The organism is Caenispirillum bisanense (assembly GCF_039523075.1).
In the GTDB taxonomy this organism is placed as follows: domain Bacteria; phylum Pseudomonadota; class Alphaproteobacteria; order Rhodospirillales; family Rhodospirillaceae; genus Caenispirillum; species Caenispirillum bisanense.
In genome coordinates, this window is the sequence record NZ_BAAAEP010000004.1 from 1 (window position 1) to 41,528 (window position 41,528).

Sequence of the window (41,528 nt, forward strand, 5' to 3'; positions counted from 1 at the left end):
CCTGCTGGCACCGGCCGCCGAGGCCGCCTCCGCCCCCTCCCCCGCCCTGGCCGCCACCCTGCGGCGGTTGATGCAGGCGGGGCTGGATGACGTCTATCGCGGCGATCTGGCGCAGGCCCTGGCCGCCGATCTGGTCGCCGCCGGGGCGCCGGTGACCGCCGCCGACCTCGCCGCCCATGCCGCCATCGTCCGCGAGCCCCTGACCCTGCGCCTGCGCGCCGGCACCGCCTGGGCGCCACCGCCGCCGTCGCAGGGGGTGGCGGCGCTGGTGATGCTCGGGCTGCTCGACCGGCTGGAGCAGGGGCCGCAGGCCGGCGGCTTCGACCACCTGCATGCGGTGATCGAAGCGGCCAAGCAGATGACCCTGCTGCGCGATCCGGCGGTGGCCGATCCCGATGCCATGACGCTGGACGTCGCGCACTTGCTGACGCCGCGCCTGCTGGCCGAGCGGGCGTCGGACATCGTGCCCAACCTTGCCCTCCAATGGCCGCTGCCGCCGCCCGAGGACGGCACCGCCGCCCCCCTGGCGCCACCGCCGGACGAATGCGCCGTCGCCCTGATGGCGGTGGATGCCGCCGGCTGTCTCGCCGTCACCCTGCAGAGCCTCGGCCGGCGGGGCGGCAGCGGCGTGGCGTCGGCGGCCACCGGGGTGGTGATGGCGGCGCGGCCGGGCGGCTTCACCCTGGCCGACGGCTGCCCGCGCCGGCTGGCGCCGGGCAGGCGGCCGTTCCATGCCCTGGCGCCGCTGCTGGAGCGGCTGAAGGACGGCCGCGCCCTGGTGCTGGCGGCCGGCGGCGGCGATGCCCAGCCGCAGACCCTGGCCCAGCTCTACGGCCGCCTGGTGACCTTCGGCGAGGCGCCGGCGGCGGTCCTGGCGGCGCCGCGCCTGCGGCTCGGCCCGGTGCAGCCCGGCGATGCCGACGACGTGAAGGCGGAAGCCGGCCTGTCGCCGCGCGTCCTCGACGGCCTGCGCGCCGCCGGCCATGCCGTGCGCGACCTGCCCGCCCGCGACGGTGAAGTGACCGGCGCGGCGGCGGTGCTGGTGGTGGCGGAGGATGGCGCGACGGCGGCGCAGACGGCCGACCCGCGGGCGACGGCGGGCGCCGCCCTCAGCGCTCGCTGACCAGCCGCGGCTTGGGGTAGGCGCGGGCGGCGGTGGCGGGCGCCGGCGCCGCCCCGGCGCCGGGCGTGAACAGTTCGCCCTGCGGGGTTTCGTCGCCGCGCCGGTCGGTTTCGCGGAAATACTCCTGGAACAGCGGCTCGCCGAGGATCTCCAGCGCCGTCGACTCCGCTTCCGGCCGCATGCCCAGCGCCTCCAGCGTCGCCGAATGGGTCTCGACGGCGATCTCGGCGGTCAGCAGGCGTTCGCGCATGGGGTCGTTGGACAGCCGCTCGCGCTCCTCCTTCAGCAGGAACAGGTAGACGCGGAACAGGCGGAAGGCCTTCTGCCGCGCCTCGGTCAGGGCGCGGGTGGCCTCGTCGGCGCGCAGCTGCTCGGCCAGCACGCGCTGCTGCAGGCTGTCGTTCTCGCGGGCGAGGCGGTCGCGTTCCGCCTCCAGCTGCATGGCGTTGTCGAACACCATGTCGAACTGCGCCTTCAGCTCGCGCAGTTCGCTCCGCAGGCGGTCGATGCTGTCGCGCAGTTCCGCCGGGTTGCCGGTGTTGCGGCGGGTGCGGACATAGCGGCGATAGGCGATGACGTAAGGCGCGATGGCCTCGTGCTGCAGCGGCTGACGGCTGTCCAGCCCGGTGCGGCCGATGGGCTCGCGGTAGTCGGGGTGGTTGAACAGGGCGCGCACCACCTTCGGCACGATCTGCATGAGCGGCGCGTCGGGGATGCCGTCGCAGATGCGCACCCAGCGCTTCAGCGTCTCCACATCCCGCGGGTCGGCCAGCCGCTGGCCTTCCTTCGCCGCCTCGATCAGGCGCACCAGGAACGCCCGCGACGGATCGCGCGCGGCGTTGGCGGTGCTGCCGCTGTCAGGTCCGCTCATCCCCATCCCCTTGCCAAGCCGCTCGCTCCGGCTGTGCAACGAAACTGCAGGATACCCCAAACGGCGGGGTGACTTCTACCCTGTGGATAAGGGGCGCCGGAGCGACGGCCGCCGCCTTTTCCCCATGACGGATGTGTGTTTGGTCTTGAAACCACAGCCGGAAGCGCTTAACTCCACGCCGCCGCCTTCAGGAGAGGCGGCAGACCCGGAGCTGCCATGCAGGACCCCATCCTTTTCGCCCTTGCCGTCCTCAGCCTGCTGGCGACGCCGGGACCGACCAACACCCTGCTGGCGACCGCCGGCGGCACCGTCGGCATCCGCCGCGCCCTGCCGCTGATCGGGGCGGAGGCGGCCGGCTACATGATCGCCATCTGCACCCTCGGGCTGGTCGTCGGGCCGGCGGTGGCGGCGGCTCCGGCGCTGGGCGTGGCGCTGCGGCTGATGGTCGGGGTGTGGCTGCTGGTGACGGCCTGGCGCATGTGGCACAAGGGCGCCGCGATGATGGCCTCCCGCGGCACCGTGGTCACCCTGCGGCAGGTGTTCGTGGTGACCCTGCTGAACCCCAAGGCCATCATCTTCGCCCTGGCGGTGGTGCCGTTCGGCACGGCGCCGGTGCTGCCCTACCTGATCGGATTCTGCGCCCTGACGGCGGTGGTCGCCACCGGCTGGATCAGCGCCGGCGCCCTGCTCGGCCGCGCCCCCGCCGCCACCGGCCGCCACACGGTGGTGCCGCGGGTGGGGGCGGCGGTGATCAGCGTCTTCGGCCTGCTGCTGGTGACCTCGCCGCTGGTGGGGTGAGGCGGCGGCGCGCCGGCAGCCTCAGTGCGCCTCCGCCCAGGTGTCGGCGATGCCGGCTTCCACTTCCAGCGGCACCGACAGGCTGGCCGCCTCCTGCATCACCCGCTTGATGACCGGCACCGCCGCCTCGGCCTCGTCGGCCGGGGCTTCGAACACCAGTTCGTCGTGGACCTGCAGCAGCATCGTCGTCTTCAGCCCGGCGTCGGCGAGGGCCAGCGGCAGGCGCAGCATGGCGCGCTTGATGATGTCCGCCGCGCCGCCCTGGATGGGGGCGTTGATGGCCGCCCGCTCGGCGAAGGCCCGCATGTTGGGATTGCGGTCGTTGATGCCGGGGGTGAAGCACTTGCGCCCCATGAAGGTGGTGACGAAGCCGCGCCGCCGCGCCTCCTCCTTGGTCGCCTCCATGTAGTCGCGGATTTCCGGGAAGCGGGCGAAGTAGGCGTCGATGTAGGCCTTGGCCTCGCCGCGCTCGATCCCCAGCTGCGCCGCCAGCCCGAAGGCCGAGATGCCGTAGATGATGCCGAAGTTGATAGCCTTGGCGCGGCGGCGGATCATCGGGTCCATGCCCTCCACCGGCACGCCGAACATTTCGCTGGCGGTGATGGCGTGGATGTCCTGGCCGTCGTGGAAGGCCCGCTTCAGCGCCGCGATGCCGGCCACATGGGCCACCAGCCGCAGCTCGATCTGCGAATAGTCGGCGGAGATCAGGCGGCAGCCCGGCGTGGCGACGAAGGCGCGGCGGATCTTGCGGCCTTCCTCGGTGCGGATGGGGATGTTCTGCAGGTTGGGGTCCTGCGACGACAGCCGCCCGGTGGAGGTGACGGTCAGCGAGAAGGTGGTGTGGACGCGCCCGGTGCGCGGGCTGATCTGCTTCACCAGGGTGTCGGCATAGGTGCTCTTCAGCTTCTGCACCTGCCGCCAGTCCAGCACCCGCGCCGGCAGGTCGTGGCCCTGGGCGGCCAGCTGCTCCAGCACGTCGGCGCCGGTGGACCAGGCGCCGGTCTTGCTCTTCTTGCCGCCCTGCAGGCCCATGCGCTCGAACAGGATCTCGCCCAGCTGCTTGGGCGAGCCGGGATTGAACGGCTCGCCGGCGAGGCGGTGGATCTCCGTCTCCAGCTCCGCCATGCGGGCGCCCAGGTCGGCGGACAGGCGCTGCAGTTCCACCTTGTCCACCTGGATGCCGGCCGCTTCCATGTCGGCCAGCACCCGCACCTGCGGCCGGTCCAGCCCCTCGTAGACGCCGCTCATGCGCTCGGCCACCAGACGCTGCCTGAACAGGCGGTGCAGGCGCAGGGTGATGTCGGCATCTTCGGCGGCGTAGGTGCAGGCCTTGTCCAGCGGCACGCGGTCGAAGGTGATCTGCCCCTTGCCCTTGCCGCACAGGTCGGTGAAGGAAATGCAGGTGTGGTCCAGGTGGCGCCTGGCCAGTTCGTCCATGCCATGGCCGGTGGTGGTGCCGTCCAGCACGTAGGACATGACCATGGTGTCGTCCACCGGATCGACCCGGATGCCGGAGCGGGCGAGGACGTGCATGTCGTACTTGATGTTGTGGCCGACCTTCAGCACCGCCGGGCTTTCCAGCAGCGGCTTGAGGCGGCGCACGGCCTCGTCCAGGTCGATCTGGGGCGGCCGGCTGACGGCCGCCACCGCCATGCCGCCCAGCAGGTCGCCCTGACCGTCGGCAGCGGCCGGAACGGCCGGCTGCGCGTCGGGGTCGACATGGCGCAGCGGGATGTAGCACGCCTTGCCCGGCGCCAGCGCCAGCGACACGCCCACCAGGTTGCCCTCGTGACAGTCGAGCGCATCGGTTTCCGTGTCGACGGCGATGATGCCGGCGCTCAGCCCGGCTTCGACCCATCGTTCCAGGTCTGCAACGGTCTGGATCAGCTCATAGGTCACGTCCGCCGGGGCGACAGCGGCGGTGGCGGCGGGCATCAGCTCCGTCGCCTCGCCGGCCGCCGCCGCCAGCTTGCCGAGCATGCGGGTGAGGATGGAGCCGAAGCCGTTTTCCTTCAGGAAGGCGGTCAGCTTGTCCGGGTCCGGCTTGCGGACGGCGAAGGTGTCGAGCGGCACCTCCACCTCGCAGTCGTCGCGCAGCAGCACCAGCCGGCGGGAGACGCGGGCCGCCTCGGCATTGTCCAGCAGGTTCTGGCGGCGCTTGGGCTGCTTGATCTCGCCGGCACGGGCGAGCAGCGTCTCCAGGTCGCCGTATTCGGTGATGAGCTGGGCGGCCGTCTTGACGCCGATGCCGGGCACGCCGGGGACGTTGTCGGTCGGGTCGCCGGCCAGGGCCTGCACGTCGACCACCTTGTCGGGGCCGACGCCGAACTTCTCCATCACCTCGGCGGCGCCGATGACCTTGTTCTTCATGGCGTCGAACAGGGTCACCTGGCCGTCGTGGACCAGCTGCATCAGGTCCTTGTCCGACGACACGATGGTCACCTGGGCGCCGGCCTCGCGGGCCTGGCGGGCATAGGTGGCGATGAGGTCGTCGGCCTCGAACCCTTCCATCTCGACGCAGGCGACGTCGAAGGCGCGCACCGCCTCGCGGATCAGGCCGAACTGGGGGATCAGCTCGTCGGGCGGCGGCGGCCGGTGGGCCTTGTAGTCGGGATAGAAGTCGTTGCGGAAGGACTGGCGGGCGGTATCGAACACCACCGCGATGTGATCGGCGTCGGTATCGGCGATCAGCTTCATCAGCATCTGGGTGAAGCCGTAGACGGCGTTCACCGGCGTGCCGTCCGGCCGCGTCATCGGCGGCAGGGCATGGAAGGCGCGGAAGATGAAGCCCGATCCGTCGACCAGGAAGACGTGTTTCATGGCGCTCGCCCTTCTCGCGTGTCGCGGCAAAACCGAAAGCCGGCGGGCGGGGCTGCAGCGGGGCCGCGCCCCGGCCCCGCTGGGGTACTCAGGCGGTGGGACGGCGGCGCGGCGGCCGCGCGTCGTCAGTGCTGCACGATGGCGGCGGTGGCGGGCTCGCCCGCCTTCAGCACGTAGTGGCGGCTGCAGTAGGGGCACACCACGTCGCGGGTTTCCGGCTTGATGTGCAGCCACACGCGCGGATGGCCAAGCGCGCCGGAGCCGCCGTCGCAGGCGACGTCGTTGGTGGTGACTTCGATGGTGTCGGACATGCCCTGCTGCGTCATTGCCTCTTCTCTCTGTGCCCGGGCGGCCGCGGCCGCGCGCAAAAGGATGGCGGATGATGCCCCGACCGTCGCCGCCGAATCAATGGGGGACTCGACCGCGGCGCCGCCCTGGACCATATAGGAGCCTTGGCGGCGCCCGTCCGCCCGCCCCACCGCGCCCTCCTGCCGCCTGCGAGACCATGCCCCGCGACCTGCCCCCCGCCAGCCTGCCCGCCCCCGACAACGCCATCGAGATCGCCGGCCTCACCAAGGTCTACCGCGGGCGCTTCGGCCAGGGCGAGAAGCGGGCGCTGAAAGGCGTCACGCTTTCCATCCCGCGCGGCTCGTTCTTCGGGCTGCTGGGGCCGAACGGGGCCGGCAAGTCGACCCTCATCAACATCATGGCCGGGCTGGTGACCAAGACCGCCGGCACGGTGCGCATCTGGGGCGCCGACATCGACCGCGAGGAACGGCAGGCGCGGCTCGCCATCGGGGTGGTGCCGCAGGAACTGAACCTCGACCCCTTCTTTACCCCGCGCGAGCTGCTGGAGGTACAGGCCGGCCTCTACGGCGTGCCGAAGGCGGAGCGCCGCACCGACGAGATCCTCGCCCTGGTCGGCCTCACCGACAAGGCCGATGCCTATGCCCGCACCCTGTCGGGCGGCATGCGGCGGCGCCTGCTGGTGGCCAAGGCCATGGTCCACGCGCCGCCCATCCTGGTGCTGGACGAGCCTACCGCCGGCGTCGACATCGAACTGCGCCAGCAGCTGTGGGAACAGGTGAAGGAGCTGAACCGCAAGGGCACCACCATCCTGCTCACCACCCACTACCTGGAGGAAGCGCAGGAACTGTGCGACCGCATCGCCATCATCAACCATGGCGACGTGGTGGCCTGCGAGCCCAAGGACACGCTGCTGCGCCGGCTGGACAACAAGGCCCTGCACGTCACCGTGCGCGAGAGCCTGACTGCCCTGCCCGCCCCCCTGGCGGCCCTGGCGCCGGAGATGCAGGGGCCGCACCGGCTGGTGTTCCGCTTCCGCCCGTCGGAAACGGTGATGGGGGAAATCCTTGATGCCCTGCGCGCCGCCGGGCTGACGGTGCTCGACCTGTCGACGGAAGAGGCCGACCTGGAGGACATCTTCCTGCAGCTGACCAGCGCCGGCCCGGCCGGTGCCGCCGCCGGACCGCGGGACGCGCAGCGGGCATGAGGCGGGCGGCGCTGCTGCTGGCGGTGGCGCTGGCCGCCGCCGCGTTGCCGGCCTGCGCGCCGTCGCTGCTGCCGGCCGGTCCGCTGGCCGCCGCGCCGGCGCCGCCGGTGGCGGCCGACGATGCCTTCCTCACCGCCGACGGCTACCGCCTGCCGGTGCGGCGCTGGACGGCGGCCGGCGAGCCCCACGCGGTGGTGCTGGCGGTGGACGGCTTCAACGACCATTCCGCCTCCTTCGAGGGCACGGGCACCTCGCTCGCCAACCTTGGCATCGACGTCTGGGCCTATGACCAGCGCGGCTTCGGCGCCGCGCCGGGACGCGGCCTGTGGGCGGGGGCGGAGGTGCTGGCCGCCGACGTCACCGCCTTCAGCCGCGCCCTGCGCCAGCGCTACCCCGGCCTGCCGCTGGTGCTGCTGGGGGAAAGCATGGGCGGCGCCATCCTCATCGCCGCCGCCACCTCCGACGATCCGCCGCCGGTGGACGGCATCGTGCTGTCGGCGCCGGCGGTGTGGGCGCGCGAGACCATGCCGCTGCTCTACCGCGCCACCCTGACCTTCGCCACCTACACGGTGCCGTGGCTGACCCTGAGCGGCCGCGGCCTCGGCTTCATGCCGTCGGACAACATCGAGATGCTGCGGGCGCTGGGGCGCGACCCGCTGATCATCCGCGAGACGCGGGTGGACACCATCGCCGGCCTGGTCGACCTGATGGACCTGGCGCTCGACAAGGTGGACGAGGTGCCGGGGCCGGTGCTCTACCTCTACGGCGCCCGCGACGAGATCGTGCCGCGCCCTCCCACCGCCCGCGCCATTTCCACCCTGCCCGACCGCGGCGACCGGGTGCGGGTGGTGTATTACGCCGACGGCTGGCACATGCTGCTGCGCGACCTGCAGGCGGAGCGGGTGCATGCCGACATCGCCGCCTGGATCGACCACCCTTCCCTGCCCCTGCCCTCCGGCGAGGAATTGCCGCCCGACGCCGCCCTGCCGCCGGCCGACTGACGGCGCCGCCGGCGAGGACCGCTTGCGCCGCCGGGGGTACGGCCTTACATCCTGCTGCGCCACCCATTTTTCGCGGTTGGCAAAGGCGCGCCGGGCTTGTATGGTCCGGTCCTGTGTTCTCCGCTGGACCCGTAGCTCAGCTGGATAGAGTGTCGCCCTCCGAAGGCGAAGGTCGCGCGTTCGAATCGCGCCGGGTCCGCCAGATTAGAAAAACCCCCGCCGGTCCTGCCGGCGGGGGTTTTTTGTTGCCTCACACAGGTTGATCCTTACGATGATGCTCGCCTGCCGCGAGTATTTTTGTCGTTGGCGGCGCAGCCCCTTGCGAACCATGACCCAAAGGGTTACCTTGGAACAGCCACCTGAGCGTCTGGTCACGGTTGTCGAAACCCGCGCCTACCTCGTGCGCGCTGCCGATCTGCTGACGGAGGCCGAGCGTGAGGATCTGAAGGCGATGCTCGCGGCCGCACCGGAGTGCGGCACCCTGATCCGTGGCACCGGTGGACTGCGCAAGGTACGGCTGGCGTTGCATGGGCGCGGCAAGAGCGGTGGGGCGCGAACGATCTATTACTACCGCAACGACTCCATGCCGCTGTTCCTGCTGTCCATCTACGCCAAGAACGAGAAGGACAATCTATCGGCCGCAGAACGGGGCAAGCTTGCCGATCTGGTCGGGCTGATCGTCAAAACCTACGGGAGAAGGTCATGAGCGACGTGTTCGAGGGCATCAGGGAAGGTTTGGAGGATGCGCTCGCCCATGCCCGCGGCGAGAGCGGGCGCGGCATTGCGACCACCATTCCGGCGGACCGCGTCGATGTCGCCGCCATCCGCGCCGCCATGGGCCTCAGCCAGCCCGCCTTCGCAAGAACCTTCGCCGTCTCGCTCTCCACCGTCCGCAAGTGGGAACAGGGTCAACGGGTACCGAGCGGCGCCGCCAGGGTTCTGCTGCGGGTGATGGAGCGGGAGCCGGAGGCGGTGCGGCGGGCGCTGGAGGGCTGACGCCCCCAACGCCTCAGACCCCGTAATACTCCCGGTACCACTCCACGAAGCGGCGGACGCCGATGTCGATGCCGATCTGCGGCTTGTAGCCGGTGGCGGCTTCCAGGGCGGTGGTATCGGCCCAGGTGGCGGCCACGTCGCCGGCCTGCATGGGCTTGAACACCACCTCCGCCTTGCGGCCGAGGGCGTCTTCCAGGGTGTGCAGGTACTGCATCAGCGGCTGCGGCTCGCCACGGCCGATGTTGTAGAGGCGGTAGGGCGCGATGCCGCTGGTGCCCACCGCCGGCGCCGCCGCATCCCACGTCGGGTCGGGGGTGGCGGGGATGTCGACGATGCGGACGATGCTTTCCACGATGTCGTCGACGTAGGTGAAGTCGCGGCTCATGTCGCCGTTGTTGTAGACCTCGATCGGCTCGCCGGCCAGGATCGCCCGCGCCCACTTGAACAGCGCCATGTCCGGCCGTCCCCACGGCCCGTAGACCGTGAAGAACCGCAGGCCGGTACACGGCAGGCCCGACAGGTGGGCGTAGGAATGGGCCATCACCTCGTTCGCCTTCTTGGTGGCGGCGTAGAGGCTCATCTGGTGGGCGGTGGACTGGCTTTCGTGGAACGGCATGGCGGCATTGGCGCCGAACACCGAACTGGTGGAGGCATAGACCAGATGCCCGGTACCGGCCCGCTTGCAGGTCTCCAGCAGGTTGAGGAAGCCGACCAGGTTGGAATCGACGTAGGCGAAGGGGTTCTCGACGCTGTAGCGCACGCCGGCCTGCGCCGCCAGGTTGATTACCCGGTCGAAGCGGTGGCGGGCGAACAGGGCCAGCAGGCCGTCGCGGTCGGCCAGGTCCATGCGGGCCTCGGTGAAGCCTGGGTCCTGCTTCAGGATGGCGAGGCGGGCTTCCTTCAGGCGGGTGTCGTAGTAGTCGTTCACCACGTCGAGGCCGACCACCGTCTGCCCGGCGGCCAGCAGGCGGCGGGCGGTGTGGAAGCCGATGAAGCCGGCGGTGCCGGTAACCAGGATGGGCATGCGTTCGTCGTCCTCGTGAGCCGACCCTGTTTCTGCCCCACGGGGCCGGCAATGACAAGACCCCCCGCCCGATGCCTTGCGGCCTAGGCCGGGAGGCCGTAAACCCTGTCTCCACGAGGCTAGTCCAAAGGAAGCGGGAGAAACCCCATGCAGCGTATCGGCGTGATCGGAGGCGGCGCCTGGGGCACGGCGCTGGCGCAGACCCTGCGGCGGGCCGGGCGCGACGTGGTGGTGTGGGCGCGCGAGCCGCAGGTGGTGGACGCCATCAACCGCCGCCACGAGAACCCGGACTATCTGCCCGGCGTCGCCCTCGACCCCCGCATCCACGCGACCACCGAGGCCATCGACGCCCTGGCCGCCGACGCGGTGCTGATGGTCACCCCGGCGCAGCACCTGCGCAGCGTCTGCGCCCTGCTGGCGCCGCGCTGGCCGACCGGCGTGCCGGCGGTGATCTGCGCCAAGGGCATCGAACAGGCAAGCGGCCTGCTGATGCACGAGGCGGTGGAGGAGGCGCTGCCGGCCGACGTGCCGGTGGCGGTGCTGTCCGGCCCCACCTTCGCGGCCGAGGTGGTGCGCGGCCTGCCGACGGCGGTGACCCTCGCCTGCGACGACGAATGGCTGGGCCGGGCGCTGGTGGAGGCCATCGGCACCGCCACCTTCCGCCCCTACTGGTCCGGCGACCGCGTCGGGGCCGAGATCGGCGGCGCGGTGAAGAACGTCATGGCCATCGCCAGCGGCATCGTCGAGGGCCGGCGGCTCGGCGACAACGCCCGCGCCGCCCTGCTCACCCGCGGCCTGGCGGAGATCAGCCGGCTGGCGGTCGCCAAGGGCGGCCGGCCGGAAACGCTGATGGGCCTGTCGGGGCTGGGCGACCTCATGCTCACCGCGTCATCGTTGCAGAGCCGGAACTACTCCCTCGGCTTCGCGCTGGGCGAAGGCAAGGCCCTGGCCGACATCCTCGCCGGCCGCAAGGCGGTGACGGAGGGGGTGCACACTGCCTCAGCGGTGGTGGCGCTGGCGGCCCGGCTGGGGGTGGACATGCCGATCTGCGCCGCTGTCGATGCCGTGCTCAACCGCGGCGCCGACCTCGACGCCACCATCCAGGCCCTGCTGGCGCGCCCGTTCAAGGCGGAGTGAAGGGCGCCTGCGGGGCGTGGCCAAGGCCGCGCCAGCGGCCGCCCAGCGCCTGAGGGGGGTCAACACCAAACCGCAGGGAGCGCAGCTCGCTGCGGTTTGGCAAGCGCGACCGCGCGCCGCCGCCTATGCGGCGTGAGCCAAGGCCGCGCCAGCGGCCGCCCGGCGCCTGAGGGAACAACACCAAACCGCCCGGCGCCTGAGGGCATACAAAATACCCCACTCACCCCTCGCGGCGATATTCGATGCGGGGCCAGAACGAGATTCCGCCGCGCGGGGTGAACTGGCCCTCGATCAGCAGCCACTCGGGGTCGAGCAGGGCGATCAGGTCGGTGTGCATGCGGGTGATGCAGCTTTCGTGGAACTCGCCGATGTTGCGGAAGGACATCAGGTAGACCTTCCAGCTCTTGCTCTCCAGGCACCAGTCGCGCGGCGTGTATTCCAGCACGATGGTGGCGTAGTCGGGCTGGCCGGTGAGCGGGCACAGCGAGGTGAACTCCGGCGCCACCACCTTGACCACCGATCGCCCGCGGGCCGCCTTCATGGGGTTGGGAAAGCGTTCCAGCAGCTTCGGGTTGGCGGTGTCGTACTCGTACCGCGTATCGCGGCCGAGCTGGGTGAGGGTGGAGGTATCGGACAGCACGTCGGTCATCGCTCTGCTCTGGTCCTGTGGCGGGCGGAAGGGCGCCATAGATGGGGCAGAACGGGGGGCGACGGCAAGGCCGGCGTGACAGGGCCGGCCCCGTCACGCGGAAAACTTCGGGCGGTGTTACTCCGCCGCCTGCACGGTGGCGCGGTCGGTCAGCGGCACCAGCGCCCTCGACGGGCCGCTGCCGGTGACGGTGGCGAGGCTGCCGCAGGCCGGGCAGGCGGGCGCCCAGTGGCGGCTGACGTGGGCGCAGCGGCTGCAGTGCCACGGCGCCTGCACGATGCTGGCACCGCCGGCGATGGCGTTGTCCGCCGCCCGCTCCAGCCACTCCAGGGCCGCCTTGGAATCGCCCTTCTCCGCCTGCTCCAGCCGCGCCATCAGGCGGGCGAAGCGGGGGCCGACCGGTTCGTCGCGCAACGGCGCCAGACGCGACCGCGCCTGACCCCACAGCTGCGCATCCAGCGCCGCTTCCGCCACCAGCAGGCGGCTTTCGCGGTTGTCGGGGTTGACCGCCGCCAGCGCTTCCGCCCGTTTCACCCGCTTGAGGGCGTCCTCGCCCTCCCACAGGCCGAGGTAGGCGGCGGCGAGGTCGGGGTGCGGCGCCCGCTTCCAGGTTTCTTCCAGCACATGCGCCGCCTTGCGGTCCTTGCCGTCGCGCTGGTAGCCGCGGGCCAGCGCCAGGGCGGCCGGCACGAAGGCGGGGTCGGCGTCGTGGGCCTGCTTGGCGAGCTTGATGCCGTCCCACAGGGCGGCGCCGGTCATGGCCGCTTCCGCCTGCGCCACCAGCAGGGTGACGCGCAGCAGGCCGGCATCGCGGCCGCTGAAGGCACCGGCCTTGGCGCCGGCATCCAGGGTGGCGAGCGCCCCGGCCCAGTCGCCGTCGGCCGCCTGCAGCTCGAACAGCGCCTGCGCCGCCCAGGCCGGCTGGCCCTTGGCGAAGGCGCGGCCGGCGTAGTCGCGGGCCCTGCCCTTGTCGCCGGCCTGCAGCGCCAGATCCATCAGCCCGCGCAGGGCGGGCAGTTCGGTGTCGCGGTCGTCGAGCAGCGCCTCGAAGCGGGTCTGCGCCTCGCCGCGATCGCCGGCCAGCAGCGCCGCCTGGGCCGACAGCAGGCGGGTGGCGGCAGGGTTGGCCAGCAGCTTCTCGGCATCGCGGGCGTAGGAACGGGCGCGGCGGGCATCGCCGGCGGCCACGGCGGCATAGCCGTTGGACAGCGCCGTCATGCCGCGACGGCGGCGCTTGGCGCGCATGCCCTCGCGCACCCGGCCGGGCACCGCCCCCACCGCCTGCAGCAGACGCCACAGGCCGTAGACCACCGCCATGAACACCAGCACCGCCAGCAGCAGGATCGGCACCGTGGTGTCGAGCCGCCAGCCGAACCATTCCACCACCACCTCGCCGGGGCGCTCGGCCAGCCACACGGCGCCGGCCACCACCAGCGCGACGAGGACGATGTAGACGATGACGCGGATCATGCCTTAGCCCCCCGTGCCGGTGGCGGGCGCGGAGTCGGCCTCGGCATTGTCGCCCGGCGCCGCCTGATCGGTGGCCGGGGCCTCGGCGGCCGGGCGGGCGGGAGCCTCGCCGGCGCGCTCGGCCGCGGCAAAGCGGGCCAGCGCCTCCGAGGTCAGGTCGCCCAGCGCCTTGTCGGCGGCGAGGCGGGCTTCGGCGCCGATCAGCCAGTCATCGGCCGCCACCGCCGCATCGCCCTGCAGCTTCTTCAGCTCGTCCACGGCGGTGCGCAGGTCGCCGGCCTGCACGGCGCTGCCAGCACGGGCGACGATGGCCGGCGCCTCGTCCCCCACCGCCTCGCCGTCGACGCGGCGGATGGTGACCAGGCCCATGAGCCGCCGCACCGTATCCTGCACCCATTCCGGCGCATCGTCGGGGGCCGCCGCCGCACGGATGATTTCGGTGCCGAGACGGTCGTAGCGCTCCGCCAGCATGTCGCGGGTCGGGATGCCGGCATCGGCGAAATCGGTGAGGATCGGGGCGTCGATGCTGACGCCCGGCATGCTGGCGGCGATGGCGCGCACGGTGCGCAGCTCGGTCGAGAACGGGTTGCCCTGATCCACCGCCTGACGCAGCTGGGCGGTGGTCAGCAGCAGGCCGAGGGCGGTGTCGTGGCGGGACGCCGTCTGGCGCGCCAGGGACGCCACCTCCTGCAACCGTTCCTGCATGGCAAGCACGGTGGCGGCGTCGGCGGTGCCACGACGGAGGGTGGTCATGTCGTCGGACAGCTGCTGCATGCGCTGCTGCGCCTGCTCGCTGGCCGCCGCCACCTCCTGCAGCCGCTGCGGGTCAAGGCCGGACAGCTGCTGCAGCTGGTCCTGCATGGCGTCCAGGCGCTGGTCGAGGTCGTCGGGCACGGCGGCGCCGGCGGTGTCGCTGCCACGGGCTTCCAGATCGCCCACCTGGGCGGTCACCGCCTCCAGCCGCTGCCGCAGACTGGCGAGATCGGCCTGCAGGCGTTCGTTCTGCTGGCGCAGGTCGGCCACCGCGGCGGACTGCTGCGGCGGCGACGGCAGCCAGGTGCGCAGCGGCTCCGGCGCGCGGTCGTGCCACCACGGCAGGCTGAGGACGCCGAGCAGACCGACCACCGCCACCACCGCGATGCCCGCCACCACCGCCTTGCCGCTGCCGCTCCGGCGGCTGGCGGGGTCGCTGCGGGTGTCGGCGGCGGGGGAAGACGGCGGAGTGTCGGGAGAGGACGGAGACGAGGGCGACGACGACGAGCCCGGCGGAACCGTGCCGCCGCCGGGGACGGAGCCGCCGGGGCGGCCCGGCCCGCTGCCGGCGGCGGCGGCGGCGGCGGCGGCGGTGGCGGCGGGCGTGCTGCTGTCCCCGGTGTCCTTGGCGTCCTGGTCCGGACGGTCGGTCATGTCGGCTCCTCCCTCGGCATTGGCAAAGACGCCGTCGGCACGGTCGGCGTCGAGCAGTGCCAGCAGCGACTCCTGGCTCGGCTCGGCGGCGATGCGGACGGCGCCGAACGGCACCGCGGCCAGCTCGCGCGCCACCGCCTGCGACAGGCAATAGGCATGGACTCCCCTGCAAGCGTCGGCCAGATCGGCCCGCTGCGCAAGGTCGGCGAAGATGGCGGCCGTGCGCGGCGAATAGAACAACGCCGCATGAATGCCGCCCGTGGCGAGAAGATCCCGTGTTTCCCGCGATAACGCGACGGCCGGGCGGGTGTCGTACAGGCGTTCGCGCCGCACGCTGAACCCGGCCTGGGCCAGCTCTCCGCCCAGATCGCCGGCCACTTCGGTGCCGGCGGCGTGGATGAAGGTGCCGCCGTCGGGCCTGGCGCGGGCCTTCACCAGCGCCGCCAGCGACGACACGTCTCCCCCCGCCGTCTCCACCCGCGTGAAGCCGGACTCCCGCGCCACCTGGCCGGTGGCGTCGCCGACGGCATAGACCTGCAGCTGACGCGCCTGCGGCGCCTCGGGCGGCAGCGCCGCCACCAGCGCCCGCACCCCGTTGGCGGAGGTGAGCAGGAAGCCCTGCACCCCCGTCAGGTCGACGGTGGTGGCGGCGAAGGGATTGATGGCAAACAGCGGCTCGATCACCGTCTGCAGGCCCCGGTCGTGCAGCACGGCGGCGGTGCGACGGGCATCCGGCAGGGGGCGGGTGATCAGGACGCGCATGCCGGAACTCACTGCCCGGAGGCCGGCGGCGGCGTGAAATAGTCCGCCGTGCAGTCGGCGGCCAGGTCGCTGCCGGCGGCGTCGCCGAGGGCGGCGGCGGCGCTGCGGCTGCCGCTGCGGCGGGTTTCCAGCAGGCCGGTGCCGTCGGGGCGGACGATGAGGCCGTCGAACAGCAGGCTGCCGTCCTGCTCCAGCCGCGCCCAGCCAGCGATGGGGGTGCGGCAGGAGCCGTCCAGCCGGCGCAGGAAGGCGCGCTCCGCCGTCACGCAGTCGAAGGTGTCGGCGCAGGTGAGCGGGGCGAGCCAGCGGTGGGCCGCCTCGTCATCGGCGCGGCAGGTGATACCGATGGCGCCCTGCCCCACCGCCGGCAGCATCTCTTCCACCGCCAGCGGCGCCGTCACCTTGTCGGTGAGGCCCAGGCGATTGAGGCCGGCCATGGCCAGCAGGGTGGCATCCACCTGCCCTTCCGCCAGCTTGCGCAGGCGGGTCTGGACGTTGCCGCGGAAGGTCACCACCTGAATGTCCGGCCGGCGCGCCTTGATCTGCGCCCCGCGGCGCAGCGACGCGGTGCCGACCACCGCCCCCTGGCGCAGCCCGGCGATGGAAGTCGCCGACGGGCACAGGAAGGCATCGCGCACGTCCTCGCGCGGCAGCATGCAGGGCAGCACGATGCCGTCGGGCAGCACGGTCGCCACGTCCTTCATGCTGTGGACCGCGATGTCGATGCGGCCCTCCAGCATGGCCTCGTCGATTTCCTTGGTGAACAGGCCCTTGCCGCCAATCTCGGCCAGCGGCCGGTCGAGCACGGCGTCGCCCGTGGTCTGGATGACGACGATCTCGATGGCATCGGGAGCGGCGGCCAGCACGGGGTGGGCGGCGAGGAGGCGATCGCGCACCTCGTGGGTCTGCGCCATGGCGAGCGGAGAGCCACGCGTGCCGATACGAATCTTCTGCATATCGGTCATGGTTATGGTTTGTAAGGGCTGACCCGGATGGTGAAAAGGGATAAATAGGCGGGCATGATCGTACTCGGCATTGAAACCAGCTGCGACGAGACGGCCGCCGCCGTGGTGGACGACTCCGGCCGCATCCTGTCGGAGGTGGTGCTCTCGCAGTTCGAGGAGCATCGCCCCTATGGCGGCGTGGTGCCCGAAATCGCCGCCCGCAGCCACCTGGATCATATCGACCGCCTGGTGGCCGAGGCCATGACGCGCGCCAATATCGGCTTCGACGCGCTGGATGGCGTGGCGGCGACCGCCGGGCCGGGGCTGATCGGCGGCGTCATCGTCGGGGTGATGACCGCCAAGACCATCGCCGCCGTCCACGACAAGCCCTTCCTGGCCGTGAACCACCTGGAGGGCCACGCCCTCACCGCCCGCCTGACCGACGGCGTCGCCTTCCCCTACCTGCTGCTGCTGGTCTCCGGCGGCCATTGCCAGATCCTGGCGGTGGAGGGGGTGGGGCGGTACCGCCGCCTCGGCACCACCATCGACGATGCCGCCGGCGAAGCCTTCGACAAGGTGGCGAAGATGCTCGGCCTCGGCTACCCCGGCGGGCCGGCGGTGCAGCGGGCGGCGGAAGCCGGCGACCCGCGCCGCTTCCCCTTCCCCCGCCCGATGAAGGGCCGGCCGGGCTGCGACTTCTCGTTCTCCGGCCTCAAGACGGCGGTGCGCCAGATGGTGGAACGCCTGCCGCCCGGGCCGCTGACGGCGCAGGACAAGGCCGACCTGGCGGCCGGCTTTCAGGCGGCGGTGGTGGACTCCATCGCCGACCGGGTGAAGCGGGCGGTGGCCGGGTTCAATGGCTCGGCGCTGGTGGTGGCCGGCGGCGTGGCGGCCAACACGGCGCTTCGCGCCAAGCTGCAAGCCCTTGCTGCACAAGCCGGATTGGCGTTCGTTGCACCTCCGTTACGGCTGTGCACGGACAATGCGGCGATGATCGCCTGGGCGGGGCTGGAGCGCCTGAAGGCCGGCCAGAACGACCCGCTCGACTTCAAGCCGCGGCCGCGCTGGCCGCTCGACCCCGAGGCGCCGAAAAGCACCGGCGCCGGCGCGGTCAAGGCGTGACCGCCGCCCCCGCCCTCACCTCCACCTGCGATACCGCCAGCCGCCCCGCCTGACGCTCCAGCACCAGCTGCTGCAGCGCCGGCGGGCGGCGGCCGTCGCGCGCCTCCAGCACCGGGCGATCATCCACCAGCACGCGCAGCGCACCGTCGGCACCGCGTTCCAGGGTCAGGCGGTGGAGGGCGCCATCGGCCAGCGCGGCCGGCAGGGTGGCGGCCCCGAGGCTGCCGGCGCCCAGGCCGCCGGTGCGCTCCAGCACCACCCGGCTGCGCCCCGCCTGCCGTTCCACCGCCAGCCGATAAGCCGCCGGGCGGGCGCCCTGCCCTTCCCCCAGGCTGACGGCGATGGCGTGCTGGCGGTCATCCCCTTCGCGCAGGGTGAAGGCGAGCGTCAGGCGGAACACCGGCGGCACCGCCACCGGCACCGCCAGCCGCGCCGCCTCCGCGGCCGTGGGCGGGGTTGCCTGGGCCACCGGCGGCGGTGTCGGCGGTTGGCCGTCCTGCCGCATACGCTCCACCATGCGGGTGACGGCGGTCAGCTTCTCCTGCAGCAGCTGGGCTTCATCGGGCATGGTGGCGGGTGGTGGCGGCTCCGGGCTGACCGGCGGGCTGACCACCGCCCCGGCCACCGCCTGCCAGCCGCCCGACAGCACCCGCCAGGTCGGATCTCGGCGGAAGTCGCCGTCCTGAAAGCTGTCGCGCAGCACCACATGCGCAAAGGGCTCGTCGTAGCGCGCGACGAGCCCTTGCAACACGATGATCAGGTCTTCCCGCGACTGGCCGTGACGCTCCGCCTCGGCGATGGCGCGGCGCAGGTCGCCCACCAGCGCCTGGGTGCGATCCTGCGCCTGCGCCGCGCCGGCCGTCGCGACGACGGCCAGCAGCGGCAGCAGGATCAGCGGGCGGAGGTTACGCCGGACGGTCGTCGCCATCCTCGGCGTCATCGTCATCCTCGGCGTCGGCGCCTTCGGCTTCGGAGTCGTGGAGGGCATCCAGGCCTTCCTCGCGCAGCAGCGCCTTCATGGCTTCGGGATCGAAGTCGACATCGGCGTCCTCGTCGGCGTCGTCCGCCTCGCCGAGGCTGTCCTCGGCGTCCCAGTCGAGCGCATCCAGGCCGCCGTCGCGGAGGGTCTGCTTGAGGTCGGCCTCGGCTTCCTCGATGGTGGGGACGTGGAGCGCCGCGCCGGCATCGGCCTCGACGTCCGCATCTTCATCGGCGTCGGCGTCCGTCTCGGTCTCCGGCAGATCGACGGCATCCAGGCCGCCTTCCCACACGGTTTCCTTCAGCGCCGCCGGATCGAGGAGGCCTTCTTCCTCGTCCTCGTCGTCGTCCGCCTCACCGACTTCGGCCTCGGCCTCGACCTCTTCCGCCTCGGGCAGATCGACGGCATCAAGGCCGCCTTCCCACACGCTGTCCTTCAGCGCCGGCTCGATGTAGCCGCTGTCTTCGTCGTCTTCGTCCTCGCCGACCTCGGCGGTCGCCAGTTCGGCGGCGATGGCGGCGTCGAGGTCTTCATCCTCGTCCAGCGGATCTTCCGCCGCCCCCAGCTTGTGGGCGCCGTCGGACAGGCGGTGGAGGATGTCGTCCAGCTGTTCCAGGGTGTCGTATTCAATGGTGAGGGCGCCGCCACGACCGGCGAAGGCGATGGACACCTTCAGCCCCAGCAGGGCCGACAGGTCGCGCTCCAGCGCCAGGGTGTCGGAGTCCTTCTGGCCGTTGGCGTTGGCGGCGGTCGCCGCGCCCTTCTTGCGCGGCTGCTTCTTGCCCTCGGTCATCGCCAGCTTTTCGGTCTGGCGGACGTTGAGGCCGCGCGACACCACCCGCTCCGCCAGCACCACCGGGTCTTCGGCGTTCAGCAGGGCGCGGGCGTGGCCGGCGGTGAGCTTGCCTTCGCGCAGCATGCCCTTGACCGGATCGGGCAGGTTGAGCAGGCGCATCATGTTGGCGACGTGGCTGCGGCTCTTGCCGACGGCCTTCGCCAGGTCTTCCTGGGTATGGTGGAATTCATCCATCAGGCGCTGGTAGCCCTCGGATTCCTCCAGCGCCGTCAGATCCTGGCGCTGCAGGTTTTCCACCAGCGCCACTTCCAGCGCCTCGCGGTCGGTGAAGGCCTTGACCAGCACCGGCACGTCGTGCAGCTGCGCCTGCTGCGCCGCCCGCCAGCGGCGTTCGCCGGCGATGATCTCGAACATGTCCGGCTCGTCCGGGTGCACGCGCACCAGGATGGGCTGGATGATGCCCTTTTCGCGGATCGACTCGGCCAGGTCGTCGATGGCCTGCTGGTCGAATTCCTTGCGCGGCTGGAACCGGCCGGAACGCAGGCGGCCGACCGGCACCAGCCGTTCGGCGGTCAGGCGTTCGCTCTGCTCGGCCTCACCCGCCACGGTGCCGGCGGCGGCGACCTCTTCGTCGAGACCCGCTTCGGTATCGCCGAACAGGGCGGAAAGGCCTCGCCCCAGGCCGCGTCGCGCTGCACTCATGCCCGCATCTCCTGCTTCTCGCGCTTCAGAACTTCCCCGGCCAGATGCACATAGGCCTGCGCCCCCTGGGAGCGCAGGTCGTAGAGCAGCACCGGCTTGCCGTGCGACGGCGCCTCCGACACCCGCACGTTGCGCGGGATGACGGTGTCGAACACCTTGGCGCCGAAATAGCCGCGCACGTCGGCGGCCACGGCATCCGACAGGTTGTTGCGGCGGTCGAACATGGTCAGGACGATGCCCTGGATGTCGAGGTCGGGGTTGAAGGCCTTCTTCACCCGCTCGATGGTCTTCACCAGATGGCTCACGCCCTCCAGCGCGAAGAACTCGCATTGCAGCGGCACCATCACCTTGTCGGCCGCCACCAGGGCGTTCAGGGTCAGCAGGCCCAGCGCCGGCGGGCAGTCGATATAGATATAGTCGTAGTCCATGTCGGCCAGTCGGCCAGAAATGGCATCGCGCAGGCGGTGTTCACGCCGGTTGGCGGCCACCAGTTCCAGCTCCGCCCCTGCAAGGTCGACGCTGGAAGGCACCACATCAAGCCCCGGCACATCGCTTTTCACCACGGCCTGGTCCAGCGCCGCCTCGCCCATCAGGACGTGATAGCTGGACACCTTGCGGTTGGAGCGGTTGATGCCAAGGCCCGTGGAGGCATTGCCCTGCGGGTCAAGATCGACGATCAGCACCTTCTTGCGCACGGCAGCCATGGCCGTGGCCAGATTGATGGCGGTGGTGGTCTTGCCGACGCCGCCCTTCTGGTTGGCAATGGCCATGACGCGGGGACGGCGGGTCGGGGACGGGTGGGTCATTTGGGGCGTACCTCTCGCACGCGCAGCACAAGTCCGGTGGAATCGGAGCGGCTGGGGGTCCGGTCTTCGTCGAATATCCAGGTTTTGCGGGCGGAGGTCAATTCCTCCACTATATTTTGGCCCTTCAGGAACAGGCAGACGCCACCCGGCGCGAGCAAAGGCACTGCCAGATCAAGCAATTTTGGCAGCGCAGCAAGGGCGCGGGCGGTGACCACCGGCGCCGTCAGGTCGCGGATGGCCTCGATTCGGGCGCTGTGAACGGTGACGGTGGCGCCGGTCTGGCGGGCGACTTCGCGCAGGAAGGCGCCCTTGCGCTGGTCCGACTCGATCAGGTGGACCTCCGGCACGCCCAGGATCGCCAGCACCAGGCCGGGGAAACCGGCGCCGGAGCCGATGTCGATGAGGCGCGGCACCTCGGGCGGCAGCAGCGGCCACAGCTGTGCCGAATCGAGCATGTGGCGGCGCCACAGGTCGGGCAGCGTCGCCGGGCCGACCAGATTGATGCGCTGCTGCCACTTTTCCAGCAGATCGGCATAGAGCCTCAGGCGGTCCAGTGTTTCACGTGAAACACCGGTCTCGGCCTGGAACTGCTCGGGGGTCATAGGGGGAGGAGGCATGGGGTCCTGTGTTTCACGTGAAACAGCGGGAGCCCCTTATACCCCTCTCAGCCGGCTTCGGCTACAACCTCGTCGCGTTGGGAGCGCTTCACATGCCCCAAAAGCGCGGTGATGGCCGCCGGAGTAACACCAGGAATGCGCGCTGCCGCCCCCAGAGTCGCCGGACGCGCCTGCGCCAGCTTCAGCCGGATTTCCGCTGACAGGCTGCCGACGGTGGCGTAGTCCAGGTCATCGGGCAGCGCCAGCGCCTCGTCGCGGCGGAAGGCGCGGATGTCCGCTTCCTGCCGCGCCAGATAACCGGCGTAGTGGCCTTCGATCTCCAGCTGTTCCGCCACGTCGGGGCGCAGGTCCGCCAGCTCCGGCCACAGGCTGCGCAGGCGGGCCATGTCCACCTCGGGGTAGCCGAGCAGGTCCATGCCGGTGCGGCGGACGCCATCCTGGTTGACCTTGAGGCCGCGGTCGTTCAGTTCCCGCGGGGTCAGCGCCAGGGCCTGAAGCCGCGCCCGGCCCGCGTCCAGCAGCGCCTTCTTCTCCCCGAAGGCGGCGGCGCGGGTGCTGCCGACGCAGCCAAGCTCGATCCCCCGCCCGGTGAGGCGCAGGTCGGCATTATCGGCGCGCAGCAGCAGGCGGTATTCCGCCCGGCTGGTGAACATGCGGTAGGGCTCCTGCGTGCCCAGGGTCACCAGGTCGTCGATCATCACCCCCAGGTAGCCGTCGGCGCGGTCGGGCGTCCAGGCGGGGGAGCCGCTCACCAGCCGGGCCGCGTTCAGGCCGGCGATGAGCCCCTGCCCCGCCGCTTCCTCATACCCGGTGGTGCCGTTGATCTGCCCGGCCAGGAACAGGCCCGGCACCTTGCGGACCTCCAGGCTCGGCCGCAGCTCGCGCGGATCGACGAAATCGTATTCGATGGCGTAGCCGGGGCGGATCATCACCGCCTTCTCCAGGCCGGGGATGAGGGCGATCATCTGCCGCTGCACGTCCTCCGGCAGGCTGGTGGAGATGCCGTTGGGGTAGACGGTTGGGTCGTCGTAGCCCTCCGGCTCCAGGAAAATCTGGTGCCGGTCGCGGTCGCCGAAGCGGACCACCTTGTCTTCGATGGAGGGGCAGTAGCGCGGCCCGATGCTCTGGATCTGCCCGGAGTACATGGGCGCCCGGTGCAGGTTGGCGCGGATGATGTCGTGTACCGCTGCACTGGTATAGGTGACGCCGCAGGCCACCTGCGGCTGGGTGATGGCGGCGGTGAGGTAGGAGAACGGCAGCGGCGGCTCGTCCCCCGGCTGGCTTTCCAGGCCCTCCCAATCGATGGTGCGGCCGTCGAGCCGCGCCGGCGTGCCGGTCTTCAGCCGCCCGAGCGCCAGGCCGACGCGGCCGAGTGTCTGCGACAGGCCGAGCGCCGGCGCCTCGCCCACCCGGCCGGCGGGGGTCTGCACCTCGCCGCAGTGGATCATGCCGCGCAGGAAGGTGCCGGTTGTCAGCACCACGGCGCCGCACGCAATGCGCCGGCCGTCGCCGGTGAGCACCGCCGTCACCTGGCCGCCGACATCCAGTTCCAGGTCTTCCACCGCCCCGGCTGCGATGGTGAGGTTGGCCGTTTCCGCCAACAGATCCTGCACCGCCTGGCGATAGAGCTTGCGGTCGGCCTGGGCGCGCGGGCCCCGCACCGCCGGCCCCTTGCTGCGGTTGAGCATGCGGAACTGGATGCCGCCGCGGTCGATGGCGCGGCCCATGATGCCATCCAGCGCATCCACCTCGCGCACCAGATGCCCCTTGGCCAAGCCGCCGATGGCCGGGTTGCACGACATCTCGCCGATGGTTTCCACCTTGTGGGTCAGCAGCAGGGTGGCCGCGCCCATGCGGGCCGCCGCCGCCGCTGCCTCGGTGCCGGCATGGCCGCCGCCCACCACGATCACGTCATAGCGCTCTGTCATGCTCATCACTTGCCGATACAGAAATCACGAAAGATGACGTCGAGAAGCTCGTCTACCTCGACCCGCCCGGTGATGCGGCCAAGCGCCCGCGCCGCCAGCCGCAGGTCTTCGCCCGCCAGTTCCGGCAGCGCCGCCGCCCGCGCCCGACGCAGGGCGTCCACGCACTCGGTCAACGCCCGGCGATGCCGTTCCCGCGTCAGCGCCGGTGCCCCGCTGCCGCCGGCGAGGCGGGCGCCGACCTCCTCGCCCAGCCGGGCCAGCAGCCGCTCCATCCCCTGACCGGACCGCACCGACAAGGCGAGGCCGGCTCGCCCGGCCACCACCGGATCATCGGGCACCGTCGCCAGATCCGCCTTGTTGACCACCACCAGGGTGGCGTCGTCAACCAGCGACAGGGTGTGGGCATCCAACTGCGGCCACGTTACGCCGTCGAACACCGCCAGCCGCAGGTCGGCCTGTTCGGCCCGTGCCCGCGCCCGGCGGATACCCTCGGACTCGATGGCCTCCGCCGCGTCGCGCAGGCCGGCGGTATCGGCCAGCACAACGGCATAACCGCCCAGGTCGAGGTGAACGTCGACCACGTCGCGGGTGGTGCCGGCGATGTCCGACACGATGGCCGCCTCCCGCCGCGCCAGGGCGTTGAGCAGGCTCGACTTGCCGGCGTTGGGCGGCCCGATGATGGCGATGTGAAAGCCATCGCGCAACCGCTCTCCGCGCCGGCCGTCGTCGAGGTGGGCGGTCATTTCCGCCACCAGGGCCTCCACCGCTCCCCAGATGGCGCCTTCGGCCTCCGGCGGCAGGTCTTCGTCGGGGAAGTCGATGAAGGCTTCGAAGTGGCCGAGCGCCTTCACCAGCCGGCCCCGCCAGTCCTCGATCAGGCGGGCAAGCGCGCCGTCCATCTGCCGCAGGGCCTGGCGGCGCTGGGCGGCGGTCTCGGCGTCGATCAGGTCGGCCAGGGCTTCCGCCTGGGTGAGGTCCATCTTGCCGTTTTCGAAGGCGCGGCGGGTGAACTCGCCCGGCTCCGCCACCCGCAGGCCCTCCTGCGCCGCCAGCAGCGCCATCACCGCATCCAGCACCGCCCGGCTGCCGTGCAGGTGCAGTTCCACCACGTCCTCGCCGGTGAAGCTGGCGGGACCGGGGAAGCGCAGGACGAGGCCATCGTCCACCGGCTCGCCATCGCCATCGCACACCTTCACCCGCCCGGCCCGCCGCGGCGCCGGCAGCGGCGCGCCGGCGGTGAGGGCGGACAGCGCGGCATCGGCCTGCGGCCCGGAAATCCGGACAATAGCCACACCCGCCCGACCAGGGGCCGTGGCGGGGGCGAAGATGGTGTCGGGGGTCATCGTCCTGCTTCTGCGTCTGAGCTTTTGAACCACCAAGGCACCAAGACACCAAGGAGTCGTGCCGGTTGATCTGCCGGCGCCTGTCCCGCCGTCGCACCAGGGGCGGCCGTTTGGTGACTAGGTGCGGCCGCAGGCCGCAGTTTCATTTTCGTGCTGGCCGCCGGCGTTGGTCACCAGGCCCCACCCCCTTGGTGTCTTGGTGCCTTGGTGGTTAAAACCCGCCCTCTCCTACTCCGCCGCCTCGCCCACGCGGGCGGCGATGTCGGTGCGGTCCTTGTCTTCCGGGCGCAGCATCAGGCGCTCCACACGGCCGCCGGCGAGCAGGTGGGTTTCCAGGATCTCGTCGATGTCCGCCGTGGTGCGCACCGCGTACCACACACCTTCGGGGTAGAGGACGATCACCGGCCCCAGTTCGCAGCGGTCGAGGCAACCGGCGGTGTTCACGCGGATGCCGTCGATCTTCAGTTCCTTGGCCCGCGCCTTCATGTAGTTGCGCAGCTTTTCCGCCCCCAGGCGGCCGCAGGAACCGCGCGGGTGGCCTTCCGGCCGGATGTTGGTGCAGGCGAACACATGGGCGCGGTAGTACGGCGCGGGGTCGGCGGACAAAGCGGGCTCCCTACTTGTCGGAAGACGAACTGCCGCCGCCGGCGGACCGGTTGAGCTGCGACCAGAAGAACTTCTGCATCTGCTCGAACCCCTGCACGCTGGCCGGCAGCCAGGTGCGGAACAGGGCTTCCGGCTCCATCGCCTGCAGGTTCTGCATCATGCGGTGCTGGATCTCCTGCAGCATGGCGTCCTGCATGGGCTTCACGTCCGGCAGGCCGAGGAAGCTGCGCGCCTCTTCCGGCGTGCAATCGACATCGACGGTGATCTTCATGGGCTTCCTCTCCCACGTCCGGTTGCAACGGCGGCATGGCAACACAAAGTAAGGCACCGGCACCGCTGGCGCAACGTTTCCCCGCCAGGACCCCCTGACGATCTGCCCGTTTCCGCCCCGGAGGACCGCGCCGTGAACCTGCTCCGCCACGAGACCAGCCCCTACCTTCTGCAGCACGCCGACAACCCGGTGCACTGGCGGCCGTGGGGGGCGGAGGCGCTGGCGGAAGCAAAGGCGCAGGACAAGCCGGTGCTGCTGTCGGTGGGCTATGCCGCCTGCCATTGGTGCCACGTCATGGCCCACGAAAGCTTCGAGGATGAAGACACCGCGGCGGTGATGAACCAGCTGTTCGTCAACATCAAGGTCGACCGCGAGGAACGGCCAGACGTCGACGCCCTGTATCAGACGGCGCTGCAGCTGATGGGCCAGCACGGCGGCTGGCCGCTGACCATGTTCCTCACCCCCGACGGCGAGCCCTTCTGGGGCGGCACCTATTTCCCCGATACCGCCCGCTGGGGTCGGCCGGATTTCGTCAGCGTGCTGCGGCAGATCAGCGAGACCTACCGCACGGCGCCCGACAAGGTGCGCCACAACACCGGCCTGCTGGTGGACGCCCTGCGCCAGAACATGCACCTGCCGCAGTCGTCCGACGGGCCGGCGAGCCTCACCCTGCCGCTGCTCGACCAGGCCGCCGGGGCGCTGGCCGCCCATGTGGACCCGGATTGGGGCGGCCTGCGCGGGGCGCCCAAGTTCCCGGTGGTCTTCGCCTTCGACTCCCTGTGGCGGGCGTGGCGCCGGACCGGCCGGCAGGAACTGCGCGACGCCGTGCTGCTGACGCTCGACCGCATGTGCCAGGGCGGCATCTACGATCATCTGGGCGGCGGCTTCGCGCGCTATTCCACCGATGCGGAATGGCTGGTGCCGCACTTTGAAAAGATGCTCTACGACAACGCCCAGCTCATCGACCTCATGACCAGCGCCTGGCAGGCCACCCGCAGCCCGTTGCTGAAGACGCGCATCGAGGAAACGGTGGAGTGGCTGGAGCGGGAGATGATCGCCGAAACCGGCGCCTTCGCCGCCACCCTGGACGCCGACAGCGAGGGCGAGGAAGGCCGCTACTACGTCTGGGCGGAAGAGGAAATCGACCGCCTGCTGGGCGACGATGCCGAGACGCTGGCGCTGTTCAAGGAAGGCTACGACGTGCGGCCGGAGGGCAACTGGGAAGGCCGCACCATCCTCCACCGCAACCATTCCCACCTGGACGACGATCCGGCCATCGAGCGGCGGCTGGCCCGTGGCCGGGCGCTGCTGCTGCGGGCCCGCGACCGCCGTGTGGCGCCGGGTCGCGACGACAAGGTGCTGGCCGACTGGAACGGGCTGATGATCCACGCCGTCGCCCGCGCCGGCTTCGTGTTCGACCGGCTGGACTGGATCGACCTCGCCCGCAGCGCCTACGACGCCATCCGCGACACCATGACCCGGCCCGGCGGCCGCCTCGGCCACAGCTACCGCAAGGGACGGCTGCAGCCGGTGGCCATGCTGGACGATTACGCCGCCATGATCCGTGCCGCCCTGACGCTGCACCAGGTGACGGCGGAGCCCGCCTTCCTCGGCCACGCCCGCAGCTGGGTGCGGGTGCTGGACGAGGACTATGCCGATGCGGCGGACGGCGGCTACTTCCTCACCAGCCGCTATGCGACGGACCTGATCCTGCGCACCAAGTCGGTGCAGGACAATGCCACCCCCTCCGGCAACGGGCTGATGGCCATCGCGCTGGCGACCCTGTGGCACCTGACCGGCGATGCCGCCTATCGCGACCGCGCCTTGCGCCTCATCCAGGCGTTCGAGCCGGTGTCACTGAACCTCTACCCCCACTCCGCCACCCTGCTCGCCGGTTTCGAGACGCTGGAGGCGGCGGTGCAGGTGGTGATCGTCGGCGATGCCGCCGCCGCCGCGCCGCTGGTGCGGGCCGTGGCGGAGTCGCCGGTACCGACCCTGGTGCTGACCCGCATCGACGCCGCCACCTCCCTGCCGGCGGAGCATCCCGCCCACGGTAAAGGCCGGGTGGAGGGAGCGCCGGCGGCCTATATCTGTCGCGGCCCGGTATGCTCGGCGCCGCTGACCGACGCAGAGGAATTGCGCGCGCAACTGGCGGCGCGGTAACCTTCCGGCTCCGCTTCTCCCGCCCCTCACCGGAGCCCGCCTGCCATGGCCCAGATCTCCCTGCATTCGCCGGTCGGCGACCTGACCCTGTTCGCCTTCGACGACCGCATCGTGGCGCTGGAATGGGGCTGGGTGGAAGACCACGATGAAACGCCGCTGCTGGCCGAAGCGCGCCGCCAGATCGAGGATTACTTCGCCGGCGACCGCGAAGACTTCGACCTGCCGCTCGACCCCGCCGGCGGCACCGCCTTCCAGCGCAAGGTGTGGGCGGTGATGCAGGCGATCCCCTTCGGCCAGGTGCGCACCTATGGCGATGTGGCGGCGGAACTGAACTCGTCGCCGCGCGCCATCGGCACCGCCTGCGGCCGCAACCCCTTGCCCATCCTCATCCCCTGCCATCGCATCGTCGGCACCGGCGGCCGCCTCGGCGGCTATTCGGGGCTGGAGGGGCTGGACACCAAGAAGCGACTGCTGGCGCTGGAAGGCGCCCTGACGCCCGGCTTGGTCTGAGACCGACCAATTACCCAGAACAGAACCCGTGGAGGACCCAGTGGCCACTGTCATTCGCATGGAACAGACCGGCGGACCGGAGGTGATGCGCGTCGTGCAGGCCGAGGTCGGCGACCCCGGCCCCGGCGAGGTGCGCCTGCGCCAGAGCCATTGCGGCGTGAACTACATCGACACCTATCACCGCAGCGGCCTTTACCCGGTGCCGCTGCCCTCCGGCCTCGGGCTTGAGGGTCTCGGCGTGGTGGAGGCCTGCGGCCCCGGCGTCACCGACCTCAAGGAAGGCGACCGCGTCTGCTACGCCACCGGCCCCATCGGCGGCTATGCCGACGTGCGGCTCATCCCGGCCGAGAAGCTCATCCGCCTGCCGGACGGCGTCCGCGACGACCAGATCGGCGGCCACATGCTGCGGGCGATGACGGTGCAATACCTCATCCACCGCACCTATGCCGTCAAGCCGGGCGACACGGTGCTGTTCCATGCCGCCGCCGGTGGCCTGGGTCAGATCGCGGTGCAGTGGCTGAAGCACCTGGGCGCCACCGTCATCGCCACCGTCGGCAGCGAGCAGAAGGCAGAGGTGGCGCGCAAGCTGGGCGCCGACCACGTCATCAACTACTCGACGGAAAACTTCGTCAGCCGCGTGAAGGAGATCACCGACGGCAAGGGCGTGCCGGTGGTCTATGACGGCGTCGGCAAGGCGACGTGGGAGGGCTCGCTGGACTGCCTCGGCCTGCGGGGCCTGATGGTCAGCTTCGGCAATGCCTCGGGTGCCGTCGACTCCTTCGCGCCGGGCATCCTGTCGGCCAAGGGGTCGCTGTACCTCACCCGCCCCACCCTCAACAGCTACACCAGCACGCGGGCCGAACTGGTGGAGACGGCCACCAGCGTGTTCGACGTCATCGCCAAGGGCGCGGTGACCATCGAGCCGGCGGTGGAATATGCCCTCACCGACGCGGTGAAGGCTCACACCGACCTGGAGGGCCGCAAGATCGTCGGATCGACGGTGCTGAAGCCCTGATCGTCTGTTTCACGTGAAACACGACGGCGCCGGCGGGGTCTCCTGCCGGCGCTTTTTCTTTGGGCGCCGGCTTGACCTTCCAGCGGCAGGAACCACCATCTTGCAACCCTGATCGCTTGTCTGCCGGGAGTATGCCATGTCCAGCCTGATCCCCCGCCTCTCCGCCGTTGTTGCCCTGGCCGCCGCGACGGCCGTCGCCCTCGCTGCCCCGGCCGCTGCCAAGGATACCGGCGCCCACCCGCCCTATGCCATGACGGTCTACGAGGTGGTGCGGGCGCCCGGCGGCATGGTCGACCCGGCGGTGATCGCCGCCGACCTGGAGTATGTGTCGGGCATGCGGGAGCATCATGCCGGCGCCCTTACCATGTCGCAGGAATATCTGGAGAAGGGCAGCCACCCGGCGCTGCGGGCCCTGTCCCGCGCCATCATCGCCAACCAGGAATTCGAGATCGCCCTGCTGGACGACGTGCGGGCACAGGTGGAAACGCCGCCGCGGCCGCTGGTGGGATCGCTGGCGCTGCGTCCGGTGGCGCGGGAGGATCTGCGGCACCGCCTGAACTACCTGCCCTCGCCGCCCCCCGCCGTGCGCGCCGCCGCGCGGGCGCCGGTCAGCGAGTACGACGTGCAGTGGGCCAAGGCGATGATCGCCCATCACCAGGGCGCGCTGGAGATGGCGGCCGGCTACAACGCCGATCCCGCCGCCCGCAACGGCGTGCTGCGGCTGCTGAACCTGGACATCATCCAGGACCAGTCCTACGAAATCGCCTGGCTGGAGTCGCTCATCGCCCGCTACCCCGGCGACGCCGAGGCCATCCCGCTGGACCCTGGCATGGTCCACGGCATGCCCATGGGCAGTCACGGTGGCCATGGTGGTCATGGCAGCCATGGCGGTCACGGCGCCCCGGCGGCACCGTCGGGCCACGCCGGCCACACCCACCACTGACCCCCTGCCGCACCGGCAAAGGAAAGGCCCGCGAGGGAACCCCGTCGCGGGCCTTTTTGTCGTTCCACCTGCTCGCGCGGATCAGGTGTTCATGCTGTCGAAGAAGTCGCCGTTGTTCTTGGTTTCCTTGATCTTGGAGACCAGGAATTCCATGGCGTCCTGCGTGCCCATGGGCGACAGGATGCGGCGCAGAACCCACATCTTCGACAGCGTGCCGCGGTCGACCAGCAGCTCTTCCTTGCGGGTGCCGGAGGCGGTGATGTTGATGGCCGGGAAGATGCGCTTGTCCGACAGCTTCCGGTCCATGACGATTTCAGAGTTACCGGTGCCCTTGAACTCTTCGAAGATCACTTCGTCCATGCGGCTGCCGGTTTCGATCAGCGCCGTGCCGATGATGGTCAGCGAGCCGCCTTCCTCGATGTTGCGGGCGGCGCCGAAGAAGCGCTTGGGGCGCTGCAGGGCGTTGGCATCCACACCGCCGGTCAGCACCTTGCCCGACGACGGCACCACCGTGTTGTAGGCGCGCGCCAGGCGGGTGATGGAGTCGAGCAGGATCACGACGTCGCGCTTGTGCTCGACCAGGCGCTTGGCCTTTTCCAGCACCATCTCGGTGACCTGGACGTGGCGGGCGGCTGGCTCGTCGAAGGTGGAGGAGACCACTTCGCCCTTCACGCTGCGCGCCATGTCGGTCACTTCCTCCGGCCGCTCGTCGATGAGCAGCACGATGAGGTAGACCTCCGGGTGGTTGGTGGCGATGGCGTGGGCCAGGTTCTGCAGCATCACGGTCTTGCCGGTGCGCGGCGGCGCCACCAGCAGGGCGCGCTGCCCCTTGCCCAGCGGGGCGACGAGATCGATGACGCGGCAGGTATAGTCCTTGCGCGTCGGATCGTCGATTTCCAGCGTCAGCTTTTCGTTGGGGTAGAGCGGCGTGAGGTTGTCGAAGTTGATGCGATGACGCACCGCCTCCGGTTCCTCGAAGTTGATCTTGTTGACCTTCAGCAGCGCGAAATAGCGCTCGCCGTCCTTCGGCGCCCGGATCTGCCCTTCCACCGTGTCGCCGGTGCGCAGGCCGAAGCGGCGCACCTGGCTCGGGCTGACGTAGATGTCGTCCGGGCCGGGCAGGTAATTCGCCTCCGGCGCCCGCAGGAAGCCGAACCCGTCCTGCAGAATCTCCAGCACGCCGTCGCCGTAGATGGGGGTGTCGTTGTCCGCCAGCTGCTTGAGAATGGCGAACATCATGTCCTGCTTGCGCAGGGAGGAGGCGTTCTCGACCTCGAGGTCCTCGGCGAAGGCGAGCAGCTCGGCGGGCGACTTCTGCTTCAGCTCCTGAAGATGCATGTTCTGTCCAACGATATCAGGGGCAAAGGAAACGGGACGGAGGCGTCCGGGGGGAGAATCGGCGAGGACCGTCGCGGCTGGTGCGTCAGGTGGTTGCCGCGGCCATTCGGGCCGCGACCGCGCCGCTGTCGGGACGGGGTCGTCGCGATGTCGGGTGGGATGCTGAAAAGCGCGGAAACCGGGCGGCCCCGCGATTTTCGGTCACCATACGCAAACGCCCGCCCAAGTCAACACTTCTTGCGGCGCCTTGCCTGACAACAGTTCGTGCGCGGCTTTCGTTCCATGTGTACGTTTTCGGTCGCTTTCCAAGTGGCAACCCCGCCGAAATCGTCGTCAGAACGGCTTGAAGATCACCAAAGGAATGATGACGAGAAGCAGAACCGTCGGCACCTCGTTCATCCAGCGATAGAACACATGGCTGCGCAGGTTGCGGTCGGCCTCGAAGTCCTTGCGCCAGCGGGCGTAGAAGCCGTGCATGGCAGCCATGCCGAGGACCAGCAGCACCTTGGCGTGCATCCAGCCGTCGCTGATCCAGGTGGGGAACAGCAGGAAGCCGGTGATGAACACCAGGATCATGGACGGCGTCATGATGCCGCGCTGCAGCTTGCGCTCCATCACCTTGAACCGTTCCGACGTCGGCGAGCCCTTCTCTTCCATGGCGTGGTAGACGAACAGCCGCGGCAGGTAGAACAGCGCCGCCATCCAGGTGATGATGGCGAGGACGTGCAGGGTCTTGATGGTGTTGTAGAGCGGGCTGGCGAAATCCAGCGGCATGGCGGGCTCCTCAGGCTGTGGTGGGGCACTGGCCGCAGGTGCCGGGGCACAGGCGGCCGCCGCGCTCGCTCACCGGGCCGGTGCCGGAGGTGGCGACGGCCCGCCGCACCAGCCCGGCCAGACCGTCGATGAACGCCGGCGCCGACAGGACGGTCGAAACCCGGCGGTAGAGCGGCACGCCGGACTGATGGGCCAGCTCGCCGTATTCCATGTCCAGCTCCACCAGGGTTTCCGAGTGCTCGGACACGAAGGCGATGGGCACCACCACCAGCGGCCTGCCCTCGCGGCCGGCGGCCTCGATCTCGCTGTCGGTGGCCGGGCCGATCCATTCCAGCGGCCCGACGCGGCTCTGGTAGGTGACGCGCCAGTCCAGGCCGGGCCGGTCGAGCGCCGCCGCCACGGCGGCCGCCGACTGCTCCACCTGCCATTGATACGGGTCGCCGCCGGCGATCACCTTCTTCGGCAGCCCGTGGGCGGAGAACAGCACCCGCGGCGGCGGATGGTCGCCCCGCTCCGCCTCCAGGGCATCCAGCTCCGCGGCCACCAGGGCCGCCTGGGCGCGCACGAAGCCCGGCTCGGTGGGGTAGCAGCAGACGGTGGTGGTGGGCGCATCCAGCCCCGCCGCAGCGGCGTGGTGATGCCAGTGCCTGATCGAACTGCCCGAGGTGGTGCGCGAGTACTGCGGATAGAGCGGCAGCAGCACGATGCGGTCGGGGCCGAACCGTTTCACCTCGGCAACCACATCGGCGGTGAAGGGGTGCCAGTATCGCATGGCGATGAAGGCGCGCGCCTCCACCCCCTCGCCGGCCAGCGCCGCTTCCAGCGCCCGCGCCTGGTCCTGGGTGTGGGGCAGCAGGGGGGAGCGGCCGCCGAGCTTCTCGTAGATCTCCCGCGCCACCGGCGCCCGCCGGCGGCTGATGAATTGCGCCAGCGCCCAGCGCACCGGCGTCGGCGCGCCGATGATGGCAGGGTCGTTGAACAGGTTGAACAGGAACGGGCGGACGGCCTCCAGGCTGTCCGGCCCGCCCAGGTTGAACAGAACGACGGCGATCTTGGTCATCAGGTCCGGGTCCGGCGGCGGGAGGGGCCAACCCGGAACGGGTCAGCCCTGGAAGGAGCGAATACGGTCGGCAAGCTGGGCCACATGCTCCGGCGGGGTCTCCGGAACGATACCGTGGCCGAGATTGAATACGAAAGGTCCGCGTCCGAGGATTTCAAGGATGCGGTCGATTCCGTCATTCATCGCCTGGCCGCCGGTGACCAGCAGGATGGGGTCCAGGTTGCCCTGCACGGTGCAGCGGGTCTGCAGGGTGTCGCGGGCCCATTCCAGCGGCATGGTGGTGTCCAGCGATACGGCATCGACGCCGGTGCGGTCGATGAAGTCGGCATAGAGCAGCCCGGCCCCGCGCGGGAAGCCGATCACCGGCACCCCCGGCCGCGCCGCCTTGACGCGGCGGGTGATCTCGCCGATGGGGCGGGTGACCCAGCGCTCGAAGGCCACTTCCGGCAGCACGCCGGCCCAGCTGTCGAAGATCTGCAGCGCCTCGGCGCCGGCATCCACCTGGGCGATGAGGTAGTCAGTGGTCACGTCCACCAGCAGGCCGATGAGACGGTCGAAGCCCTCCGGGTCGCCGTAGGCCCACTTCTTGGTGGCGGCATAGTCCTTGGAGCCGTGTCCTTCCACCATGTAGGTGGCAACCGTCCAGGGTGCGCCGCAGAACCCGATGAGCGCGGTCGTCTGCGGGATCTCCCTTGATAGCCTCGACACGGTCTCGAACACGGGCGCGAGGTGTCCGAGGACGCGATCCCGCTCCAGTCGCGACAGATCAGCGGCCGACCGCAGGGGATCGAGCTGCGGCCCTTCCCCCTTCACGAAGCGCACCGCCTGCCCGAGGGCATCCGGGATGACCAGGATGTCGGAAAACAGGATGGCGGCGTCGAAGCCGTAGCGGCGCAGCGGCTGCAGCGTCACCTCGACGGCGAAGTCGGGCGTGTAGCACAGCGACAGGAAATCGCCGGCTTCGGCCCGGGTGGCTCGGTATTCCGGCAGGTAGCGGCCGGCCTGGCGCATGAGCCAGAAGGGCGGCGGCGTCAGCGTCTCGCCGTTCAGGGCGCGCAGGAACCGCTTTTCGGAGGTGGTGGCCATGGCGATCTCGGGATCTCGGGTGGTTGTCCCCGGTCCCTCATAACAGAGGGAGGGGTTTTAGGAAAAGGGTTGTGGTTGGATGTAGGGCCTGTGAATCCCGGGGACGACTCGCCGTCCACACGATTGTCCACAGCGACTCGGGCGCCGCCGGCGTGTTTCACGTGAAACTGTGGACCCGGACGGGACGAGCCGCCACACTGTCGCCAGGAACTGCCGAGTCGCAGGCGCGGTGGAGAAGTCTGGGGATAATGTGGATAACTTAACCCGCAGGGGCGGTTCTCCCCGACTCACCCGCTGACACCGCCGACGGCGTGCACAGACTCACCTCCCTCCGGGCGGCTTTTGCCCAAGCGGGGGAGGAATTGGCGGGCGGCCGGCGAGGCCCCCGCTTATCCCCGACTCCCCAGCTTTATCCACAGGCTGCGAGTCGGCTTCGACCACTCCCGGAGGCGCCCTGTGCCCACCCGCACCTTCCATCTTCACCTGGTGTCCGATTCCAGCGGCGAGACGGTCAGCGCCATCGCCCGCGCCTGCCTGGTGCAGCTGCCCGACGTCCACACCGAACAGCATCTGTGGTGGCTGGTGCGCACCCGCGGCCAGGCCATGCGGGTGATCGAGGGCGTGCGGGAACAGCCGGGGGTGATCCTGTGCACCGTGGTCGACCCGGAGATCCGCTCCCTGCTCGAACAGGGCTGCCGCGAGGCGGACGTGCCGTTCATCCCGGTGCTCGACCCGGTGATGCAGACGCTCGGCGCCTACCTGCAAGTGGAGATGGGGCGCCAGCCCGGCCGCCAGCACCTGCCCGACGCCGATTACTTCCGCCGCATCGACGCCATGCACTTCGCCATTGAACTGGACGACGGCCAGGGCATGGACCGGTTGGGCGATGCCGACGTCATCATCATGGGGGTGTCGCGCACGTCCAAGACGCCGACCTGCATGTACCTCGCCAACCGCGGCCTGAAGGCGGCCAACGTGCCCATGGTGCCGGGCATCGGCATCCCGCCGGAGGTGCTGGCCTGTCCGCGGCCGCTGAAGGTGGCGCTTACTCGCGACCCGCGCAGCCTGGCCGACATCCGCCGCACCCGCCTGCGGGTGATGAACGACGCCGCCAACGCCGAATACGCCGACCTGGAACGGGTGCGGGAGGAAGTGCAGGAAGCCCGCCGCATGTTCACCCGCCACGGCTGGCCGGTGATCGACGTCACCCGCCGCTCCATCGAGGAGACGGCGGCGACCATCGTGCAGCTGCACCGCAACCGCCAGGCCAAGCTGACCGGCGGCGGCAGCTGACGTCGCCGCCCTTTTCCGGGGCGGGCGGGGCGGCTATTCTGCCCCACCCACAGTCATGGATGGAGCGTCATGGCCGAGTTGATCCTCGCCTCCGGCAGCCGCACCCGGCAGGCCATGCTGGCCAATGCCGGCGTGCCCTTTGCGGTGGATGTGCCGCGCGTCGATGAAGACGGCATCAAGGCCGCCATGCGAGCCGAAGGCGCACCGCCGGGCGACGTGGCCGAGGCCCTGGCGGAATTGAAGGCCAGCCGCATCAGCCCGCGCTATCCGGGGTTCCTGGTGGTCGGCTGCGATCAGATGCTCGCCTGCGACGGCCGCTGGTTCGACAAGCCGGCCGACCGCGCCGGCGCCCGCGAGCAGCTGCTGGCCCTGCGCGGTCGCACCCACGAGCTGATCTCCTGCGCTGTGGTCATGCGCGACGGCGAACGGCTGTGGCACCACGTCGACCGCGCCAAACTGACCATGCGGCCGTTCACCGAGGCGTTCCTGGACGAGTACCTGGACCGCGCCGGCGAGGCGGTGCTGCATTCGGTCGGCGCCTATCAGCTGGAGGGGCTGGGGGCGCAGCTGTTCAGCCGCGTGCAGGGGGATTATTTCACCATCCTCGGCATGCCGCTGCTGCCGCTGTTGGATTTCGTCCGCAATCACGGGGTGGTGACGCCATGATGGTGTCGGGGAAGGCGCGGGTCGCCGGGGTGATGGGGTGGCCGGTGTCGCATTCGCGGTCGCCGCGCCTGCATGGGTTCTGGCTGCGGCACTACGGCATCGACGGCGCCTATGTACCGCTGCCGGTGCGGCCGGAGGATTTCACCGCCGCCGTGCGGGCGCTGCCCAAGCTGGGCTTCGCCGGCGCCAACATCACCGTGCCGCACAAGGAAGCGGCGCTGGCCGCCTGTGACGAGGCGACGCCGCTCGCCCGTCGGGTGGGGGCGGTCAACACCCTGGTCTGCCGCCCCGACGGCAGCCTGTTCGGCGACAATACCGACGGCTTCGGCTTTCTGGAGAACCTGCGCGCCGGCTGCCCCGGTTGGCGGGCCGATGCCGGCCCGGCGGTGGTGTTGGGGGCCGGCGGCGCGGCGCGGGCCATCGTCGCGGCCCTTCTGGATGCCGGCTGCCCGCAGGTGCGCCTGACCAACCGCACCCGCGAGCGGGCGGCGGACCTGGCCGCCGACCTGGGCGGCGCCATCGAGGTGGTGGCGTGGGAGGAGCGCAGCGCCGCCCTCGCCGGCGCCGGGCTGCTGGTCAATACCACCACCCTCGGCATGACCGGGGCCCCGCCGCTGGACATCGCCCTCGACCCCCTGCCCGCCGCCGCCCTGGTGACCGACATCGTCTATGCGCCGCTGATGACCGACCTGCTGCTGCGGGCGCAGGCGCGCGGCCATGCGGTGGTGGATGGCCTGGGGATGCTGCTGCACCAGGGGCGGCCGGGGTTCGAGTACTGGTTCGGCATCCGCCCGGAGGTGACGGCGGAGCTGCGCGCCGTGGTGCTGGGGGATGCGCCGGCATGATCATCCTGGGGCTCACCGGCTCCATCGCCATGGGCAAGACCACCGCCCACCGCATGCTGGTGCGCCTGGGGGTGCCGGTGCATGACGCCGATGCCACCGTCCATCGCCTGTTCGCCCGCGGCGGCGCGGCGGTGGCGCCGGTGGCGGCGGCCTTTCCCGGCGCGGCGGTGGACGGCGCCATCGACCGCGCCCGGCTGTCGCAGGCGGTGGTCGGCAACGACGCCGCCTTCCGCCGGCTGGAGGCCATCGTCCACCCGCTGGTGCGGGCGGCGGAGGCGGAGTTCCTGAAGCGTCAGCGCCTGGCGCGGGTACCGCTGGTGGCGCTGGACGTGCCGCTGCTGTTCGAGACCGGCGGCGAGGCCCGCTGCCATGCCGTCGCCGTGCTGTCGGCGCCGCTGTTCCTGCAGCGGCTGCGGGTGCTGGCACGCCCGGGCATGACGGAGGCCAAGTTCCAGGCTATCCTGGCGCGCCAGATGCCGGACGCGGAAAAGCGCCGCCGCGCCGACTGGGTGGTGCCGACCGGCCTCGGCCGTGCCTTGACGCGCCGCGCCCTGGCCGGCATCGTGCGCGACCTGCGGGCGGGCCGCCTGCCCCGCCGTTCCCCCGGCCGCCGCCGCCGCAACCCCGAGTGAGCCATGCGCGAGATTGTTCTCGATACCGAAACGACCGGCTTCGAACCCTCGGAAGGCCACCGGCTGGTGGAAATCGGCTGTGTCGAGCTGATCAACCACGTCGCCACCGGCGCCCACTTCCACAAGTACTGCAACCCCGAGCGCGACATGCCGGAGGAAGCGCAGCGCGTCCACGGCCTGTCCATCGAGTTCCTGGCCGACAAGCCGCTGTTCGGCGATATCGTGGATGACTTCCTGGCCTTCGTCGGCTCCAGCCCGCTGATCATCCACAATGCCCAGTTCGACATGAAGTTCATCAATGCCGAACTGGTGCGCTGCGGCCGGGCGCCGCTGCCCATGGAGCAGGCGGTCGACACGGTGCAGATGGCCCGCCGCAAGTTCCCCGGCGCCCCGGCCAGCCTGGATGCCCTGTGCCGCCGCTTCGGCATCGACAACAGCTCGCGCACCTACCACGGCGCCCTGCTCGACGCCCAGCTGCTGGCGGAGGTTTATCTTGAACTGGTGGGCGGGCGCGAGCCGGGGCTGGCGCTCGCCACCGGCGGTCGCGACGGCGACGGCGGCCGCGCCATCCACATCGACCGCCCCTACCGCGCTCCGCGCCCCCATGCGGCAACGCCGGAAGAACTGGCGGCCCATGCCGAGTTCGTCGCCAAGCGGCTGAAGAAGCCGCTGTGGCTGGAACTGGAACCGCCGGCCCCCGCGTCCGCCCCGGCTGCCGCCGACGCTCCGGCCCGCGAACCGCAGCCGGCGTGAGGCCGGCTCAGGCGGCGGTCAGGTGCGGCATTTCTCGAAGGCTTCCTGGGTGCCGCCGCGCAGGTTGTACTTGCGCAGCGTCGTGCCCGACACGGTGAACACCTGGTCGGGGTCGTCGGTCGGCTGCACCAGCCGTTGCAGCTGGAAGAACACGCGGTAGGCCTGCGGGCTGTCGTAGCGGTACTTGCCGCGGGCGAAGCCCCATTCGGTGCGCGAGGTGCGCCAGCGATAGCCGCCGTCGGAAATGATCAGCAGCAGGCTGTCCTCGTCACGGCAGCGGCCTTCCTTGGCCCAGGTGCCGCGCAAGGAGTCCGGCGGCACGTTGACCCAGACGCCGGGCTTGAAGTTGAAGGCATCGGCGCCGGCGCGGCGCAGGTCGGTTTCGGTCCACAGCGACATCAGCCCGAGCACCGCCGGAATGATCACCAGCGCCGCCAGCCCTGCCTTGGCCACCGGGTTCTGCCACCACCGTTCCTCGGCCATACGCCTTTCCCCTTTCCGTTACCCCTTGTGATGATAGCGGAAAGGGCGCCGGCGGTCACCGGCCTGTGCCGAGGCGCCAGCTTTCGATCAGCCAGCGGGAAATGGAGTCGGCGCGCGGCAGCTTCGGCCCGTCGCTGCCGTCGCCCCATTCGCCGAAGCCGGCCAGTTCGTCGCGATGGACCCAGCGGGCGAATTCCAGCTCGGTGGTGTCGATGCGTAGCTCCGTGCTGGCGGCGATGGCCTCGAATCCCAGCATGAGCGACGACGGGAACGGCCACGGCTGGCTGCCGCGATAGCGCACGTCGCGCACGGCGATGCCGGCTTCTTCCCGCACCTCGCGGGCGACCGCTTCCTCCAGCGTCTCGCCCGGTTCGACGAAGCCGGCCAGGGTGGACAGCGCCCCGTCCGGCCACCAGCCCTGACGGCCGAGCAGGCACAGGTCGCCGTCGGTCACCAGCATGATCACCGCCGGATCGGTGCGGGGGAAATGGGGGGCGTTGCAGGCCGGATTGGGGCACTGGCGCTGGTGGCCGCCCTTGCGCACCTCCGTTGCGGTTCCGCAACGGCCGCAGAAGCGATGGGTCTGGTGCCAGAACACCAGCCCGCGGCCATAGGCCAGGATGGCCGCCAGCTCGCGCGGCAGGCGATTGCCGAAGGCCCGCAGGTCGAGCCAGCGGGCATCGGCCGGCAGCCCGGCGGCGGTGTCGCCCGGGCCACGGTCGCGGTCGTCGGGGTCGACGGCCGGCAGGGCGGACAGGTCCTCGGCAAACCAGGCCGTGGCGCCGGTCAGGCCGAGGAAGATCGGCTGCGCGCCGTCGTCCGGCCGCCGCCGCCACAGAGGCGCCCCGCCGGCATCCACCGCATGGCGGCCGTGCCACAGCGGCAGCACCCGCACGTCGGGGCCGGCCAGCAGGGCGGCGGCGTCCTCGCGGCGGTCGTCGGCGCGGTCGAGCCCGGCGCCGGTGTAGTGCGGCGGGCGCAGGGTCATGCGGCGCCGCCCGCCAGTTCCAGCCGGTAGCCGCCCTCGGCGGTCAGCAGCAGGGTGACCTGACCGGGCTTCGGCTCGATCTTCTGGCGCAGGCGGTAGACGTGGGTTTCCAGGGTGTGGGTGGTGACGCCGGCATTGTAGCCCCACACCTCGTCCAGCAGCTGCTCGCGCCCCACCGCCCCGCCGGCGCGGTAGAGGTACTTGAGGATGGCCGTTTCCTTCTCCGTCAGGCGGATGCGGCGGCTGCGCCCCTCGTCGGTGAGCATCTTGGTGGCGGGGTGGAACTTGTAGGGGCCGATCTGGAACACCGCGTCGTCCGAGGCTTCGTGACTGCGGATGTGGGCCCGCAGCCGGGCCAGCAGCACCGCCAGCCGGAACGGCTTGGTGATGTAGTCGTTGGCGCCGGCTTCCAGGCCGGTGATGGTGTCGTCGTCGCTGTCGGCGGCGGTGAGCATCAGGATGGGGCAGCGGATGCCCTCGGCCCGCAAGGCGCGGCAGACGTCGCGGCCGTCGGCGTCGGGCAGGCCGACGTCCAGCAGCACCACGTCGAAGGGACCGTCGGTGGCGGCGATGCGTCGGGCTTCGGCGGCGGTGGGGGCTTCGACGATGGCGGCGAAGTCCTCCTGGGCGGTCAGCTGTTCCACCAGGGAACGACGCAGAAGGTCGTCATCGTCGACCAGAAGCAGGCGGCGTCCAGCGGTCATCGTGTCTGTCCGTATGGGTACCTTGCTGTTCTACCATCGGGCCCGTCATATTTCGATACGGTTATGCCCCTGGCTCCGATCATGCTTGCGAAAGCGGCCTTTTGTGGGCAGACGCGACGGGCTATTGTTCCGGTCCGCTGACAACACAGGTTTCCGATGTCCGATCCTGCCCTGCCCTCCGCCTCTTCCGAAGCCACCGCTGCCGGGCTGACCGCGCCGTTGATCGCGGTCGACCGGGCGACGGCGGAAGTGCGACGCGGCGGCGCCGTCGTGGTGCTGCCGGCGGCCGGCGATGCCGCCGCCCTGGTGCTGGCGGCCGAGGCGGTGACGCCGGCGGCGCTCGATCGCCTGCGCGCCCTGGCCGGTGCCGAGCCGGCGGTGGCGGTGACGGCGCGGCGGGCGCGGCTGCTCGATCTGGCGGCGGAGGAAACCGAGGTGACGCTCATCACCGGCGATCATCCGCTCACCGCCGCCACGCTGCGCGCCCTGGCCGAGCCCGGCGCCGGAGTGGTGGAACACGGCCTGACCGCCACGCCACGGTCGCGGGCGACGGCCGGCACCGCCGCATCGACCGCCTGCTGGCCGGCACC

At 70.9% G+C, this 41,528-nt stretch carries 40 protein-coding genes, 1 tRNA gene and 1 pseudogene; 19 read left to right on the forward strand and 23 right to left on the reverse strand.

The window, feature by feature from the left end:
• A partial coding sequence (locus ABD056_RS03560; RefSeq protein ID WP_343864478.1) for a gamma-glutamyltransferase occupies positions 1–1,123 on the forward strand: 1,123 nt, incomplete at its 5' end.
• On the opposite strand, the gene ABD056_RS03565 is transcribed toward ABD056_RS03560, so the two are convergent.
• On the reverse strand, positions 1,110–1,994 hold the full coding sequence (locus tag ABD056_RS03565; protein WP_343864480.1) for a hypothetical protein: 885 nt from the start codon (positions 1,992–1,994) through the stop codon (positions 1,110–1,112). The genes ABD056_RS03560 and ABD056_RS03565 overlap by 14 nt on opposite strands.
• Before the next feature lie 216 nt (positions 1,995–2,210).
• Between ABD056_RS03565 and ABD056_RS03570 the strand changes: the two genes are divergently transcribed.
• Complete coding sequence (locus ABD056_RS03570) at positions 2,211–2,792, forward strand: LysE family translocator (RefSeq protein ID WP_343864482.1); 582 nt, start codon at positions 2,211–2,213, stop codon at positions 2,790–2,792.
• A 21-nt stretch (positions 2,793–2,813) separates the two neighbouring features.
• Here ABD056_RS03570 and polA read toward each other — a convergent pair whose 3' ends face one another.
• A complete protein-coding gene (gene polA / locus ABD056_RS03575; protein ID WP_343864483.1) occupies positions 2,814–5,612 on the reverse strand; it encodes a DNA polymerase I in 2,799 nt (932 codons plus the stop codon).
• A 125-nt stretch (positions 5,613–5,737) separates the two neighbouring features.
• Positions 5,738–5,938 carry a zinc-finger domain-containing protein gene (locus tag ABD056_RS03580; protein WP_343864485.1) on the reverse strand — a complete coding sequence of 67 codons (201 nt, stop codon included), beginning with the start codon at positions 5,936–5,938 and terminating at the stop codon, positions 5,738–5,740.
• Positions 5,939–6,117: 179 nt separating this feature from the next.
• On the opposite strand from ABD056_RS03580, the gene ABD056_RS03585 reads away from it, so the two are divergent.
• The 5 genes from ABD056_RS03585 to ABD056_RS03605 all read left to right on the forward strand — a co-directional run bounded on the left by ABD056_RS03585 (position 6,118) and on the right by ABD056_RS03605 (position 9,122).
• Complete coding sequence (locus tag ABD056_RS03585) at positions 6,118–7,125, forward strand: ABC transporter ATP-binding protein (protein ID WP_343864486.1); 1,008 nt, start codon at positions 6,118–6,120, stop codon at positions 7,123–7,125.
• On the forward strand, positions 7,122–8,126 hold the full coding sequence (locus tag ABD056_RS03590; protein ID WP_343864488.1) for an alpha/beta hydrolase: 1,005 nt from the start codon (positions 7,122–7,124) through the stop codon (positions 8,124–8,126). Before ABD056_RS03585 ends, ABD056_RS03590 begins: the two co-directional genes overlap by 4 nt.
• A 125-nt stretch (positions 8,127–8,251) precedes the next feature.
• Positions 8,252–8,328 (forward strand) — tRNA-Arg (locus ABD056_RS03595).
• A 69-nt stretch (positions 8,329–8,397) separates the two neighbouring features.
• Positions 8,398–8,832: a type II toxin-antitoxin system RelE/ParE family toxin gene (locus tag ABD056_RS03600; RefSeq protein ID WP_343864490.1), complete on the forward strand. Its 435-nt coding sequence runs from the start codon at positions 8,398–8,400 to the stop codon at positions 8,830–8,832.
• Positions 8,829–9,122, forward strand: coding sequence for a helix-turn-helix domain-containing protein (locus ABD056_RS03605; protein ID WP_343864492.1), 294 nt, complete (start codon positions 8,829–8,831; stop codon positions 9,120–9,122). Before ABD056_RS03600 ends, ABD056_RS03605 begins: the two co-directional genes overlap by 4 nt.
• Positions 9,123–9,135: 13 nt before the next feature.
• Here ABD056_RS03605 and ABD056_RS03610 read toward each other — a convergent pair whose 3' ends face one another.
• Complete coding sequence (locus ABD056_RS03610; protein WP_343864493.1) at positions 9,136–10,146, reverse strand: NAD-dependent epimerase; 1,011 nt, start codon at positions 10,144–10,146, stop codon at positions 9,136–9,138.
• 147 nt (positions 10,147–10,293) lie between these two features.
• Between ABD056_RS03610 and ABD056_RS03615 the strand changes: the two genes are divergently transcribed.
• Positions 10,294–11,283 (forward strand): NAD(P)H-dependent glycerol-3-phosphate dehydrogenase, encoded by a 990-nt coding sequence (locus ABD056_RS03615; RefSeq protein WP_343864495.1) that lies wholly within the window; start codon positions 10,294–10,296, stop codon positions 11,281–11,283.
• A 220-nt stretch (positions 11,284–11,503) separates the two neighbouring features.
• Here the strand turns inward: ABD056_RS03615 and queF are convergent, their stop codons facing one another.
• From queF to hemC, 4 genes are all read right to left on the reverse strand, one after another.
• The gene (queF, locus tag ABD056_RS03620; RefSeq protein ID WP_343864496.1) at positions 11,504–11,932 is read right to left on the reverse strand and encodes a preQ(1) synthase; all 429 of its coding nucleotides are present in this window, start codon (positions 11,930–11,932) and stop codon (positions 11,504–11,506) included.
• A 117-nt stretch (positions 11,933–12,049) separates the two neighbouring features.
• Entirely contained in the window at positions 12,050–13,402 is a 1,353-nt protein-coding gene (locus ABD056_RS03625; RefSeq protein WP_343864498.1) for a heme biosynthesis protein HemY, read from the reverse strand.
• Positions 13,403–13,405: 3 nt separating this feature from the next.
• Complete coding sequence (locus ABD056_RS03630) at positions 13,406–15,571, reverse strand: uroporphyrinogen-III synthase (RefSeq protein ID WP_343864500.1); 2,166 nt, start codon at positions 15,569–15,571, stop codon at positions 13,406–13,408.
• An 8-nt stretch (positions 15,572–15,579) separates the two neighbouring features.
• A complete protein-coding gene (gene hemC / locus ABD056_RS03635) occupies positions 15,580–16,536 on the reverse strand; it encodes a hydroxymethylbilane synthase (protein WP_343864502.1) in 957 nt (318 codons plus the stop codon).
• A 54-nt stretch (positions 16,537–16,590) separates the two neighbouring features.
• Between hemC and tsaD the strand changes: the two genes are divergently transcribed.
• Positions 16,591–17,637 carry a tRNA (adenosine(37)-N6)-threonylcarbamoyltransferase complex transferase subunit TsaD gene (gene tsaD / locus ABD056_RS03640; RefSeq protein ID WP_343864504.1) on the forward strand — a complete coding sequence of 349 codons (1,047 nt, stop codon included), beginning with the start codon at positions 16,591–16,593 and terminating at the stop codon, positions 17,635–17,637.
• On the opposite strand, the gene ABD056_RS03645 is transcribed toward tsaD, so the two are convergent.
• The 8 genes from ABD056_RS03645 to ABD056_RS03680 all read right to left on the reverse strand — a co-directional run bounded on the left by ABD056_RS03645 (position 17,627) and on the right by ABD056_RS03680 (position 25,685).
• On the reverse strand, positions 17,627–18,565 hold the full coding sequence (locus ABD056_RS03645; RefSeq protein WP_343864506.1) for a hypothetical protein: 939 nt from the start codon (positions 18,563–18,565) through the stop codon (positions 17,627–17,629). The genes tsaD and ABD056_RS03645 overlap by 11 nt on opposite strands.
• A complete protein-coding gene (locus ABD056_RS03650) occupies positions 18,543–20,114 on the reverse strand; it encodes a ParB/RepB/Spo0J family partition protein (RefSeq protein ID WP_343864508.1) in 1,572 nt (523 codons plus the stop codon). Before ABD056_RS03650 ends, ABD056_RS03645 begins: the two co-directional genes overlap by 23 nt.
• The gene (locus tag ABD056_RS03655; RefSeq protein ID WP_343864510.1) at positions 20,111–20,920 is read right to left on the reverse strand and encodes a ParA family protein; all 810 of its coding nucleotides are present in this window, start codon (positions 20,918–20,920) and stop codon (positions 20,111–20,113) included. Before ABD056_RS03655 ends, ABD056_RS03650 begins: the two co-directional genes overlap by 4 nt.
• A complete protein-coding gene (gene rsmG, locus ABD056_RS03660; protein ID WP_343864671.1) occupies positions 20,917–21,522 on the reverse strand; it encodes a 16S rRNA (guanine(527)-N(7))-methyltransferase RsmG in 606 nt (201 codons plus the stop codon). Before rsmG ends, ABD056_RS03655 begins: the two co-directional genes overlap by 4 nt.
• A gap of 62 nt (positions 21,523–21,584) precedes the next feature.
• Positions 21,585–23,465, reverse strand: a complete 1,881-nt coding sequence (mnmG, locus tag ABD056_RS03665; RefSeq protein ID WP_343864512.1) for a tRNA uridine-5-carboxymethylaminomethyl(34) synthesis enzyme MnmG — start codon at positions 23,463–23,465, stop codon at positions 21,585–21,587.
• A gap of 5 nt (positions 23,466–23,470) precedes the next feature.
• Complete coding sequence (mnmE, locus tag ABD056_RS03670; protein ID WP_343864514.1) at positions 23,471–24,808, reverse strand: tRNA uridine-5-carboxymethylaminomethyl(34) synthesis GTPase MnmE; 1,338 nt, start codon at positions 24,806–24,808, stop codon at positions 23,471–23,473.
• Between the two features lie 228 nt (positions 24,809–25,036).
• Entirely contained in the window at positions 25,037–25,414 is a 378-nt protein-coding gene (locus ABD056_RS03675) for a (2Fe-2S) ferredoxin domain-containing protein (protein WP_343864516.1), read from the reverse strand.
• A gap of 10 nt (positions 25,415–25,424) precedes the next feature.
• A complete protein-coding gene (locus tag ABD056_RS03680; protein WP_343864518.1) occupies positions 25,425–25,685 on the reverse strand; it encodes a DUF6489 family protein in 261 nt (86 codons plus the stop codon).
• A gap of 132 nt (positions 25,686–25,817) precedes the next feature.
• On the opposite strand from ABD056_RS03680, the gene ABD056_RS03685 reads away from it, so the two are divergent.
• The 4 genes from ABD056_RS03685 (at position 25,818) to ABD056_RS03700 (ending at position 30,316) form a co-directional block, all read left to right on the forward strand.
• Complete coding sequence (locus ABD056_RS03685; RefSeq protein WP_343864520.1) at positions 25,818–27,848, forward strand: thioredoxin domain-containing protein; 2,031 nt, start codon at positions 25,818–25,820, stop codon at positions 27,846–27,848.
• A gap of 45 nt (positions 27,849–27,893) precedes the next feature.
• Complete coding sequence (locus ABD056_RS03690; protein WP_343864522.1) at positions 27,894–28,358, forward strand: methylated-DNA--[protein]-cysteine S-methyltransferase; 465 nt, start codon at positions 27,894–27,896, stop codon at positions 28,356–28,358.
• Between the two features lie 40 nt (positions 28,359–28,398).
• Positions 28,399–29,373, forward strand: a complete 975-nt coding sequence (locus ABD056_RS03695) for a quinone oxidoreductase family protein (protein WP_343864524.1) — start codon at positions 28,399–28,401, stop codon at positions 29,371–29,373.
• A gap of 136 nt (positions 29,374–29,509) precedes the next feature.
• Complete coding sequence (locus ABD056_RS03700) at positions 29,510–30,316, forward strand: DUF305 domain-containing protein (protein ID WP_343864526.1); 807 nt, start codon at positions 29,510–29,512, stop codon at positions 30,314–30,316.
• A gap of 81 nt (positions 30,317–30,397) precedes the next feature.
• Here the strand turns inward: ABD056_RS03700 and rho are convergent, their stop codons facing one another.
• The 4 genes from rho to hemE form a co-directional block, all read right to left on the reverse strand.
• Positions 30,398–31,654, reverse strand: a complete 1,257-nt coding sequence (gene rho / locus ABD056_RS03705; protein ID WP_343864528.1) for a transcription termination factor Rho — start codon at positions 31,652–31,654, stop codon at positions 30,398–30,400.
• Positions 31,655–31,987: 333 nt separating this feature from the next.
• The gene (gene hemJ, locus ABD056_RS03710; RefSeq protein WP_343864530.1) at positions 31,988–32,428 is read right to left on the reverse strand and encodes a protoporphyrinogen oxidase HemJ; all 441 of its coding nucleotides are present in this window, start codon (positions 32,426–32,428) and stop codon (positions 31,988–31,990) included.
• 10 nt (positions 32,429–32,438) lie between these two features.
• The gene (gene hemH / locus ABD056_RS03715) at positions 32,439–33,488 is read right to left on the reverse strand and encodes a ferrochelatase (protein WP_343864532.1); all 1,050 of its coding nucleotides are present in this window, start codon (positions 33,486–33,488) and stop codon (positions 32,439–32,441) included.
• A 42-nt stretch (positions 33,489–33,530) separates the two neighbouring features.
• Positions 33,531–34,580 (reverse strand): uroporphyrinogen decarboxylase, encoded by a 1,050-nt coding sequence (hemE, locus tag ABD056_RS03720; protein WP_343864672.1) that lies wholly within the window; start codon positions 34,578–34,580, stop codon positions 33,531–33,533.
• A gap of 450 nt (positions 34,581–35,030) precedes the next feature.
• Between hemE and ABD056_RS03725 the strand changes: the two genes are divergently transcribed.
• The 5 genes from ABD056_RS03725 to dnaQ all read left to right on the forward strand — a co-directional run bounded on the left by ABD056_RS03725 (position 35,031) and on the right by dnaQ (position 38,763).
• Positions 35,031–35,867 (forward strand): pyruvate, water dikinase regulatory protein, encoded by an 837-nt coding sequence (locus ABD056_RS03725; RefSeq protein WP_343864534.1) that lies wholly within the window; start codon positions 35,031–35,033, stop codon positions 35,865–35,867.
• A 69-nt stretch (positions 35,868–35,936) separates the two neighbouring features.
• Positions 35,937–36,533: a Maf family protein gene (locus ABD056_RS03730; protein WP_343864536.1), complete on the forward strand. Its 597-nt coding sequence runs from the start codon at positions 35,937–35,939 to the stop codon at positions 36,531–36,533.
• Positions 36,533–37,378 (forward strand): shikimate dehydrogenase, encoded by an 846-nt coding sequence (locus ABD056_RS03735; protein WP_343864674.1) that lies wholly within the window; start codon positions 36,533–36,535, stop codon positions 37,376–37,378. The genes ABD056_RS03730 and ABD056_RS03735 overlap by 1 nt, the downstream gene beginning before the upstream one ends.
• The gene (gene coaE / locus ABD056_RS03740) at positions 37,375–38,010 is read left to right on the forward strand and encodes a dephospho-CoA kinase (RefSeq protein WP_343864538.1); all 636 of its coding nucleotides are present in this window, start codon (positions 37,375–37,377) and stop codon (positions 38,008–38,010) included. The genes ABD056_RS03735 and coaE overlap by 4 nt, the downstream gene beginning before the upstream one ends.
• Before the next feature lie 3 nt (positions 38,011–38,013).
• Positions 38,014–38,763: a DNA polymerase III subunit epsilon gene (dnaQ, locus tag ABD056_RS03745; protein ID WP_343864540.1), complete on the forward strand. Its 750-nt coding sequence runs from the start codon at positions 38,014–38,016 to the stop codon at positions 38,761–38,763.
• Between the two features lie 18 nt (positions 38,764–38,781).
• Here dnaQ and ABD056_RS03750 read toward each other — a convergent pair whose 3' ends face one another.
• From ABD056_RS03750 to ABD056_RS03760, 3 genes are read right to left on the reverse strand one after another with little or no spacing between them, the layout of a single operon-like run.
• Positions 38,782–39,246 carry a hypothetical protein gene (locus tag ABD056_RS03750; RefSeq protein ID WP_343864542.1) on the reverse strand — a complete coding sequence of 155 codons (465 nt, stop codon included), beginning with the start codon at positions 39,244–39,246 and terminating at the stop codon, positions 38,782–38,784.
• 55 nt (positions 39,247–39,301) lie between these two features.
• Entirely contained in the window at positions 39,302–40,234 is a 933-nt protein-coding gene (gene nudC, locus ABD056_RS03755) for an NAD(+) diphosphatase (protein ID WP_343864544.1), read from the reverse strand.
• Positions 40,231–40,938 (reverse strand): response regulator transcription factor, encoded by a 708-nt coding sequence (locus tag ABD056_RS03760; RefSeq protein WP_343864546.1) that lies wholly within the window; start codon positions 40,936–40,938, stop codon positions 40,231–40,233. The genes nudC and ABD056_RS03760 overlap by 4 nt, the downstream gene beginning before the upstream one ends.
• 156 nt (positions 40,939–41,094) lie before the next feature.
• Here ABD056_RS03760 and ABD056_RS03765 point away from each other — a divergent pair.
• Positions 41,095–41,528, forward strand: a pseudogene (locus ABD056_RS03765) (hypothetical protein); the annotation flags it as partial.

What these genes read in the sequence shown, in the direction of transcription:
- hemJ (WP_343864530.1), bottom strand. Translation starts at nt 32,428, where the DNA reads ATGCCGCTGGATTTCGCCAGCCCGCTCTACAACACCATCAAGACCCTG.
- ABD056_RS03590 (WP_343864488.1), top strand. Translation starts at nt 7,122, where the DNA reads ATGAGGCGGGCGGCGCTGCTGCTGGCGGTGGCGCTGGCCGCCGCCGCG.
- queF (WP_343864496.1), bottom strand. Translation starts at nt 11,932, where the DNA reads ATGACCGACGTGCTGTCCGATACCTCCACCCTCACCCAGCTCGGCCGC.
- ABD056_RS03735 (WP_343864674.1), top strand. Translation starts at nt 36,533, where the DNA reads ATGGTGTCGGGGAAGGCGCGGGTCGCCGGGGTGATGGGGTGGCCGGTG.
- ABD056_RS03600 (WP_343864490.1), top strand. Translation starts at nt 8,398, where the DNA reads ATGATGCTCGCCTGCCGCGAGTATTTTTGTCGTTGGCGGCGCAGCCCC.
- ABD056_RS03650 (WP_343864508.1), bottom strand. Translation starts at nt 20,114, where the DNA reads ATGAGTGCAGCGCGACGCGGCCTGGGGCGAGGCCTTTCCGCCCTGTTC.
- ABD056_RS03565 (WP_343864480.1), bottom strand. Translation starts at nt 1,994, where the DNA reads ATGAGCGGACCTGACAGCGGCAGCACCGCCAACGCCGCGCGCGATCCG.
- dnaQ (WP_343864540.1), top strand. Translation starts at nt 38,014, where the DNA reads ATGCGCGAGATTGTTCTCGATACCGAAACGACCGGCTTCGAACCCTCG.
- ABD056_RS03645 (WP_343864506.1), bottom strand. Translation starts at nt 18,565, where the DNA reads ATGGCGACGACCGTCCGGCGTAACCTCCGCCCGCTGATCCTGCTGCCG.
- ABD056_RS03580 (WP_343864485.1), bottom strand. Translation starts at nt 5,938, where the DNA reads ATGACGCAGCAGGGCATGTCCGACACCATCGAAGTCACCACCAACGAC.
- tsaD (WP_343864504.1), top strand. Translation starts at nt 16,591, where the DNA reads ATGATCGTACTCGGCATTGAAACCAGCTGCGACGAGACGGCCGCCGCC.
- nudC (WP_343864544.1), bottom strand. Translation starts at nt 40,234, where the DNA reads ATGACCCTGCGCCCGCCGCACTACACCGGCGCCGGGCTCGACCGCGCC.
- ABD056_RS03700 (WP_343864526.1), top strand. Translation starts at nt 29,510, where the DNA reads ATGTCCAGCCTGATCCCCCGCCTCTCCGCCGTTGTTGCCCTGGCCGCC.
- ABD056_RS03570 (WP_343864482.1), top strand. Translation starts at nt 2,211, where the DNA reads ATGCAGGACCCCATCCTTTTCGCCCTTGCCGTCCTCAGCCTGCTGGCG.
- hemH (WP_343864532.1), bottom strand. Translation starts at nt 33,488, where the DNA reads ATGACCAAGATCGCCGTCGTTCTGTTCAACCTGGGCGGGCCGGACAGC.
- ABD056_RS03610 (WP_343864493.1), bottom strand. Translation starts at nt 10,146, where the DNA reads ATGCCCATCCTGGTTACCGGCACCGCCGGCTTCATCGGCTTCCACACC.
- ABD056_RS03730 (WP_343864536.1), top strand. Translation starts at nt 35,937, where the DNA reads ATGGCCGAGTTGATCCTCGCCTCCGGCAGCCGCACCCGGCAGGCCATG.
- ABD056_RS03690 (WP_343864522.1), top strand. Translation starts at nt 27,894, where the DNA reads ATGGCCCAGATCTCCCTGCATTCGCCGGTCGGCGACCTGACCCTGTTC.
- ABD056_RS03605 (WP_343864492.1), top strand. Translation starts at nt 8,829, where the DNA reads ATGAGCGACGTGTTCGAGGGCATCAGGGAAGGTTTGGAGGATGCGCTC.
- rho (WP_343864528.1), bottom strand. Translation starts at nt 31,654, where the DNA reads ATGCATCTTCAGGAGCTGAAGCAGAAGTCGCCCGCCGAGCTGCTCGCC.
- ABD056_RS03585 (WP_343864486.1), top strand. Translation starts at nt 6,118, where the DNA reads ATGCCCCGCGACCTGCCCCCCGCCAGCCTGCCCGCCCCCGACAACGCC.
- ABD056_RS03750 (WP_343864542.1), bottom strand. Translation starts at nt 39,246, where the DNA reads ATGGCCGAGGAACGGTGGTGGCAGAACCCGGTGGCCAAGGCAGGGCTG.
- ABD056_RS03625 (WP_343864498.1), bottom strand. Translation starts at nt 13,402, where the DNA reads ATGATCCGCGTCATCGTCTACATCGTCCTCGTCGCGCTGGTGGTGGCC.
- ABD056_RS03680 (WP_343864518.1), bottom strand. Translation starts at nt 25,685, where the DNA reads ATGAAGATCACCGTCGATGTCGATTGCACGCCGGAAGAGGCGCGCAGC.
- polA (WP_343864483.1), bottom strand. Translation starts at nt 5,612, where the DNA reads ATGAAACACGTCTTCCTGGTCGACGGATCGGGCTTCATCTTCCGCGCC.
- coaE (WP_343864538.1), top strand. Translation starts at nt 37,375, where the DNA reads ATGATCATCCTGGGGCTCACCGGCTCCATCGCCATGGGCAAGACCACC.
- rsmG (WP_343864671.1), bottom strand. Translation starts at nt 21,522, where the DNA reads ATGACCCCCGAGCAGTTCCAGGCCGAGACCGGTGTTTCACGTGAAACA.
- ABD056_RS03655 (WP_343864510.1), bottom strand. Translation starts at nt 20,920, where the DNA reads ATGACCCACCCGTCCCCGACCCGCCGTCCCCGCGTCATGGCCATTGCC.
- hemC (WP_343864502.1), bottom strand. Translation starts at nt 16,536, where the DNA reads ATGACCGATATGCAGAAGATTCGTATCGGCACGCGTGGCTCTCCGCTC.
- ABD056_RS03760 (WP_343864546.1), bottom strand. Translation starts at nt 40,938, where the DNA reads ATGACCGCTGGACGCCGCCTGCTTCTGGTCGACGATGACGACCTTCTG.
- mnmG (WP_343864512.1), bottom strand. Translation starts at nt 23,465, where the DNA reads ATGACAGAGCGCTATGACGTGATCGTGGTGGGCGGCGGCCATGCCGGC.
- ABD056_RS03630 (WP_343864500.1), bottom strand. Translation starts at nt 15,571, where the DNA reads ATGCGCGTCCTGATCACCCGCCCCCTGCCGGATGCCCGTCGCACCGCC.
- ABD056_RS03615 (WP_343864495.1), top strand. Translation starts at nt 10,294, where the DNA reads ATGCAGCGTATCGGCGTGATCGGAGGCGGCGCCTGGGGCACGGCGCTG.
- mnmE (WP_343864514.1), bottom strand. Translation starts at nt 24,808, where the DNA reads ATGACCCCCGACACCATCTTCGCCCCCGCCACGGCCCCTGGTCGGGCG.